Origin of the sequence: Aeromonas jandaei, from assembly GCF_037890695.1 — a bacterium.
GTDB lineage: Bacteria > Pseudomonadota > Gammaproteobacteria > Enterobacterales > Aeromonadaceae > Aeromonas > Aeromonas jandaei.
In genome coordinates this window covers 1,695,343-1,748,681 of sequence record NZ_CP149571.1, presented here as the reverse complement: position 1 = coordinate 1,748,681, position 53,339 = coordinate 1,695,343, and the positions used below count along the sequence as shown (strand labels likewise).

The window sequence follows — 53,339 nt, the reverse complement described above, 5'->3', positions numbered from 1 at the left end:
GAGGCATTCGATCCGCGCAAATTTACCCGTTACCAGTAAGCCAGCCGCTACCAACGCGCATCGGCAGGCGCCGGGTAACAAACAGTCATTAATGAAGGACGAACCACCCCCACCGGCGGTCCCGGGGCAAGGGATAATCCCGTTATCAATCAAGACCCCCAGTGCAGGGGCCAGACCTGGAAGTCAAACATGAAAAATAAAATCAAATGGATAGGTGCTCTCTTTGTGCTGGTAAACGGATCCTGGGTCTGGGCGGCCAGCCTGCCCGCGGATCTCAAATGGGAGACCAACGACACGGATCCTGTGTTCGCCTCCCCCAAGGCGCTGCCGGGCGGCAGCCTCAATATGTTTGTGGACAGCTTTCCGCTGACGTTTCGCACCGTGGGGCCTGACTCCAACGGTTCGTTCCGCTCCTTTATTCTCGATAACCAGCTGCGGCTCATCAGCTTCCACCCCAATACCGGCAACCCCATTCCCTCGCTGGCGACCCACTGGGCCATCGCGCCAGACAGCCAAACCGTCTACTTCAAGCTGGATCCACGCGCCAAATGGTCGGATGGCAAGCCGGTAAATGCCGATGACTACACCTTCGGCTACGAGATGATGCGTTCCAAACACATCAAGGGGCCATGGTTCAACAATTACTACACCACTGAAGTGGTAGCTGTAGAGAAGATCGATGACCACACCATTCTGGTCAAAGCAGGCAACCGCAAGGCCAAGATGGACCTGCTCAACACCACCGAGCTGTGGCCCCAGCCCAAGCACTACTACAAGCTGACCCCCAACTGGGTGAAGCAGTACAACTGGGCCGTTGTGCCCACCACAGGTCCCTACGTGATCAGCGACGTCAAGAAGGGCAAGTCGGTTACCTTCAGCAAGCAGAAGGATTGGTGGGCAAAGGATGATCGCTACAACCAGCACAGATTCAACATCGACACCATCAAGGTGCAGGTGATCCGCGACCATAACATCGCCTTCCGTCACTTCCTGAAAGGGGAGATCGATACCTTCGAGATGATCCTGCCCAACTGGTGGCATGAAAAAGCGGTCACCTCTGAGTACAAGAAGGGGTACGTGCAGAAGGTGATGGCCATGACCGACACCAAACAGGGCGGTCAGGGGGTGCACCTCAATGTGGCCAACCCCAAACTGGCGGACGTAAACGTGCGCCTCGGCATCCAGCACGCCTTCAACATCGACAAGATGATTAAAACCGTGCTGCGCGGCGACTACGACAGAGCCACCACCTTCGACTCGGGCTTTGGCGAGTTCACTGACATCACGCTGCCGGAGCGGGCTTATGACATCGGCAAGGCGCGGGAGTACTTTGCCAAGGGCGGCTACAACAAGCCGGGGCCTGACGGCATCCTGCAAAATGAGAAGGGGGAAAGGCTCACGCTGGCGCTCACCTACACCAGTCAGGAGCACTCCAAGCGGCTGACCGTGCTGAAAGAGGAGGCCAAGAAGGCGGGTCTGGACCTGGAGCTCAATCTGGTGGATGGCGCCACCGGCTTCAAGGTGATGCTGGAGAAGAAACACGAAGCGGCCTGGCTCGGCTGGGGCGGCGGCGGTCTCTATCCGCAATATTGGGAGTTTTTCCACTCCACCAATGCCAACAAACCGCAGACCAACAACCTGTTCAACGTGGCTGACAAGGAGCTCGACGCGCTGATCGACGCCTACAACGTCGAATTCGACATGGCCAAGCGGGCCAAGCTCTCCCAGCAGATCCAGCAGCGCATCTATGATCTCGCCATTTTCGTGCCCGGGGTGCAGCTCAACTATGTGCGGGCAAGCAGCTGGCGTTATGTGATGCTGCCGGAGGTACCTGCCACCAAGAACACACCGGATCTGCTCTACTGGCCGATGGATGGTTATCCTCACAGTAGCGGCGGTTTGCTCTGGCTCGATCCCAAGGTGAAGGAAGAGACCCGCAACGCCAAGGAGGCAGGGGAGGCGCTGGCGCCCATCAACCTGCTCGACAAGACCTATGCACGTCATTGATATTCAGGCCATTGCGAAGGGAGCAGCCGTTATGCCCAACACCCAGGCCCCCATTCTTGACGTACCGGATAACGGGGGGGAGTTCGCCGCTGATAACGGCCAGCACCCAGCCCCAATCCTCGAAGTACGCGATCTCGAGGTGGAGTTCGCCGTCGACGACGGCAAGATCAAGGTGCTCGACGGGGTCAGCTTCAAGGTGGCCCCGGGTCAAACGCTGGGGATCGTCGGCGAGTCCGGCTGCGGCAAGAGCGTCACCTCGCTCGCCATCATGGGGCTCTTGCCCAAGCCCCATGGTCAGGTGGTCGCCGGTTCCATCCGCTTTCAGGGGGAAGAGCTGCTGTCGCTTGCGCCGGATCAGATGTACAAGGTGCGCGGCAACCGCATTTCGATGATCTTTCAGGAGCCAATGACGGCCCTCAATCCGGTGCAGACGGTGGGGGAGCAGCTGATGGAGGTGTTTCGCCTCCATCGCCCCGAGTATGACAAGGCCCAGCGCAAAGCCGCGGCCATCGCCATGCTGCAGAAAGTGGGTATCCCGGAACCGGCCCAGCGCTTTGCGGTCTATCCCCACAACCTCTCCGGCGGCATGCGCCAGCGGGTGATGATCGCCATGGCGCTCTCATGCGAGCCAGACCTGCTTATCTGTGACGAGCCGACCACGGCGCTGGATGTCACCATTCAGGCCCAGATCCTCGAACTGATGAAAGAGCTGCAGGCCCAGACCGGCATGGCCATCATCTTTATCACCCACGATCTGGGGGTAGTGGCGGAGCTGTGCGACGAAGTGGTGGTGATGTATGCCGGGCGGGCGGTAGAGCAGGCCGACGTGTTCGAGCTGTTTGACCACCCCCGCCACCCCTATACCCACGGCCTGATGAGCTCGATCCCGCGCCTCGAGGATGAGCCCAAGAGCCTGCTCAAGACCATCAAGGGACAGGTGCCAGCCCTGCACGAGATGCCCGCTGGCTGCCGCTTCTCCAACCGCTGCCCCCACGCGACCGATCTCTGTATCAGTGCCATTCCGGCGGTGGAGCAACTCAATCCGCGCCACCATGTCACCTGTCACTACTGGAAGGAGTTGACCCCATGAGCACTCTGTTATCGGTCAGGGATCTGAAACAGCACTTCCGGCTGGGAGGCGGGTTCCTGCGCAAGCAATATACGGTTCACGCGGTGGATGGCATCAGCTTCGACTTGAAACAGGGAGAAACGCTGGGGCTGGTGGGTGAATCGGGCTGCGGCAAATCCACCCTCGGGCGAAGTCTGCTCAAGCTGTTCGAGCCGACCGCGGGCACCATCACCTTCGAGGGGCGCGACATCACCGCCCTCAGCCCGAAAGAGATGCGATCCCTGCGTCAGGAGATGCAGATGGTGTTTCAGGATCCTGCAGAATCTCTCAACAGCCGCCACACCGTGGGCCAGATCCTGGAGGAGCCCTTTATCATCCACGGTAAAGGCAACACTGAGCAGCGCCGCGGCTGGGTGCAGGAGTTGCTGGCAAAAGTGGGCTTGCCTGGCAGTGCGGTGGATCGCTACCCCCACGAGTTTTCCGGCGGTCAGCGCCAGCGGATCGGCATCGCCCGCGCCATCGCCCTCAAGCCCAAACTGCTGGTATGCGACGAGGCAGTCTCGGCCCTCGATGTCTCGGTGCAGTCGCAAATCGTCAACCTGCTGCTCAGCCTGCAGCGGGAGATGAACCTCTCCATCATCTTCATCGCCCACGATCTGTCGGTGGTGAAACATATCTCGGATCGGATTGCGGTGATGTATCTGGGACGGATCGTCGAGCTGGCGGATGCCCAGTCGCTCTATCTGGCGCCGCGCCACCCCTATACCCAGGCGTTGATCTCCGCCATTCCGGTACCGGACCCGCGCAGGCGCAGCCAGCGCATTCTGCTGACCGGCGATGTGCCCTCCCCCATCTCGCCACCAAGCGGCTGCCACTTCCATCAGCGCTGTCCCCATGCGACCGAGCTGTGCAAAAGCAAAGCGCCCAGGCTGGAGGCGTGTGATGAGGCCCATCATCAGGTGGCCTGTCACACCCCGCTCGCCGTCGGTAGTCACGCCATCAGCGGCAGTTCCATCAGTAGCAACGCTACGAACGGTGACAGCAGGCTGGAACAGGCGAGCTAGGCGCAGCGAACAGACGCCAGGGTAGAAACAGACGAGGCGGCCTTCTGGCCGCCTCGTGCTATCGGGTCAATCTGCCAACCGTCAGGCGATCTGGTAGCGCCCCGGCTTGTGGTTGAGTGTCAACACCAGATTACAGATAACCGCCGCCACGATGGAGAGGGCCAGAATCCAGGGCTGCACCACGAAGAACGAGGCGATGACGATGGCGCAATCGAGCCCCATTTGCAGCTTGCCCGCCCGGATGCCAAAGCGATCCTGAATAAAGAGCGCCAGAATATTGAAGCCCCCCAGACTCGACTTGTGGCGAAACATGATAAGCAGCCCCATACCGATCAGGGTGCCACCGATCAGCGCCGCATAGAGCGGCTCTATCTTGCCGATCTGCAACACGCCGTTGAGGTGATCGGTCATGTAGGAGACCGCCGCCACCGAGACGAAGGTGTTGAGGGTAAAGCGCGGCCCCATCCTGAGCCAAGCGAGCGCGTAGAAGGGCAGATTGATGCCGAAGAAGAGCAGGCCAAAGCTGATGCCCGTTACCTGTTGCAGCAGCAATGCCAGCCCGGCGGTGCCGCCGGTGAGCAGGCCCACCTGATGAAACAGGAAGATGCCGAGGGAGACGAAGCCTGCCGCGGTCAGCAGGGCCAGCACATCCTCATAGACGGGATGGGCAGTACGAGTCGAGGTGTTGTCCATAACCTGTATCCAAGCGAAGTAAAGAGAGAGTGTCTGTCGCCAGCCGTGCTCGGCGGGCTGCGAGCCCTGTCGGCAGGGCTTCGTTATGAGGCCCAGTCTATTTTTTGTGAAAATGATCACAACAAGAGGGCTGCACGCCCCATTCTGGTGCCTGTCATCCGGCATTGACACTCGCTGCACCAAGATGCAGCATGCCGCCCTCTGATACCCCGCATCCCATCCGCAGCAAGAGGCGTTTTCCATGAAGGTCACCATTTTTGGCACAGGCTATGTCGGGCTGGTTCAGGCCGCCGTTCTGGCCGAGGTGGGCCATCAGATCTGCTGCATCGATGTGGATGAGGGGCGGATCGCCGCGCTTCGGCAGGGCCAAATCCCCTTCTACGAACCGGGGCTGGCCCCGCTGGTCGAGAGCTATCTGGCCAGCGGTCGTCTGCACTTCTCTGCCGACCCCGCCGTTGGAGTCGAGCACGCCGACCTGCTGCTCATCGCAGTAGGCACACCCGCAGATGAGGATGGCTCTGCCGATCTGCAACATGTGCTGACGGTGGCCGACACCATAGGCCGGCTGATGAGCAGCCCCAAGCTGGTGGTGACCAAGAGCACTGTGCCGGTCGGCACGGCGCAGCAGGTGCGGCAACATATTCAGGCCCGGCTGGCGGAGCGTGGCGTAGCTCTCGACTGCGACGTGGCGGCTAACCCCGAGTTTCTCAAGGAGGGGGCGGCTGTCAGCGACTGCATGCGGCCGGATCGCATCATCATCGGCTGTGACAGCGAGGCGGCGCAGGAGCAGTTGCGCGCCCTCTACGCCCCCTTCAACCGCAACCACGACCGGATCGTGGTGATGGATCTGCGCAGTGCCGAACTCACCAAGTACGCCGCCAACGCCATGCTGGCCACCCGCATCTCCTTTATGAACGAGATGGCGGCACTCGCCGAGGAGCTGGGGGCCGATATCGAGGCGGTGCGCCAGGGGATGGGGGCCGATCCCCGCATCGGTTACCACTTCCTCTACCCGGGCTGCGGCTATGGCGGCTCCTGCTTCCCCAAGGATATCCAGTCCCTGCTCCACACAGCCCGCCGCGTCGACTGCGACACCCCGCTGCTCGCTGCGGTCGAGCAGGTCAACCAGCGCCAACAGCAGAAGATGGCTGAGCGGCTGCTGAGTCACTTCGGCCCGGATCTGCGCGGCCGCACGTTTGCCCTGTGGGGACTGGCGTTCAAGCCCGGCACCGACGACATGCGCGAAGCGCCGAGCCGCCCGCTGCTGGCCGCCATCTGGGCCGCTGGCGGCAGGGTGCAGGCGTTTGATCCCAAGGCGATGGCTCGCGCTCGCGAACTTTACGGCGAGCGACCGGATCTGCTGCTCTGCCCGACTCAGGAATCTGCACTGGAGGGGGCCGATGCCCTGCTCATCTGCACCGAGTGGCAATCCTTCCGCGTCCCCGACTTTGCCCGGATGAAGAGCCTGCTAGCCAGCCCCGTCATCATCGACGGGCGCAACCTCTACGATCCGGTTCGCCTGCACCAGCAGGGCTTTTGCTACTACGCCATAGGGCGCCCTCACCTTCCTCTCGCGCAGGTGCAACCATGAGCTGGCTGGTGACCGGGGCCGCCGGTTTTATCGGTTTTCACGTGGCCAGCCGGCTCTGCGCGGCAGGTCATCGGGTGGTGGGTATCGACAACCTCAACGACTACTACGAGGTGAGTCTGAAAGAGGCGCGACTGGCACAATTGGCCAGCTATCCCCATTTCCACTTCGAACGGGTCGATCTGGCGGATCGCGAAGCGATGGCGGCTCTCTTTGCCCGTCATGGCTTCGAGCGGGTGATCCATCTGGGGGCTCAGGCGGGGGTACGCTACTCGCTGGAAAACCCGTTTGCCTACGCCGACAGCAACCTCACCGGCATGCTGACAGTGCTGGAGGGGTGCCGCCACCACGGCATCCAGCATCTGCTCTACGCCTCCTCCAGCTCGGTTTATGGTCTGACCGACCAGATGCCCTTCACCACCGAGCAGCCGGTGGATCACCCGGTCTCCCTCTACGCTGCCACCAAGAAGAGTGGCGAGCTGATGGCTCACGCCTACTCGGCTCTCTATGGCCTGCCCACCACGGGGCTGCGCTTTTTCACCGTCTACGGCCCCTGGGGACGGCCCGACATGGCCATCATCAAGTTCACCCGCGCCATCCTCGCGGGCGAGCCTATCGACGTCTATAACCACGGCGATCTCAGCCGCGACTTCACCTTTATCGACGACATCGTCGAAGGGATCCTCGCCGTCGCCGACCGGCCGCCCCGTCCCAATCCCGATTGGCACGCCAGCGAGCAGACTCCTGCCGAGAGCGCCGCGCCCTACCGCATCCTCAACATCGGTCATGGTCAGCCGGTGCGGCTGCTCGACTTTATCGAGGCGCTGGAAGAGGCCCTCGGCAAACCTGCCATCAAGCGAATGCTGCCGATGCAGGCGGGCGACATGCACGCTACCTGGGCCGATAGCGAGCCCCTCCATACCCTCACCGGCCTGCGCCCCGCCACCTCGATCAAGGAGGGGGTCGCCGCGTTCGTCCGCTGGTATCTCGACTACTACCAACCCGGCGCGTCAAATTGTCGGGCTGCAGCCCTTGGTCGCCGATGAGTTAATCCGGTACCACTGGCTTGCCACGCGTTTTAGGATGGCTGAACGCACTGTCTGCGCACCATAGCGAGGATTTGAGATGCAACAGCAGGAACAGGGTCTGATCGATGGACTGTTCGACCGCCTCAAGCAAGCGCAAGCCAGGGATAGCAAGCGAGACCAACAAGCGGATCAGCTGATCCGCCAGCATCTGGCAGAGCAGCCCGATGCCCCCTACTACATGACCCAGGCGCTGCTGATCCAGCAGGCTGCCCTTACCCGCCTCAACGAGCGAGTCAAGGAGCTGGAGGCCAGCCAAAGCAGTTCGAGCGGCGGCAGTTTTCTCTCCGGCCTGTTTGGTGGCGAGAGCACTCCGCCCCCGCGCTTCACGCCGCCACCGGCAACTGCGCCTGCCCAACCCGCTTCCCGTACCAGCTCCTTTCTCGGTGGCGCCCTGCAAACCGCAGCCGGGGTTGCCGGTGGAGTCATGCTGGCCGACATGATCGGCGGACTGTTTCACAGCAACCGGCCCGAGGAGATCATCGACATCATAGAGCCAGCGCCCATCGCCAATCCGGTCGATGCGGAACCGGTACGCTGGGACGGCTGGGATTCACCTCCCGATGTTGGCAGCAGTTTTCTCGACGACGATAGCCAGAGTGGCGGCTGGACCGACAGTGACGATAACAACGGCGGTTTCTTCTAACCGTCAAACCATTACTGGCCCCGCATCTGGCGGGGCCCAACTCGATACGAAACCCATGACTATGGAAAGTGTGATGACACCACGGACCGGCAGCGGCATGACGCGATATAATAACTTCGCTTCGTGCCACCCGGGAGATACTCCCGACCCCAGGCGCTCTGTCCGTGGCCACGCAACACCCCCATGACGACAAGGAGCCACCTCATGATCCGAACCCTTCTCCTGATTGGCGCCGCCATCGCGGCCTATGCCCTGACCCAGAACCACACCCTGCTTCCCCTTATCAGCATGTTGATCCTGCTTTCGCTCTGGGTTGTCAGCGAAATTGGCAGCTTCTATCGCGCGCTTCCTCCCGCCGACCTGGATGAGCATGAGTATCACCACGACTTCTAACCCGATGAAAAATGGTATGAAACTCTCGCAATGCCGTTAGTTCCATACCATTTTGCTCTCTGAAATCCCCCCGCTATAACAACAGGATCCACTGCTTTCATGGCGATGGCAGCCATGTTCCTCTATATCTTCTCTACTCAAGCAGGAGATAAACGATGGGGAAGATCAGCGAAAACGGACTGTTTTTGCTGCTTTTTTTGTCGTCGCTACTGGCGGGCATTCCGCAGACGGCACAGGGCAGGGATTTCAGACAAGCCCCCAAGGCAATGACGGCGCTCAGGCAGGGGCAGGCAGCCCAGCACAGCGGCAATCTGCAAAAGGCGATTGCCCTCTACTGCGTAGCCGCCAGCACCGGCAATCCCGAAGGTTACTTCCGGATCGGGCGTCTGCTCGCCACCGGCCCCGCCTCGGTGCGCAGCGCGAAAATGGCCAACAGCTATCTCGCCATGGCGATGCGCCTTGGCAACCAGCAGGCCAGCCGCTACTACAACCCGCGGGTCGGCAATGCCCCCATGGGCGATCAGTGCGGTGTCGGCATGCGCGGCGGACAAGGGAGTTATTTCGCCCTGCCCAGCACACCGTTCAATGTCGAGGCCTATCTGGCGCGCCAGTCACCGGGCAAACAGAAGCTGGCCACCATGCTGCGCCACGCAGCCAAGCGCCATCAGGTCGATGTGCGGCTGGTGCTGGCCATCGCCATTGCCGAATCCAACCTCGAAAGCCGCGCCGTCTCCGCCAAGAATGCGCAGGGGGTGATGCAGCTGATCCCCGAAACCCAGCAGCGTTTTGGTGTCACTCAACCCTTTGATCCGGCACAGAACATCAAGGGTGGCGTCAGTTATCTCAAGTGGCTGGATCGCCGCTTCGATGGCGACTGGGTTCTGATCTCGGCAGCCTACAACGCAGGTGAAAAGGCGGTTGAGCGCTATGGCGGTATACCGCCATATGACGAGACCCGGGAGTATGTCAAACGGGTGCTCTACTTCGCTGGCCACAAGCAGCCCTGAACCTGTTCGACTAGCTGCACGCTATTGACAAAAAACGCATCATTATTTGCGCAATCGTTTTCCTTTCGATAGGATCCGGCGCTTTCTTGCCAGACCAACAGGTATCCCATGAATTTCATCAAACGTTGCTCGCGCCTGCTCACGCTGTTTGCACTCTTTTCCTCCTCCATCATGGCGGCCACTCCGGCGCCAGCCCCCATCCTGATCCAGGGGGCAATGGACGTCGAAGTCGAGACGCTGGTGGCTACCCTCAAGGACAAGCAGGAGCTGACCGTCGGCGCCTGGGCCTACTGGCAGGGCACCATCTCGGGTTATCCGGTAGTTATCTCTCGTACCGAAGTGGGGCTGGCCAATGCAGCTGCTGCCACCACTCTCGCCATGGAGCGCTTCCATCCGCGCCTCGTCATCAATCAGGGCACGGCTGGCGGCCATGATCCGGCGCTGCACCGGGGCGATATCGTTATCGGCACCAAAAGCTTCAATATGGGGGCCTATCGCAGTGACCTGACGTCGGCCGAGCAGGGTGTCGACCCGAGCAAATGGCACAACTTCGATGTCACCATGCGCCTGCGCGACAACGGCAAGCTGGTGGAGCACTCTTCCTTTGCCGGCGATCCCGAGCTGGTTGGCCGCGCCCTTGGCATGGCCGACCGTTACCGCCACGGTCGCGTAGTTGCCGGCATCATAGGCACTGCCGATGAGTGGAACCGGCAGGTGGCCCGCATCAACTGGCTGCATCAGACCTACAGCACGGCCGCAGAAGAGATGGAGACCTCCTCCGCCGCGCTGGTAGCCGAGGCCTACAAGGTGCCATTTGTCGGGATCCGGGTGCTCTCCAACACCGATCTGCATGGCGAGGAGTTCGATCCGCAGACCGCCATCCACTGCCAGCAGTTCGTCATTGATTACGCAAAAGCACTCATCAACAGCTTCAACAAAGCCTGATGAGCCAGAGAGGCCGCCACTATGGTGGCCTCTCTGCTTTGTAATCTCTATCAGACGGGACGTGCCCCACGCTCTCTTCCTCCGCCGATATCAACTCTCCGGACATGCCCTGCGCCCATAGTGGCGGTAGTAGCCCACCAGATTGCTAACCAGAAACAGTCCCTCCATCAGCGCGGCGACCGGAGAGCCCACCAGCAGGTTGTTGACCAGCCAGCAGAGGGTGCCGAGCAGCATCCAGCGCCGCAGTTGGCGATCATCCGGGCAAAACGCGGCCCGGGTTTGCAGCAGGCTCGCCAGTAGCCCGACCAATGAGAGTACGCCCTGATAGGTCGCCAGCGCAGCCGCACAGGCCAACCCCATGAAAAACCACATCAAGATGCGGCGAACCAGCCAGATACTCACCAGAAAGCGCATGCTGGCCAGCAGCAACAGGCAGGCGGCCGACCACTGCCCGAGCAAGGCAAAGTGACCGGCATTGAGGGCGCAGGAGAGTGCCAAGCAGGCCAGGATCCTGCGGCGATCCCGCAACTGAAACGACAACAGATCGAGCAACAAGGCCAGGCTCACCACCAGTTGCGACCACAGAAACAGCGACATCATCCACCCCTCGTCTGTCATTTGGATGGCGCAGCATGAGGGGATGGCCGGAGAGCGGCATTAACCCGTGTTAATGCGCCTGCGGATCCGCGACAGGGTGACCGGGCTGATGCCGATGTAGTTGGCGAGCTGCACTTGGGTCAGTCGTGCAGGCCAGTGGGGGAAGGTGTGGCAGAGCTCCCGATAGCGCTCTTCGGGGGAGTGGAGCAGCAAAAACGCCTCCTTGCGCTCCTTGTAACCGAGCTGCTGGCGCAGCAGGGCCATGCAGACCGGCTGCCAGATGGGCTCATCCAGCAGGGCGATTGGCACCCGCACCACCTGCAGTTCCGTCAGCGCCTCCAGCTGATAGCGGGCGGGCGACCCGGTGAGCCAGCTGTCGTAAAGCAGGCAGAGCTCCCCCTCGAAGTAGAACTCCTTGCAGCGCTCCTGCCCGTCCCGGGTGTAATGGCAGGCACGGGCGATGCCCGTTTCGATATAGAAGGCAGCCTCCTGTTCGGCCCCTTGCGCCAACAGCACCTGACCGGCGCGCAGCGTCTGCCGTGGCAAACGCTGACAGAGGGCTTCGCTCAGGGCGGCGTCCAATCCCATGGCACACAAAAAGGTGGCAAGCAGGGGGGCTTGAGGAGATGGGTTCATGAGGGCTCCGGGACAAAACGGCAGCCCACATCATGCCCAAATTGCACGACTGATGCAGCAAGGCGTGACCCTGTTGGCAAAGGGGGGACACAGCCGGGTGCCACCTTTGCCCCCCCTCGTCCGTTGGTTTACAATCGACGGGTTTTTTGGAACCCGGTTGACGGCGTGTCGACCTGGCCCCACCACGACATCAGTCTGTTAATGCCAAGACATTAACCTGCTGAAAAGGAAGAGAATTAGCCAATGGCTCAATTTATTTACACCATGAACCGGGTCGGCAAGGTAGTGCCGCCCAAGCGTCATATTCTCAAGAACATCTCCTTGAGCTTCTTCCCGGGCGCCAAGATCGGCGTACTGGGTCTGAACGGCGCCGGTAAATCGACCCTGCTGCGCATCATGGCAGGCATCGACACCGAGATCGAAGGGGAAGCCCGTCCGCAGCCCGGCATCAAGATTGGCTACCTGCCGCAGGAGCCGAAGCTGGATCCGGAGCAGACCGTACGCGAAGCGGTCGAAGAGGCCGTTGGCGAAGTGAAGCGCGCCATGGCCCGTCTGGACGAGGTCTATGCGGCCTACGCCGACCCGGATGCCGACTTTGACAAGCTGGCCCGCGAACAGGGCGAGCTGGAAGCCATCATCCAGGCTCAGGGTGGCCACAACATGGAAAACCAGCTGGAGCGTGCGGCCGATGCCCTGCGCCTGCCGGCCTGGGATGCCAAGATCAAGCACCTCTCCGGTGGTGAGCGCCGCCGTGTGGCACTGTGCCGTCTGCTGCTGGAAAAGCCGGACATGCTGCTGCTGGACGAACCGACCAACCACCTGGATGCGGAATCCGTGGCCTGGCTCGAGCGCTTCCTGCACGACTACGAAGGCACTGTCGTAGCCATCACCCACGACCGTTACTTCCTCGACAACGTAGCGGGCTGGATCCTGGAGCTGGACCGCGGTGAAGGTATCCCGTGGGAAGGCAACTACTCCTCCTGGCTGGAGCAGAAGGATGCCCGTCTGGCGCAGGAAGCAAGTTCCGAAGCGGCCCGTCGCAAGTCCATCGAGAAAGAGCTGGAGTGGGTTCGTCAAAACCCGAAAGGGCGTCAGGCCAAGTCCAAGGCCCGTATGGCTCGCTTCGAAGAGCTCAACACCAACGACTACCAGAAGCGCAACGAGACCAACGAGCTGTTCATTCCGCCCGGACCGCGCCTCGGCGACAAGGTGGTGGAAGTGGCCAACCTGCGCAAATCCTATGGTGATCGGGTGTTGATCGACGATCTGTCGTTTGCCATTCCGAAGGGTGCCATCGTCGGCATCATCGGCCCGAACGGTGCCGGTAAGTCGACCCTGTTCCGCATGATGTCGGGTCAGGAGCAGCCGGATTCCGGCGCCATCACTCTGGGTGACACCGTGGTGCTGGCTTCTGTCGATCAGTTCCGCGACAGCATGGATGACAAGAAGACGGTATTCGAGGAAGTCGCTGACGGTCAGGATATCCTGCGCATCGGCAACTACGAGTTCCCGAGCCGCGCCTATATCGGCCGCTTCAACTTCAAGGGTTCCGACCAGCAGAAGCGGGTTGGCGAGCTCTCTGGTGGTGAGCGCGGTCGTCTGCACCTGGCCAAGCTGCTGCAGACCGGCGGCAACGTGCTGCTGCTGGATGAACCGACCAACGATCTGGACATCGAAACCCTGCGCGCCCTCGAGAACGCCCTGCTGGAGTTCCCGGGTTGTGCCATGGTCATCTCCCACGACCGCTGGTTCCTCGACCGTATCGCCACTCACATCCTCGACTATCAGGATGAGGGCAAGATCGAGTTCTTCGAGGGTAACTTTACCGAATACGAAGAGTGGAAAAAGAAGACCTACGGCGCCGAGGCCATCCAGCCGCACCGCGCCAAGTACAAGCGTATCGCCAAGTAAGCGGTCGGTCGGCGCAAGCCGTACCATCGCAGCTGCGACCAGCGTCACAAGGGGAGCCCGGCTCCCCTTTCTGTTGCCTTTTGGCTTACAATCCAAGACGGATAACATTGCATGGATGTACTGAAATGACCAAAAAACTGACCATCCAGATCCGGGTTGAACCCGGCTGTCTCGGGCCGGATGGCAAGGAACACATCGAAACCTTCTGCGTTGCCGCCGCCAGGATCTTCGAAGCGGTCGAGCCGGAGCTGGTGAGCTGGGTGCTGATCCCCCGTTACGACAAGAAGCTGCCGGAGCAGGAGTTCTTTCTCAACGATCTCAAGCTGAGCGAGGAGCAGGCCAGCCTCTTTCTGCGCCGCTTCGGCCGCGAGCTGGGGGAAGTACAGGATCAGCTCGATTCGGTGCTGGCCCAGCTGGTGGAGCGCTACTTCAAAACTCTCTGATCTCTGCCCTCTCTGCGCCAAAAAGGTTCTCCGACGAGAACCTTTTTTGTTGGCGAAAAAGCAAACGTTTGATCTTTTACTCCATTCATTGATCCGCTTCGCAGATCCGGGGTTTGTAAACGGCGTCGCCTGTGTAAAAATGTGCGCGCTGTCACGGTATCAGGACGAGTCTGGTTACTTCTCCACCAGAAACAGGGCCATCACTCCCGCACGGATGGGAGCCCGCTCGCCTGCTGCTTATTTCACGTCACCTATTGGAATCCAACATGAATCAACCACAACAGGCCCCCACACAGGCTGCCGGGCAAGGATTGCTTGAGCGTCTGTTTGCCCTGAAGGGCCATGGCACCAACGCCCGCACCGAACTGATTGCCGGCATCACCACCTTCCTGACCATGGTCTATATCGTGTTCGTCAACCCGCAGATCCTCTCTGCGGCAGGCATGGACACCCAAGCCGTCTTTGTCACCACCTGTCTCATCGCCGGTATCGGCAGCATCCTGATGGGCCTCTTGGCCAACCTGCCCATCGCGCTGGCTCCCGCCATGGGCCTTAACGCCTTCTTCGCCTTCGTGGTCGTGGCCGGTATGGGCTACTCCTGGCAAGTGGGTATGGGCACCATCTTCTGGGGCGCCATGGGTCTGTTGATCCTCACCCTGCTGCGGGTGCGCTACTGGCTGATCGGCAACATTCCGCTCACCCTGCGGGTCGGTATCACCGCCGGTATCGGTCTGCTGATCGCCCTGCTCGGTCTGCACAATGCCGGGATCGTCGTGGCCAGCCCCGCGACTATGGTGACCGTGGGCAACCTCACCTCCCTGCCCTGCCTGCTGGGTCTGCTCGGTTTCTTCCTGATCTGCATCTTCTCCGCCCGCGGCGTTCATTCCGCCGTGCTGATCGCCATCGTGGTCACCACGGCGCTGGGCTGGCTGTTTGGCGATGTCACCTTCAAGGGTTTTGTCTCCATGCCCCCCAGCATCGAGCCGGTGTTCGGCCAGCTGGATCTGATGGGCTCGCTCGATATCAGCCTCGCCGGGATCATCTTCTCCTTTATGCTGGTCAACCTGTTCGACTCCTCCGGCACCCTGATCGGCGTCACCAACCGCGCCAAGCTGGCTGATGACAAGGGGCACTTCCCGCGCATGAAGCAGGCACTGCTGGTCGATAGCGTGAGCTCGGTCGGCGGCGCCTTTATGGGCACCTCCTCGGTCACCGCCTTTATCGAGAGCAGCTCCGGCGTTGCCGTCGGCGGCCGTACCGGTCTGACCGCCATCGTGGTCGGCATCCTGTTCCTGCTGGCAATCTTCTTCTCTCCGGTCGCCGCCATGGTGCCGGCCTATGCCGCCGCTGGCGCTCTCATCTATGTGGGCGTGCTGATGTGCTCCGAGCTGACCCGAGTGAAGTGGGAAGATCTGACCGAAGCGGTACCGGCCTTCATGACTGCGGTGATGATGCCGTTCAGCTTCTCCATCACCGAGGGGATCGCCGTGGGCTTCATCTCCTACTGCGTGATGAAGGCGGGCACCGGTCGCTGGCGAGAAATCAACCCCTGCGTACTGGTAGTAGCCCTGCTGTTCGTCCTCAAGTTCTTCTGGGTAGACGGCCACTAAGTCAGGCTTCTGCCCACAAAAATGCCAGTCAGCTGACTGGCATTTTTTTATCCCCGATTTGCTATCGGCCTGTGCGATGGCCATAAAAAAATCCGAAACCGGTGGTTTCGGATTTTTTCTATTCAGCATGTGGCAGAGCAGGGTTATCCCCTCGCCTGCCACATCGGCAGCAGTTACTCGGCAGCCATGCGGGCTTCGATGTAAGCCAGCGCGCGGTCGATACGGGCCAGTACGCGCTCTTTGCCCACCAGCGCCATCACGGCGTCGATGGCCGGGGATTGACCCAGACCGGTGACGGCCACACGCAGCGGCATACCAACCTTGCCCATGCCCTGACCCAGCTCGGCGGCGGTCGCTTCAATCAGCTCGTGCAGCGCTTCGGTAGTCCAGCTATCCAGTGCAGCCAGCTTGGTTTTGGCCAGAGCCAGCGGCTCGGCAGCTACACCGCGCAGATGCTTCTTGGCAGCGGCTTCGTCGATCGCCTCAAAATCTTCGAACAGGTAGCGGCTCTGGGCAGCCATCTCGACCAGGGTGTTGCAGCGCTCGGCCAGCAGGGTGACCACGTCGGCCAGCGCCGGGCCATTGCTGGTGTCGATCTTCTGGTTTTCCATGTGCCATGCCAGATGCTTGGCAACATAAGTCGGATCCAGGCTGCGCATGTAGTGGTTGTTCAGCCACAGCAGCTTGTCGGTGTTAAACGCTGAGGCAGACTTGGAGATGGCATCCAGGCTGAACAGCTTGATCATCTCTTCCAGGCTGAAGATCTCCTGATCGCCGTGGGACCAGCCCAGACGCACCAGATAGTTCAGCAGCGCTTCCGGCAGGTAGCCGTCGTCGCGGTACTGCATCACGGAGACTGCACCGTGACGCTTGGAGAGCTTGGCACCATCGTCACCCAGGATCATGGAGACGTGGGCAAATTCCGGTACCGGCGCGTTCAGCGCCTTGTAGATGTTGATCTGGCGCGGGGTGTTGTTGATGTGGTCTTCGCCACGCACCACGTGGGTGATCTCCATATCCCAGTCATCGACTACAACACAGAAGTTGTAGGTCGGCGCGCCATCGGTACGGCGGATGATCAGATCGTCCAGCTCGGTGTTGGCGAACTCGATGCGGCCACGGACGTGGTCATCGAACACCACGGAACCTTCGGTCGGGTTGCGGAAGCGGATCACGTGCGGCGCATCGGCCGGGTGATCGTGGGCGTGGTCGCGGCACTTGCCGTCATAACGGGGCTTCTCGCCGTTGGCCATCTGGCCTTCACGCAGCGCTTCCAGACGCTCTTTGGAGCAGTAGCACTTGTAGGCGCGGCCGTCAGCCAGCATCTCGTCGATCAGCGCGTTGTAGCGATCGAAGCGCTTGGTCTGGTAGTAGGGGCCCTCATCCCAGTTCAGCTCCAGCCATTCCATGCCCTCAATGATGGCGTCGATGGCCTCCTGAGTGGAACGTTCCAGATCGGTATCCTCGATACGCAGCACAAACTCACCGCCCTGGTTCTTTGCAAACAACCAGGAATAGAGTGCGGTACGGGCACCGCCGACATGCAAAAAGCCGGTCGGGCTGGGAGCAAAACGGGTTTTGACTTTCATCTTTAAGCCTTGTGTAGAGGGCCTTGGGCCAATTCGTTAAAAAAACCGTCGCATTTTAGCACCGACAATCACGGATGGGAAAACCATGAAGCCGCAAAGGGCAAAGTAGCAGGTTTAATTTGCGCAACGCCCCCCTGCCCCCCTGATCTTTGAAGGGGATCGCAGAACAAAATCCCCATTTCCGATTTGCTATGCATAGCGCTGGAGAGCTGCCTCCTCCTGCCGATATCCAGACAACTCTCAACGCCCCACGCAACAAGAACAAGGAAGAGACGATGCAGTTCCGTTCAATCCAGACCCGAATACTGGTCATGGCCGGGATCGCCATGACGACAGCCCTGGTCATCCTGATCCTGCTCAACCAGTACTCCGGTCAACAGACCCAGAAGCTGACTATCAGCTCCAGCCGCGCCGCCTTGCAGCAGGAGGCATGGCAGAAGGTCAGCGCCAACGCCCGCGCCGAAGCCGCCACCATCACCCAGCTGTTGCAAAAGGGGCTCTCCTACACCCAGCAGATGGCCAGCGTCTTCGCCCAGCAACAGCAGGGCAAGCTGCCGCTCGATCGTCAGCAGGCCACCGACCTGCTCAAGGCCCAGCTCGCCCTTGAGCCCCAGCTCTACGGCGCCTTCGCCGGCTTCGAGCCCAACGGCTTCGACAGTCAGGATGCCAGCTTTGCCGGCCAGACCGCGCTCGGCAGTGACAGCAAGGGGCGTTTTGTCCCCTACTTCTATCGCGACAAGGACAAGGTCGGCACCGACCTGCTGCTCTCCATCGAGAAGAGCGAGACCGACAGCTTCGGCAACCCGGCCAACGACTACTACGCCTGCCCGAAGCGGGAGGGGCGCTCCTGCCTCATCGATCCCTTCAAGGTGGATATCAACGGCCAGCAGGTGCTGGTGAGCACCATCACCACTCCCATCATGGTGGATGGCCAGTTCAGGGGGATCGCCGCGCTCGATCTGGCGGTGGACTCCATCAGCCGTCAGGCCCAGTCCCTCAACAGCAACATCTATGACGGCAAGGGGGAAACCCTGATCGTCAGCGCCGCCGGCGTCATCACCGGCACCAGCGGCGATGCCAGCCTGCTTGGCAGCAGCGCCGAGAAGGTACTGGGCAGCCAGTGGCAGCAGTATCTGAAGCCGGAACTGCAGCGTCAGGAGCTGAACAACTCGTTTCGCATCTCGGTCCCCATCATGGTGCCGGGCATGAGCCGCAACTGGGCCATCATCGTCACCCTGCCCTATCAGGTGGTGCTGGCGGGGGCCGATCAGCTGGAGAACCAGCTGGGCGAGATGAACCGCACCGCCGTGACCCAACAGCTGGTCGGCGCCTTTATCGTGCTGGTGCTGGCGCTGGTCACCATGCTGATGATCGCCCGCAGCATCACAGGCCCCATCCGCCAGATGGTCAGCCTGGTAGATGATATTGCCGATGGCGAGGGGGATCTCACCAAGCGCCTCAACACCCGCTCGGTGGACGAGCTGGGGGATCTGGCCAAGGGGATCAACCGCTTCATCGACAAGCTGCAGGGGCTGCTCGGGGATGTGCTGAAAACGGCCAGCGAAGTGAATCGCCATGCCGGCGATACCGACCGCATCGCCGGCCAGACCGACACCAACCTGCAGCATCATCAGGCCGAGATGGAACAGATGCTGACCGCGGTGCAGGAGATGTCCTACGTCAGTCAGGAGGTCGCCACCCACGCCAACAACACCGCCGACTCGGCCAAACAGGCGCAAAGCGCCGCCGATCAGGGCAAGGAGCGCTTCCAGCAGGTGATCCAGTCGATGCACAAGGTCGCGGCAGAAGCCGGTAAAGGGGCCGAAGTGGTCGAAGGGCTGGCCCACGACAGCGAGCAGATCACCAGCATCCTCACCGTCATTCAGGGGATTGCCGATCAGACCAACCTGCTGGCGCTCAACGCCGCCATCGAGGCAGCGCGGGCCGGTGAACAGGGACGCGGTTTCGCGGTAGTCGCCGACGAGGTGCGCAAACTGGCGGGCAACACCCAGCAGGCAGTGCAGAACACTCAGGAGCTGATCGAGAAGATCCGCCACAGCTCGACCAACGCGGTCAACGCCATCAACCAGAGCCAGCAGCTGACCCATCAGGCAGTGGGGGAAGCGGACCTGGCGGAGGAGGCGCTTGGCAGCATCTATCAGGCCATCTCCACCATCAACGACATGACCTACCAGATAGCCTCAGCCGCCGAAGAGCAGAGCTCGGTCTCCGAGACGGTCTCCGGCAACCTGTCAAAAACCAACGCACTGGCCAACGACATCGCTCAGGATGCGACCGAAACGGCCAAAGCCAGCCAGGCCCTGCGCCAGGCAGCCGACAAATTGCAGCAATTATTGGGACAATTTCGTCTCAGCTGATAATTTTCCACCTCAGGACTCTCCCCCTCGGGGGCGAGTCCGTTTACCATAGGCGGCGAAATTTGCCTGATGGCAGGCAATGCAGTGAGAGGTAAATGCCGTGCCCACCCCGGACCGTCGCCCACGTGGCCATAACAGACGAGCCCAGCAGCGTCGCAAAGACGAATCACAAGTATCCCTGCTCCATCGTATCAATGCAGCAACAGAGTCCTTGCGCCAACGATTTGGCAAGAAAGAGCAGCAGCCCGCCCCGCGCAGCCAGAGTGCCAGCACCGGCAAATTCAAGCTGAGCAGCCCGCTGCCGCGCAAGAACACCATAGGTCTGCTGATCCTGATCCCGCTCTGGCTGCTGGTGCTGGCCTGGGAACCCGCCCCGAGCGTGCCCAAAGCGCCGCCGTCCGGTTCGCTGGAAGTGCCGCTGGCGGTACCGGCGCAAGCCATGACAGTGGGCAATGGCACCACGGGCAGTGCGCCTGCCGCCGCCAAACCGGTCGAAGAGAAGGTCAATGGCACCTGGCTGCAACACGATGTGCAGGCCGGTGAGACCCTCTTCTCCATCTTCCGCAAGTTCGAGCTGCCGGGCGCCGAGCTCAGTCGCCTGATCGCCATCGAGGGGCCGGATCGGCCGCTGACCCGCCTGCAATCGGGCCGCTCCGTCTTCATTCTGGTGGATGACAGCCGCCGCATTCAGCGGGTCGAGATCCGCTCCTACGGTCAGGCCATCTATCGCTATGACCGGCAGGGCGAAGGGTTCGTCCTCAAGGAGTAAAACAGAACGGGAGGCTGCGGCCTCCCGTTTTACATCCCGATCCCTGCCAAATAAGCTACTGACTTCACAATATTTTTAGCTTGTTCAAAAAACGACAGGGGTCAAATTGACAAGGATCGGCGCTAACGTACAATCGATTGTGCTTTAGACAGGGATTGTTCTGCGTGCTACTGGGACAAAGAGACGTGGTCAGTCATGAGCCAACCCCTGCTGCAAGGCAAATGCAGCCCCACAGGGCTTAGTTTCATTTTGTTATTGATAGGATTTTGCACATGTCTGACATTCGCACCGGCCAAGTAAAATGGTTCAACGAAACCAAGGGTTTTGGCTTCATCGAGCAATCCCAGGGTCCGGACGTATTCGTTCACTTCTCCTCCATCCAGAGCGCAGGTTTCAAAACCCTGGCTGAAGGTCAGAAAGTCCAGTTCACTGTGACCCAGGGCAAGAAAGGCCCGCAGGCCGAGAACGTCACCGTTATCTAAGGCCACGCCAGTGAACATGCAGGAGGTGCCATCGGCCCTCCTATTTTTTTGCCCGCTTTTTTTGCCCGCAATGTCCCCTCCCCGATCGGCAGAGCTCTTGCCGGGCTTGCCATCCCCGCCTGCAAGCCGTTTATGGCCTCCACCGGCCGCTATAAATCAAATTTATGGGTTTTGGTTAAATGGCCCGGTTTTAACTTATACCGAGCCCATGCCTGTCATTCAGCCCCTGCCAAGCCTGTTAGCCGACCGCACAGGGGTATGCCCGATCTTCGGGATGGATTGTGGGCGGAGCACGCCGCTTGCTCTTATGACTTGGGATGTACAGGAAGAAAGAGAGAAGCCGGGCAAACGCCGGATACGGCAAATCATCGCAGCGCGATGTGATGGGCAATTCAAAGGGATTATGAGGACTTCGAAGAGAGATTGGAGCGGGAAACGAGACTCGAACTCGCGACCCCAGCCTTGGCAAGCACGGATCATGCTCTACCAACTGGATGTGGTAATGAGTGTACTGAGATATTGGATTAATGAACTTCAAGGAGAGATATTGGAGCGGGAAACGAGACTCGAACTCGCGACCCCGACCTTGGCAAGGTCGTGCTCTACCAACTGAGCTATTCCCGCAACAGAATGTCATTTACAAGTGATTGGAGCGGGAAACGAGACTCGAACTCGCGACCCCGACCTTGGCAAGGTCGTGCTCTACCAACTGAGCTATTCCCGCAACGGAATGTCACTTACAAATGTTTGGAGCGGGAAACGAGACTCGAACTCGCGACCCCGACCTTGGCAAGGTCGTGCTCTACCAACTGAGCTATTCCCGCAACAGAATGTCATCTGCAAGTGATTGGAGCGGGAAACGAGACTCGAACTCGCGACCCCGACCTTGGCAAGGTCGTGCTCTACCAACTGAGCTATTCCCGCATCGGAATATCACTTACAAATTTTTTGGAGCGGGAAACGAGACTCGAACTCGCGACCCCGACCTTGGCAAGGTCGTGCTCTACCAACTGAGCTATTCCCGCAACAATTTGGTTGTCTTGAGGCTGGCTGATGATTGGAGCGGGAAACGAGACTCGAACTCGCGACCCCGACCTTGGCAAGGTCGTGCTCTACCAACTGAGCTATTCCCGCATCGGGCTGGTTTGCACCAGTGTCATCATCAGATTTTTGGAGCGGGAAACGAGACTCGAACTCGCGACCCCGACCTTGGCAAGGTCGTGCTCTACCAACTGAGCTATTCCCGCAACTACCTTAAAACAGTCCGTACAGCATTTGGTTGCTTGCGCTACTGTACGGGAGCCGAATTATAAGAGCAGTCCTTCCAATTGCAAGGGCTTTTTTGTCTGGTTACGCGCGTTCGCTCAAAAGCTGGCCGAACTGTCGATTTTAGCAGCCAGCGCATGACAAACCCTTGCCGGGGAATCAGATCTTGAATACGTGGCTGCGATAGAACTGCAGCTCGGCGATGGATTCGCGGATGTCGTCCAGCGCCTGATGGGTGCCGCTCTTCTTGAACTGATCCAGCAGTTCCGGCTGCCAGCGGCGTACCAGCTCCTTGATGGTGCTGACGTCGACGTTGCGATAGTGGAAGAAGGCTTCCAGATCGCTCATGTGCTTGACCATGAAGCGGCGATCCTGACCGATGCTGTTGCCGCACAGCGGGCTGGTGCGCTCCGGCACCCACTGGCGAATGAACGCGAGGGTCTCGGCAACGGCTTTCGCCTCGTCATGCTGGCTCGCCTTCACCCGGTTCACCAGACCGCTCTTGGTGTGGGTGTTGACGTTCCACTCGTCCATCTTGGCCAGCTCTTCATCGCTCTGGTGGATGGCGATCACCGGCCCTTCGGCCAGCACGTTCAGGTCCTTGTCGGTGACGATGGTGGCAATCTCCAGTACCACGTTCTCTTCGGGGTCGAGACCCGTCATCTCCATGTCGATCCATACCAGGTTCTGCGCGCTGACTGTCATGATTACTCTCTCTGTTGGGAGGAATGGCGGAATTTTGCCAATTTGCATGTATCATACTGGCTTTGGATCTGTTCATAAACTGGCGAATCGAGTGGCAAAGAAAGCAAAACTCAATCTGGGTCAACAAAGACGCGTCCAGGCCAACCGCGAGCGTCGGCTGCAAAAAGAGCACACCACAGAGGTGGATGACACCCTGTTTGGCCCGGCCATCGAAGGGGTGGTGATCAGCCGTTTCGGTCAGCACGCGGACGTGGAAGCGAGCGATGGCACCATCCACCGCAGCAACCTGCGGCGCAGCAGCATCAGCAGTCTGGTGTGCGGCGACAAGGTGGTGTGGCGTCCCGGCCTCAATGCCGCCATCGCCGGCGTCATCGAGGCGGTGCATCCGCGCCACTCGGTTCTGACCCGGCCGGACTTTTACGACGGGGTCAAACCCATCGCCGCCAACATCGACCAGATCATCATCGTCTCGGCGGTGATGCCCGAGTTCTCCACCAACATCGTCGACCGCTATCTGGTGGCCGCCGAGGATGTGGAGATCCGCCCCCTCATCGTGCTGAACAAGGTCGATATGCTGGATGATGTGGCCCGCGCGCGCATCGAGAGCCAGCTCGAAACCTACCGCAAGCTCAATTACGAGGTGCTGCTGGTGAGCTGCGAGAGCGGTGAAGGGCTCGATGAGCTGAAAGCCAAGCTCACCGACAAGATCAGCATCTTCGTCGGCCAGTCCGGGGTGGGCAAATCCTCGCTCACCAACGCCCTGATGCCGGGGCTGGATGTGCTCACAGGCGAGATCTCCGAAAACTCGGGGCTCGGCCAGCACACTACCACCACGGCGCGGCTCTACCACTTCCCGAGCGGTGGCGATCTCATCGACTCCCCCGGGATCCGCGAGTTCGCCCTCTGGCATCTGGAAGCCGACCGCATCACCTGGTGCTTCGTCGAATTTCGCGACTATCTGGGTGGCTGCAAGTTCCGCGACTGTACCCACAAGGACGATCCCGGCTGTGCCCTGCGCGCCGCGGTCGACGCGGGCGCTATCAGCGCCGATCGCTTCCACAACTATCACCGCATCCTGGAAACCATGCAGGAAGCCCGTCACGGTCGCCAACAGGCGCGCCTGTGACCCTGTTTAACCTACGTTGATGATGAACATGAGCATTACTGACAACCTGAAAATTGCCGGTCAATACTGTCTGCCCAAGCACGCCCTCTCCCGTCTGATCGGCAAGTTTGCCGCCGCCGAAGCGGGCAACATCACCACCAGGGTGATCGAGGCTTTTATCAAGCAGTACAAGGTCGACATGAGCGAGGCGCTGCACGAGAGCCCGGCCCACTACAAGAGCTTCAACGAGTTCTTCACCCGCGAGCTCAAGCCCGGCATCCGCCCCGTGGTAGAAGATGCCATGACTCTGGCACTGCCGGTCGATGGCACCGTCAGCCAGCTCGGCCCGATCCAGCAGGGTCGCATCATTCAGGCCAAGGGCCACGACTACAGCGCTCGCGAGCTGCTGGGCGGCTATGAGGATCTGGTTGCGCCGTTCAAAGATGGCGACTTCGCCACCATCTATCTGGCGCCCAAGGATTACCACCGCATCCACATGCCGCTGGATGGCGTACTGGAGAGCATGGTGTTCGTGCCGGGGGATCTCTTCTCCGTCAACCCGCTCACCGCCGAGAATGTGCCGAACCTGTTTGCCCGCAACGAGCGGGTGGTGGCCACCTTCCGCACCCCGCACGGCCCCATGGCGCTGGTGCTGGTCGGTGCCACTATCGTGGCCAGCATCGAGACCATCTGGGCCGGCAACATTGCGCCGACCAAAGAGAAGAAGGTGGTGCGCTGGGACTACACCGGCGACGAGGCCATTACCCTGCAGAAAGGCGCCGAGATGGGTCTGTTCAAACTGGGCAGTACTGTCGTCTGCCTGTTTGGCCCGGGCATGCTGGCCGGTTTTGAACCCCATCTGGCCAACGGGGTTACCACCCGCATGGGTCAGCCCTTTGCCAGGCTGGCGGAGCAGGCATGAGCGAGCAACCGAACGCCTCGCAGAAGAACAACCCGCTGCACGGGCTGACGCTGGAAGCCATCGTCACCGCGCTGGTCGAACACTACGGCTGGGAAGAGCTGGGGCAGCAGATCAATATCCGCTGCTTCACCCATGAGCCCAGCATCAAATCCAGCCTGAAGTTCTTGCGCAAGACCCCATGGGCCCGGGAGAAGGTAGAGAGCCTCTACCTCTACGTGCAGCGCAAGCAAGCCAAATCAAAGGAATAACGCCATGGCGTTCAAGATTACCTACACCTACAAGAAGCAGGCCAAAACGATCGGCTATGCCAACGACAAGTTCAACAGCATCTATGATGCGGTTGCCGCTGCCGAAGGGATCGATCTCGCCAGCTTCCACGCCATGGAGGCTCAGCTGGCTCAGGTGTGCCGGCGCGACAAGAAGAGCGTGAAGGATTACCGGGAGAACTACTTCAAAGAGCTGGGGTTCTCCAATATCGTCATTGAACGGGACAACCTCGAAGAGGATCAGGAGTAACCATGCGAACCTTGACTCTGATGGCCGCCTCTCTGCTGCTGGCGGCATGCAGTACACCGGAACAACATCTGGTTGGCAGCGATCGCGACAGCCACGGCTGTATCGGCAGTGCGGGCTATCAGTGGTCAGCGCTGACCGGCAAATGCGTGCGCCTGTTCGAGCAGGGCATCCGGCTCAATCCGACCGATGCCAGCCAGACCAGCAGCGCGTTCGTGCTGTTCAACACAGATCAGAGCAAGGCCGAGCTGACCCTGCCCACCGGCGAGCAGCACCAGCTTGCCCGTCAGGGCATGGAAGGCAACTGGTCGTGGCAGGGCAGCGGTTACACCCTCTTCCCCTGGAAGGGCTATGTGCTCAAATCCGGTGACAAGGTGCTTTATCAGGGGGAGTAACCAGAGCGCCGGATATCTTCCCGATATCCGCCAAATAAAATGCCGACCCAAGTGGTCGGCATTTTTGTATGTGAAACAGACTGTTATCAGGCGCGACTAAGGTAATCAGCCTGCCCCACCCACTTATAGCTGGTGAGCTCGGTCAGCCCCATGGGGCCACGGGCGTGCAGCATCTGGGTCGACACCGCCACCTCGGCCCCCAGCCCAAACTGGCCGCCATCGGTGAAGCGGGTCGAGGCGTTGACGTAGACAGCCGCCGAACCGGCCCCGTTGACGAAACGCTCGGCGTTGGCCAGATCGTTGGTCAGAATGGCATCGGAGTGGCCGGCGTTGTGCTCGCGCATATGGGTCAGCGCCTCGTTCACATCCGCCACCAGCTTGACCCCCAGAGTCAATCCCAGCCACTCGGTATCGAAATCCTCCGGCCCCGCCTCGCACAGGTTGTCGGCGCCCGCCAGCAGCGTCATGGCGTTGGCCGCGCCGACCAGCGTCACCTTGCGCTCGTTCATCAGAGCGACCAGCTGCGGCAGGAAAGTCGAAGCGACTTTCTCGTGTACCAGCAGGGTATCGAGGGCGTTGCAGGCGGAGGGGCGCTGCACCTTGGCGTTGTCGATAACCGCCAGAGAGCGCACCAGATCGGCACTCTCGTCGACGAAGATGTGGCTGATGCCGAAACCTCCGATGATGACCGGAATGGAGCTGTTCTCCTTGCACATCTTGTGCAAGCCGGCACCACCGCGGGGAATGATCATGTCCACATAGCGGTCGAGGCGCAGCAGCTCGGCCACCAGCGCCCGATCCGGGTTGTCGATGTACTGCACTGCCGCCTCGGGCAGGCCGGAGGCCGCCAGCGCATGCTGGATCACCCGCACCAGCTCCAGATTGGAGTGAAAGGTCTCGCGCCCGCCGCGCAGTATGCTGGCGTTGCCGGTCTTGAGGCAGAGGCTGGCGATGTCGATGGTGACGTTGGGACGCGCCTCGTAGATGACGCCGATAACCCCGATGGGTACCCGACGACGGGAGAGGCGCAGGCCATTCTCCAGCACCCGGCTATCCATTTCGGCGCCGACCGGATCGTCCAGCGTGATTACCTTGCGCACATCGGCCACGATACCGGCCAGCCGGGCCGGATTGAGCAGCAGGCGATCCAGCATCGCCTCTGACAGGCCCGCCTCACGGCCGGCGGCGATATCCTTGTCGTTGGCAGCGAGGATCTGCTCACTGCGCGCCTCCAGCTCGTCGGCGATGGCGGCCAGCGCCCGGTTCTTCTGCGCCGTGCTGACAGTAGCCAGCTGATAGGCGGCTTCACGGGCCGCCTGCCCCATTTTCTCCAGACTCATCTCATTTCCCTTTGTTCATGCCGTGCCGCCCTGATTAGAGCAGCACCATGTCGTCTCGATGGATAGCCACAGAGCCGTAGCCATAGCCCAATACCTGCTCAATCTGGTCCGAGTGGACGCCGCGCAGCTTATCCAGCTCCAGATGGTCGTAACGGCAGATGCCGCGGGCCAGCTCGGCGCCCTTGGGATCAAGAATGCGCACCACATCGCCCCGAATAAAGTCGCCCTTGACCGCGACGATCCCCTTGGGCAGCAGGCTGGAGCCTTTCTCCTTCATGGCGGCGACAGCCCCCTGATCCACATGGACTTCACCGTGAGGGGGCGGGCCTGCCAGGATCCAGCTCTTGCGCCCTTCCAGCGGGGAGGCCAGTGCCGGAAACAGGGTACCGATACGCTCGCCCTTGGCGAGACGGCCGATCACCTCCGGCATCTGGCCGGTCGCGATCACCACGTTGACGCCGGCGCGACGTGCCACATCGGCCGCCTGCAGCTTGGTGGCCATACCGCCGGTACCGAGGCCGCTGACACTGTCACCTGCCAGCGATCGCAGGGTATCGTCGATGGTCTGCACCTCTTCGATGAGCTGGGCATCCGGATTGGTGCGCGGATCGGCAGTAAACAGCCCCTTCTGGTCGGTGAGCAGGATCAGCAGGTCGGCATCCGCCAGGATGGCGGCGCGGGCGGAGAGGTTGTCGTTGTCACCTACCTTGATCTCGGCGGTCGCCACAGCGTCGTTTTCGTTGATGACCGGAATGATGCGGTGATCGAGCAGGGTGCGCATGGTGTCGCGGGCATTGAGATAGCGCTCCCGATCTTCCAGATCGGCGCGAGTCAGCAGCATCTGGCCGATATGCAAGCCATAGAGGTTGAACAGATCCTGCCACACCCGAATGAGTTGGGTCTGACCGACCGCCGCCAGCATCTGCTTGTTGGGCAAGGTTGGCGCCAGTGGCGGGTGCCCCAGATGCTCACGCCCGGCGGCGATAGCCCCCGAGGTGACCACCACGACCCGATGGCCGTGACGGTGCAAGGCCGCACACTGTCTGACCAGCTCGACCATATGGGCACGATTGAGCTGGGAAGACCCCCCTGTGAGCACGCTGGTGCCCAACTTGACGACTATGGTTCTGTTTTCCATGGGAGCATAAAGGCTAAAAAAGTAAGGAATATCTTTATACCCACGGCCATGGAGCCCTGCAAGGCAATTCATGGTGCGGTGGAAGAGGAGAAAAAACGGGAGGAGAAAGAACTGAAGCCCTGCGAGTGACAGATGCAACTCGCAGGGCTTCAGGGGATCAGGCAGCCGTTACGGTCAACTCGTTGGTGACCTGCTCGGCAGGAGACAGGTGACACTCAAGTGCGGCCAACTTGTCGCTGATGAGCTTGTAGAAGCGGTTGAGGGTGCGTTCCACCTCCACCTGATGCTTCTTGGGGATCGGCTTGTCGAGCCATTCGCCATCGGCATTGTAAAAACCGAACTGATAGTGATAACGGAACTGGTGATCATCCTGCTCCAGCACCAGCCACCAGCCCCAGAACTCCCGCTTGTCCGGCGCCGGTTTGGCGCTGACGCAGACAGACAAACAGTCGAAGCGGTAACGCCCCTCTTCACAGAGATCTTCGCGCAGATAGGGGCCAATGGCAGCAAACTGCCGCAGCAGCCGCTTGTAGGTCACTCTTTCAGACATGTTAACCTCCCTGTTAAACAAGCCGCGCCACCTGATGATGGCGTCAGATTTTTAGCGCAATATCAGGCACACAGGTGCCGTTTCAACCACTCGACAATCTCATCCAGCGCCTGGTCATAGACCTCCAGCAAGGGTTGCTTGTCAAACACGATGGCCTTGCCATTGCGGCTGGCCGACGCCAACGCCCGGACATCCTGCTCGGGACAGATGAAATCTCTCTTGTGTCCGATACTTAATATCGGCACCGATGTGCGAGTCCCGAGCAATCCTTGCGTTTTCAGTGAAAATACCTGGCACTTGGTGCGCATGGTATCCCACTGGGCCGCATCGGCCCCCAACCGGTTGGCCAGACTGTCCCGCATCATGCGCGGGCATCGGGCAAACAACTCCTGATTGGTAAACACCTGATTGACCCCAGCCCCGACACAGACCACGGTTTTGAGCTTGAACGGCTCGATAAAGGCCAGCCGCGCCGCCACATTGCCCGCCAGTCGAAAACCGACCATGGCGATACGCTGGTGATCGACCCAGGCCACCTCGGAGAGGTAGTGCAGCACCGCTTGGTGGAGACGGCTGGTATCCTGCACCAGTGGCCAGTGCTCGGCATAGCCGATACCCGGCATATCCAGCGACAACATGCCGATGCCGTTGGGTTCGAGCCGTTTGAGGTAGAAGTTGAGAAAATCGAGCTGCAGGGAGTCGATCCCCCCGCTGATGATCACCAGCGGCACCGGCTTGTCGGTAGCCGGCAGGTGGAGATAGCCCTGGATATTCTTGCCGCGAAATGGCACCTGGATCTCTTTGAGCGGCACCTTGAACAGCCGGCCCGCTTCGCGATAGGCCATGTTGCCGAGCAGTTGGGCCTGATCCGCCAGTTCGTCATCTTTCAGATGGGGGTAGCTGGCGATGGAGTAGTAGCGCACAGCCTTGAGCAGTTGCTTGAGCGCCCCTTCCTTATCGCCCTGCTCGCACAGTTCGCGGCCCTGCTTGAAATAGGTGCCAGCCACCTGACTCCACTCGTAGATCCAGTTGCCGGGCACATAGCCCTTGATGGTATCGAGATAGCAGTCGTGGGTGCGCTCGCCGGTCGCCATGGCGATGCGGGCCAGAGTCTGCTCCACCTCGACCGGATCTGCCCCCTGCCAGGCCCAGGATGGGCGGCGCAGCAGGCGATACCAGCTCTTTGACATGGAGCCGTCAATAAACATCTCGTCTGACTCGGCCTCGGCCAGTTCGGCCGGGCTGGAGTTGGAGATCTCGGAAGTTTCCAATACCTTCTTGACCCGGGTGAACAGTTTTTCGGTCAGATTAAGGTCGTCGTTCAAGTCCAAGATAATGTCTCTTTCAATCAGGCAATGGTTCATCTTAACCACTTTTACTGCCCGTCAGCCACCCCGCAACAGATTGATACACAAAAAAACAGGGCTCCTTCAAGGAGCCCTGTGAAACCATTACTCTTCGTCGCAGATTGGCGTGACAAACTCCAGCGCCATATCCCACGGTTGCTCGATCCAGGTGTCCTGCGGGATGGCAACTTCGAAATCATCCAGCAGCGGCTCGCCCATCGGCTTGGCAAAAATGGCGATGAACTTGGCTTTCGGGTAGAGATCGCGGATGGCCTTGGCGGTTGTGCCAGTGTCCACCAGATCTTCCACTACCAGCCAGCCTTCGCCGTCACCGGCAGTGGTCGCACCCTTGACAACCACCAGCTCGCGCTGGTTGTCATGGTCATAGCTGGAGATGCAGAGGGTCTCTACGTTGCGGATGCCGAGTTCACGGGCCATCAGGGCTGCGGGTACCAGACCGCCGCGGCTGACCGCGATGATCCCTTTCCACTGGTTGGCAGGCAGTTGACGACGAGCCAGACGGCGAGCTTCACGTTGCAGGTTGTCCCACGACACATAAAATTTCTTAGGCATAGTAATGAACTCAACGACTTATAGTTAAAACAAAGGGTTGTAGCGCAGTGGTGCGCCGTGTTATGCAATGCTTACGTAATTCTGCCGCCACTTTGCCGCCATTTTTTGCCTATGAGTGAGGGCTGGCCAGAGGGTTTAATCTGACCGCGTCATCAAGGTGATCGGGGGCAAAGTGTGCGTATCTCATGGTCATCGTGATGGTGCTGTGACCGAGGATGCGCTGTAGGACAAGGATATTACCACCGTTCATCATGAAATGGCTCGCAAACGTATGCCGTAACACGTGAGAAAGTTGCCCTTCGGGCAATTTTACCCCTGAATTGTCGGCGGCGTATTCGAATGCGTCATAGCATGGGGGGAACAATCGGCCCTCATAGAGGCCGCGCTTGGGGATCAGGTCGTAGAGTTCGGGTGAAATCGGGACGGAGCGATTGCGCTTGCTCTTGGTCTGGGTGAAGGTCAGCCGGTATTTGCTCACCTGGGCGCGGGTCAGCCCTTGTACCTCAGACCAGCGGGCGCCGGTAGCCAGGCAGAGCTTGACCACTGTCGTCAGTGCCGGAACGCGAGACTTGGCACAGCTGGCCAGCAGCAGCTCGATCTCGGACGCCGTCAGGAACGACATTTCATTCTCTTGAGTCTTCACCTTCCGCAGCCCGGTCAACGGGTGGGGATTAGTCCACTCCCCCAACCGGATCAGCTCACCGAACACCGCATTGAGCAGGCGCTGCTCATCATTGACGGTCTTGGCCCCAGCCGCCCTGTCTCGGCATCGCCCGGGAAAGATGATGGAACCGGTGAGACGCCCCTCGCGGTAGGCCGCGAAATGAACCTTGTTGAAGTCGACAGCGTAGGGGTCACCCATCGCGCCGGCCATCAGCCCAAGCTTGCGCCTGACCTGATCACCGGCGACCAGCGTCTGGCCGTGCAGGCGGTACCACAGTTCGATGATGTCGGAGAGGCGGCGCTTATCCTCGGCCACCTTATTGGCGACGAGCCAGGGGTTGCTGTTGCTCTCTTCGAGCAGCCACTTCTCCCAGACCAGCGCCTCGCCCTTGGTAGCGAAGCGCTTGCGCTTGCGGGGGCCGTCACGGCCTTGGGGGTAGACTTCGGCAAGCCATGGGCGCGGCTTGCCGTCATCGAGTTTGCGGACAGTCATTACTTATCGATGGTTACAAGTAGACTGTTTTCAACAACAGAAACGTTGACGGGCAATCCATTTATCACTGTTTTGCCGGGGTTCATGTCACCAGATAAAGCGCGCTCAATGAACTTACCATCAGTGCCAGTTATCACGGCAGCCAGCTTGGTTACCATGTCTTGTGCAATCTCGTTTTTCTCTTTGAACTCGGCCTCAGAAAATGTTCTAAGCGACAGGTTGATACGGTCAGGGGAGGTTCTGAACTCTATAGATGCAACAGGGCTTTCTTGCATGTAAAAGCCATGCCCATCATCAAGGCTGTATTTTTTGACCGGTTTTAATCCTGAGCCACTCAGGATAAGCGCCTCATCAAGTACCGGGGCAGTAACGGTTTCAGAAGCCGCCGCCGTTTCAGTGGGTTGACTTGAATTATCACAACCAGTTAACAGGATGCAGCTGATAACGGTAGCCAGTAGCAAGCGCATTAAAAAATCCCTCTTTGAGTTATTAAAACTTTTTCCCAGCCCACGCCACGCGGCCAACGATATGCACATCGGCCCGCTGGTCTTTGGTGACCACTTGGGTTTCATAGCCGGGGTTGTCTGAGATGACCTTGATGCCGCCGAGCACATCAAATTGCAGCCGCTTCACCAGAAGGCTGTCACCAATGCGCAGCACATAGAGGCCATCGCGCAACGCATCGCCGTTGCACAAGCACACAAGGATGATGTCGTTATTGCTGATGGTGGGCTCCATGCTGTCGCCCTTGGCGCGGATCACCGCCAGCCGGTCGGGGGATAGACCCTCTTTTTTGAGCCATTCAGTGCGGAACGCCATCGGCTCGGTTTTCAGCTCTTCGGAAACCGTCGCCCCGAAACCGGCAGAAGCAAACACCTGATAGCAATCGACAAGGGTGTAGTCCTGCATTTTGCCGCGGTAGGAGGAAGAGTCTTCAGCCACAGCGGTTTCATCAGCAGGAGGTACCAAATAAGACGTGGATGCGGCGGCTTCAGAGACCTGCTCTGGCTGCTCACCAATGCCGAGACATAGCCACAAGAACAGACTTGGGTCATGACCACAGATCTGAGAGACAAGGCCAACGGACGGCATTGTTTCGCCGGTGACATACTTGCGGGTTACCGCATCGCTCACGCCGACCCTGCGCGAAAATGACCTGATGTTTTCCCTACCGATCAACATAAGTAACCTATTGGAAAAACCTTTAAGGTCAAAAGCTGTTCCGTTCAAAATCTCCATAGAAATTTTACCCCAAGGTGAAATTTATTTGACCTCTAGTTGCGCAGCACTGCGCAAGCGTATATATTCACCTCAAGATCAAGTTAGTGACCTATCGCCTACCAAGCTGGTCACCAACGAGTGGATGGGTGAAAAAAATACGCATAGGGGCGCAGTATGACGCAACAAGGCATTAAAAAACAGCCCAATGGGGCTGCCGTAAAACCGATGGGTGAAACATCTAACCCGTCCGGCGAACCGCTGGAAGTCGTACTGCGCGAGCTGGCGGCTATCAAACAGAGCCTTGCGCTCTCCCAACTGCCAGCGATTCCGCTGGAAGCATTCCTCAACATGCTGCGCGATGACTTCAATATCGATCTGCCGGTGCGTACCGCACAGGCGATGATTGCTGATGGCCGTATCCCGCAGATGCCGAAGCTGCGACCAACCGACAAGCCGTGGGTCAATCTGGTGCGCTGGCGTGAGATGGCTAAAGAGCCGTCCAACTATCTGCATATGGCACATGAGAACTCCCGTCACCGCATAGCCAAACCTGCAACCACCAAGTCAAAGCAGCGCGCTGCTGCTTAACCTAACGGTAGCGATTGAGCACAGGGGGTTAAAGTGTCTACTCATAAGACTAGCGTACACCACGGATTTGAGAGCGCTTGTGATCGATTCAAGGCATCTCACAACCTTGAGGACATCGCCGCCGCTATCGGGATGCGTCCTGACGTGCTGCGCAACAAATTCAATCCTGCCCAGACCAAACACAAATTGCATGCGGTGAACCTTCTCAACATCTACCGCGTCACCGGCGACGACACCCTGTTTGATGGCCTGCTGTTTGATTGCGGCCTCACTGCCGTTCGCCTCCCCTCTTCCGATGCGGTGATCAAGCCAGAGGCCCGCGCCCAGCAGGCGCTCAACGCTGGCGCCAACATCCTCGGCGTCACGGCTCAGGCCACCCAGGTACTCAGCAGTGACCGTGTCACCAAGGGCCATCGCAATGCGCTGGTCGGTGGGCTGATGGCGGGCATCGAGCACCTTTTCATACAAGTGATTGAAGTAGAACAAAAATTTAACTCGGTACCAACCCTCGCCTGTGCCGCTGACATCGCGCGCGCCAGCCTGGGCGCATAGGAGAGAAACGATGATTTTGAAATGCCCCCACTGCCATAGCCGCATGACCAGCCGCACCTCCCGCCAAATGAGCCCGCTGTCGGTCGAGTCATATCAGCACTGCACCAATTTCGAGTGCGGTTTTCGCTGCAAGGTGCTGGCCGAGATCGTGGAAGAGCTGAAACCGGCAGAACTGCGCAACCCTGCTGTGGTGCTGCCTGTCGTTCACATCAAGGAAAAGGAGCTTGAGCCTGCGCCTGCATTTCAGCAGGTGGCGATTCTCCGCAATAAGGCACAGGAGATTGCCCAATGAGACTGCGCGCCGAACAGCCTGGGCTGATCCCCCTGCCGTTCCTGCTGATGACCCGCGCCACCGTCGTGAGCGAAAGCGATGAGCCGGTGATGCGCAACACAACCCGCTTTGATGGCAGCTATCTGGAAGACCACAAGGGCCGCCGTGGCGCCCTGCGCTTTCAGCCATGCCGCCAGCCTCGCCCGCACTGGCTGACCAAGCTGCTGCAGGCATAACCGGAGGGCCACCCCATGAACACAGCAAAGGTCATTGCACTCGTTCAACAGCAAAGCGCCGCCGAAGTGGCGCTGGCAGAAATGCGCGCCCGCATCGGCCGCAATGGGGCGGCCAGCCGCTGGAGCCGCTTGACCACTAAAGCCCGCGCCATCGTCTGTTATGCAGCCGGGATCTCGCCACAGCTCGCCCAACAGGAGCTGGAGCAGTTCGACTTTGAACAGCAGGAGGCGCTGCGCCGTGCGCTGGCCGACATGATGGCCATGCTGCGCGAGTTTGATGGTGGGGTGCTGCACCGCCGCGAGTGGCACAAGCCTGTGCGCCGCGTCGAGGGGCCGACCCGCAGCGAGTTGGAACAGGCGGAATTTGAGAACAAACGCCGGTCTGAGCTGAACGCACAGGCCAGCGAATTGGAAAACCGCTTGGCGGTTGCAAGAAAAGTGGCCGGAAACGGCCAATAAAAAACCCCGCATTGAACGGTGCGCCAACACCAGCGGGGTTTCAATTCAGTTTTATTCAATACATGAGAGGTATTGCATGAACAATAGTACAGCAGAACAGGCGATCCGCAAAGTCGCCAATTCCCTGATAAATACCCACCGCCCCCAGCTGGGAGCCTGCCATTCACTCGCCATAGAGGCGAGCCTGGAGGCTCTGGCCGAACTGGCCGACGAACTGAGCCTGATCGACATCTACGCCGAACTGACCAAGCGCCTCGAGATCCTGCAGGGTGGCTGCCGTCCGCACATCATCGGCGTGGATCTGGCGGTGCCAGTGCATGACGTCACCGTGATATTCCAGCCGCCCTTCGCTCATGAGCTGCAAGGGGGTGCCAAGTGATCGCTATCACCACCAAGCATACCGCCCAATCACCGGCCGCTGCCGCCGCCTATCTGGTGCGCCACGGCAACATCAACGTGAAAAACAGCTGGCTGCGTGGCCAGCGTCACGCCGCCCGCATCGAGCTGCTGCCGTCTGGCCGCGCTAGGGTTCTGGAAGGAGTAGCAGCATGAGCAGCACAACCGGCAATGTCATCGAGCGCGAGCTCTACCCTACCCCGCCAAGCGCCGTTGCTGCGCTGCTGAACTGCATCAGCTTTCGCGCTGGCGATCACTTTATGGAGCCGTGCCGAGCAGAAGGGAACATCTTTGACCCTGTGCCGCTCCCTGCCAAACAGAAAGAGTGGGCCGAGATCCGCCATGGCCGTGACTACTTGGCGTGGGATTTTGGTCGCAAGTTCGACGTCATCATCACCAACCCGCCGTTTTCGCTGACCGAGGAGTTTTTGAGAAAGAGCCTGTCTGAACTCGCGCCTGATGGAACCCTGATTTATTTGCAGCGGGTGAACTTTCTGGGCAGCAAGAAGCGGGTGCAGTTCTGGGCAGAGGTCGGCTTTCCGAACAAAACCCCGATCCTGGTACCGCGCCCGCGCTTTGTGAATGGCGGGTCTGACTCCTGCGAATACAGCTGGTTTGTCTGGGATAACGGCGGCCGTGTGAACCTGCCGAACGGACTGAGCCATTTGATTGCGGAGGATGCAGCATGAGCCATCAAATGATCGATATGGGCAAGTTGGAACAAGAAGGCAGCACCAGTGAAATGGCGTTAATCGCATCCATGGATGCAAGTAAGGCAATCATCCAGGTAAGGCAAGGAGCTATTCACCAGCTTCAAAAACAACTGGTCTCCCTGCGACAGTCGCGAAAGCCGACCACCAATAGCTTTGCCATATCAGCCTTGTTGTTTGCCTGCCGCAATGAACGGCAATGGATTGATTTTGCGATCAATCAAATCGAACAAGACGAGAAACTCATTGAGGAAATATATCGGATTAGAGCTGGCAGCCCAGCCCGCACGCTGGAGGAGATCATCAAATGAGCCATCAACAACTGATCGACGTGTGGGTAAACAAAATGCTGAACGCCAGCAACGAGCTGCGCGACCTGCAGCGTGACCTGCTCGACCTGCGCAAAGACGGCCCACACGGCCAGCGCACTCCGGCAAAAACCCATCTGACCCTATGCCGTCTGGCCCGCCGTTCGGTTAAGGCGGCATCCAGCAAAGTCCGCTCACTCCACACCGGAGGAGCCATCTAATGACTCACCAAAAAACAGCCGGGCATGCCCCGGCTTTGGGCGTCGTGCGCCCTGCACACAGCCAAGCCTCATCGCAACAGGCCTACGACTTGGCAAATCTGGATAAGCAGAGCCTTGAGGAACTGGAATGGATGGCCGACGAGTGGGTAAACAGGCTGCAGGACGTCAAGGTGCGCCCTGCATTCCGCATAAACCCCACAAGCAAGGTCACGCTGGAGCCCTGCACCAAGTGCAAACAGACCGCTGTTTGCCTGCCGGTGGCTGGCCGTCATGGTCGCCGCGCTTATCCCTACTGTGTAGAAACCTGTTGGCCACTGGCTCGCGCTGCCAGTGAAACCGTGGTGAAGGTTGAACCAGCAAGCCGCCCGCTGATGCGCTGCAGTTGCTGCGGCGAGTTCGGCCATGTGCGGCCGGTGATCCTGTCTGGCGATCGCCTGACCAGTCTCGTTTTTTGCGAGCGCGCCTGTTGGTCTGACCGTCTGGCCACGCTGGAGCAAGTTCCAACCTGCGGCCAGTGCGGCCGCTACCTGCAACCGAACGAATACACCAACGGCAAGTGCGGGGTGTGCAAGTGAAAGAATCCCTCACCAACCTGTGCGGCATCCAACTGCCGCCAAATTACTGCACCGGCTTTGATGCCATCCAGATGGGCAAGGCTGCCAACCAGCTGACCCGCGTCGAGTGGCACGTTGCCAAGCCGCTGGCAAAGACCTACCTGCGCCGATACCCAGCCAACCACAAGACGGCAAACATCTGGCTGCGCCGGATGGTAGATGCCTGCGCCGCCGCGCAATCACGCTTCCCGATCCCGGTGCATCACCTGCGCAACGACATCCGCCGCGAGCTGGTCGCTGCCGAGTGGGCCCGCCGATGCCAGCAGATGCTGGCCTTGGGTGCGAACGAGCGAACAGCTGCCGAGTTGCTGGCCGATCTGGGCGCGCAGGCACAGGCGTGGCACTTCTGCCCGCCCCTGCCGGCCGACCCACGCCACAAGGCGGAAAACCTGCTGGGCCGCAAGCTGAATGAAGAAGAGAAGGCCGAGATGGCCCCTGCGGTGGAGAAGTTCGAAGGGGCGGCCGCCAGCCTGCTGGTGCGCCTGCTCGATGAGTCGTGGTGGCTGCGCAAGATTAACCGTGCATGGGCAGTCTATTGCGAGCTGATCGCTATCCTCACCGGACAGGTGCGCAAGGGGGTTAGCCCCTACGCCAGCGCCCACGCGGTGCGTGAGTTCACCCAGCGCAAAGCGGCCCAGCGGGCATGGATGGAGAGCATGAGTGCCGTCAATGAGGAGCTGGGGCAGGAGATCGATCTGGCCGACGCCATCATGGGGTCAGTGGCCAACCCGGAGATCCGCCGCCATGAGCTGATGGTGCGGATGCGCGGGTTTGAGGATTTGGCGCAGGAGCAGGGCAAACTGGGGCTGTTCCTGACCCTGACCGCACCATCCAGCTATCACGCATGGCGCCAGGGCAAGCAAGACAAGAGCAAGACCTATCAGAACGAGGGATTCAACGGCAGCAACCCGACCAAGACCAATCGCCTGCTGTGCAAGCAGTGGGCCCGCTTTCGGGCTGCGCTGGCCCGCGACGGGATCATGGCCTTCGGCTTTCGGGTGGTGGAGCCGCACCACGACGGTACCCCGCACTGGCATTGCCTGCTGTTTATCAACCCAGAGCACAAAGACACCTTTTTGACCCTGCTGGCCTACCACTTCACCGATGCCGAGCGGGCAGAGCTCAAGATGCCGAACGGCGACCAGCTCGACGCACTGGCCAAGATGAAAATCCGCAACAAGCTGCCGCGCATCAAGTGGCTGCTGGATGTGAACGACCAAGCCGTGGTGAAGGCCATCAATCCGCGCGTTAACTGGAAGGAGATCGACCCAGCCAAGGGCAGCGCGACCGGGTATATCGCCAAATACATCGCCAAGAACATCGACGGCCATAAGGTCGGGATGGACTACGAAGCCGAAGCACCGGTTGACCACACCACTATCGCGGTCGCCGCCTGGGCAAGCTGCTGGCGCATCCGTCAGTTTCAGCAGATCGGCGGGCCGTCTGTATCGGTCTGGCGCGAGCTGCGCCGCCTTGGCGACGAGGTGATCGAATGGGATTGCGTGCTGGAGGCGGCCCGCTATGCCGCTGATAACAAGATGTGGGGCCGTTTTGTCGAGGCCATGGGTGGTATCGAGACACCGCGTAAAGACCATCTGATCAAGCTCTCCAAGCGTCTGGACGAAGCCGCCAACAAATACGGCGAGGATGTGTTGCGCCTGCTGGGGGTGATCTCCGACGTGGGCCAGACCACCGCCGTCACCCGCACAGAAGGCTGGCAGATAGTGCGCAAGGGGGTCGCTGTGTCGGGTTTGGGCGAGCAACGCGAGCATGCAGTTGGCGAGCGCAGCGAGTTGCACTCAAGCGGCGGCAGCCGCGCCCCTCGGAGTTCTGTCAATAACTGTACGGAAGGATCCAAAACAGGGGTTAAAGGATCCGCTCTGGCTAAAGAGCTGATTCGTATGGGTCTAGATGAGAGTAATGCCAGCCTGCTGCAGCACGGCTGCATCATCAACGCCGATGGCCAATATGTGCGACTGGTCGGCGAACGGCTGATTGTGACCCGCCACTGGCCAGGGGCAGGCGATGCCGTGGCCGACCAGCTGACCGCAGAAGTAGAGGCCGAACTGGCCAGCAACAGCACCGCCAGCAGCGCCGCGCTGAAACAGCAGGCCCGCGAGCTGATGCACTCCGGCGGCAGCATCACCGACTGGCTGGCAGATATGCCGCTGGCGCAGGCCGAAGAGGCGATCTCCATCTTCACTCGCCTGCTGGATGACGAAGAAGACCGGGGCAATTACCAGCCCACAGAACAGGAGCAGGCCCGCGTCGCGAGCATGCAAGCCGACAACCAGCGCCACGGCGCAGAGATTGCCAAGGCGCGGGCGCGCCTGGGCGTTGAGTAAGGAGCAGAAGGCATGATGTCTGGATTTACAAAAGAACAGCTCCAAGAGCTGCGCTGGCTGGCAGAGCAAGCCACAGAAGGGGAATGGGAAGCTGTAAATGATGGGAACCGCTTTGGCGTGGTTCGCATAAAGGGCAGCCATCGCCAGATAGCTGGCTGCACAATGCCGGATGATGAAGAACGCCATTTCTCACCGTTAGAGATAAATAGTCGGTATATAGCGGCTGCAGGGCCGGAGGTTGTGCTGGCCCTGCTGGATCGACTTGACGAGTTAACCCCTCTGGTTGATGCCTGCAAGTTCCTTGGCAAGGCGAACCGTGCGGAGAATGGCGGGGTTACCGGAGCATTCCGAGACGGCATCAACATGGTGATTGAAGAGGAACAAAAACTCTCCGATAAGGAGGCCACATGCACCACGAACTGAAAATCCTGACGGTCTATTACCCTCGGGTACTGGACGGCAGCAAGCCATTCGAGATCCGCTTCAACGACCGCAACTTTCAAGAGGGTGACACTGTCACCATCAACGAGTGGGACGGCGAGCGATACACAGGCCGCAGCGTAACCCGCCTGATCACCTTCGTCACAGACTACGCCCAACAGCCGGGCTATGTGGTGTTCGGGATGAAGGAGGTGCCGGAGCATGGCGGGGATGACGAGCCTGACGAGCATGTCGTTGAGACACCATGCACAGCCTATTTTATGGCGGGATGGGTACAGACTCATGGAGGGCAGGTGTTCGGCTGGATGACAAGATGTTATCCAGACCAAATGAACCCCGGCGAAATCATGGTTGATATGCGGGGCCGCCTTATTGAAGGTACACCGGCGCAAAAGGTGGTTGTGACAGCATTCAATCCGGTGCGGAACTATCCGGCAACACCAGAGGAGGCCAGCTGATGAAAGCGCCAAAGGATGCAAAAGCCCGCAAAGAGGCCCAGCGCAAGCGCGACAAGGGGCTCGGCATCAAGCGGGTGGAGGTTCGGCTCTCCATTCGCGAGCGTGAGCAACTGGATGCCCTGCGCGCGGCCAGGGCTGGCGCTGATGACCCCTACTCTGCCGACGAGTACCTCAGCACCCTGATCCGCCGCGACTGGGAGAAGTGGCAAGCGCAGGAGGCCGAGCTTAAACAACAGACCTGTCAGCACTGTGGCTGCTCGCTGCCAAAGGGATGCGGCGGCGCATTCAAGGGACAGCGAGAGTGCTGGCACACCCAGGGCGACAAGGCGCTGGCGCTGTGACGTGAGGAAAAGCTCAATGTGTCCGGTCACGAAAACGTGACCGGCCACATTTCATTAATTACCATGTCAGCACAACAAAGGGGGAGACGATGAGTTTTAACCTGTGCAACCTGCCACCGGCAGATAAAGCGCTGATAGAGGTAGACAAGGCCGCAGCCTATGCGGTGTGGAAGGAACGCAACGGCCATCTGGCCACCGCCGAACTGGACAGCAGCGCATTCAAAGGCCATGAGCTGGAGGTGTTCACCAAGGCGCTGGCCAAGTACCGTGCAAGATAGTTGACCACGTCGAGCCAACCAGAAAGCCCCTATGTAGGGGCTTTTTATATTAATTGCATATATTTTTCACATGCATTTTATATATAAGGTAGCGAAGCAAGAATTTAAATATCCATCCTACTCTTGAATAACTGCACCACTATTAAAGCAACTGCACCACAATCAAAATATTCATGGTGTGGTGTTGATAACTTTCAAGGCTTTAAATCTTTAAAGGGTGTTTAAAGGTGGTTTAAATGCCGTTTAAAGATTTGGTGGGCAGAAGATTGGCAAAGCCAGCTATCACAGGGATTTTGCTCAATCGTCTAGCGTCTAGTGATCAATTCACCAGCATGGTTGCACGGGTTTTGTTGGCATCATTGACTTATTAGCTGGTGCTGGATGACTGTCTTTCATTTGCGTATAACAGCAAAAATAACAGATAAGTGTTATTTATGATGTTGTGTGGACGGGATATTTGACTTGCAATAAATAACCTGTCTATCATGCGGCAAAACTTAGTTGCCTAAAACAAAATCCAGCCATGCTGGAGGGGATTATTTTGCCTGAAAATAAATATAACTCAGCGATAAACCTTGATCGCGCCAGACCAGACAGACAGCAACCAATCGATCTCGGCATCGCTCATCGTCAGGAACACTGCGCGCTGATCATGGGTGGCCTGGCTGGCCAGCGCCCAACCAGCAGCCGGGATCATCTGCTGCACACTGATGCCAAGGTGCATGCAAAGCAGAACGGCATCCTCCAGGTCGATGAAGCCGGGCGCGTCGTCATCCAGCCAGCGGCTGATGGTGCTGGGGTTAACACTAATCAGCCGGGCAGCATCCTTGTATGACAAGCCTGCGCCTTTCAGCACAGAGCGTAGTTGCGCCTTGGCGTCGAGCAGGTACTGCCGAGCGGCCACAGGCAAGGTTCTATTCCGTTTCATGGGGCGGCTCCTGTAACTTCGGGTCGCCCGTGCTCAAATTGTTATTGTTAACCGCACTGTCAATTGCATGATCTGACAGGTAAAAACGCACATTTTTGCAAAAAGTGGCTGGATAACGCTGAGATATGCAATCCAACCATCAGTAAAATTTACTGGCCAAACCAGTGGACAGATAAGCCACACGAACAACTACGGGAGCAAAAATCGAATGCCTTTTCCAGATGTAGAAACAGTCTTTGACGATATCGACTACGTTGCCAGACTCATCACAGAAAAAAGCCAGCCGGAAGACCATGGACGAGTCGAAAGCATCATTCGCTCCCTTGTCATCGTGGGCCGACTGTCAGTATCGAACCCGCCGACTAGACAGCTTGCGCACATAGTTACCAACTGATTCTGTGCATAACTCAACCAACAGGGGGCCTCGGCCCCCTGTTCAATTATACGAGCAGGATAGTGAAAGGATCTGACGGAAAGTGAAGGATCGCAAAAAGGATCTGGAAGGCTGCGCGCGGCCAGTGCTGGCGCGGGGAGCAGATAACCGGCACCAGTCTTTCACCTGCATGGAAATCAACACATAAAGCGGGCAGGCGAGGCGGGGGTTCGATTGCGCGCGCTGGGTGCTGGCAGGGGTCGGCAGGCTGCGCCAGCAGCTCAGGGTGTGCGTGAAAGGATCCGCGAAGGTGAAGGGATGCCAAGCGCCGCCGCCTCAACAGCGGGCCGCGCATGCGCTCTGGTGGCGTGGTCGCCAGGCAAAAGAAAACCCCGCCAGCTGGCGGGGTTTCTTGCTATGGGGTGGCAGTCAGATAAGCCGGTCGCTATGGCTGGCCGTCTCACCGACAGCCAGCTTGTACGGGTTAAACCGGATCACCTCCTCCCCTGCCCAGTCGTTGATCTGCAGCAGGCTGGCCTTGAGGCTGTCCACCTCGTTCACATCGAACACTTGGGCGGCCTTGGTCACATCACCGAAACCGCCGGTGTTGTTCGGCATAACCCCCATCAGCTGGGGCGGCACCCGATGGGTCGCCAGCTGGTCGTCGCGGCTCACGTTCTTGATGCTCAAGAAGTCATCCTTGGCCGCCACCTCGGCCACAGGGATCAGCTTCACCCCGTCTTTGTTGCCGCCGGGGGTGTAGAGCAACAGGTTGCGGAAGTTGCCGGGGCCCTTACTCTGGCGCAGCGCCTCTTTCAGCTTCTTGATGTCGTCCTCGTTCTGCACAGCGTCGGTGATGTGCATGATGAACCCGGCATGGCTGCCGTTCTCGTAATACTTGCGGCGGAACAGCGTGGCCGACTCATTCAGCAGCGTCGAATTCAGACCGCCGACATAATCGGGGATGCCATAAATCTCCTGGTTGATGTCGCTCTCCATAACATGGCCGACTGAACCGATCGGCATCTGCTGCTCCTTCCCGGGCTGCGCAATCCACCAATAGGCATCGAGATCCAGCCCGCGGCGCACATACTTGGCCCGCAGATGGTCATAGCGCAGCACACCGCCCAGCCGGTTCAGCACAGCGTGGGGGTAGCAATTGCCGAAGATCAGATAGTCATTCACCAGACCGGTGAACGCCGTCAGGCTCAGTTTGGGATGGGGCACAAAGCAAGAGCGCAGAATGTTGCGCTTCACCTGAATGGCCGAGGCATGATGCACCCCGGCACGATAAACCCGCGCCAGCCCCTGCAAACTCAGGGGCGGCTCATACCAGCGGCCGTTGTGCATCGCCTCCAGGTAATCGAACACCTCCCGCTGACTCAGCACCGGCACCGGCTCGCCAAAGGAAAACGCCTCGATCGCATCAGCGGCGGGCGCTTGGGTCGCCGTAACCGGCGGGGTCTTGCGCGGATTGCGGCGCTTTGTCATGAAAAAATCTCCATCATGCTGGTATTGGTACCGTTGGCACCTGCCAACGGCTCATGTAACAGGGCTTGCATGGTTGCCCATGCGATGTCGGCGTGGCTGACCTCTTCGGAACGGCTCGCCTCAAAGGTCGGCAACTTTCCGCCTGCGGTAACCGCCCGGCGAATGCTCATAAACGCCTGCGCCAGGTCAGTCATCCCACAGTCAAACTCCAGCCGCCCCTTGTTCATCACATCCTGCGCCTTCATCACCATCTGAATCTTCACGCTCGGGTTGTACTGGATGGAGTGAGCCGCCGGATAGAACTGCTTCACCAGCTGATAAACCCCCTCCCCGATCCCCGTCGTGTCGATGCCGATATAGGTCACGTTGTAGCGATCGCACATGGCGCGAATGGCCCGAGCCTGCGCATCAAAGTCCATCCCCTGCCAGCGGTGGCGCTCCAGCACCCTGAACTTGCCGCCAGGCACAGAGGGCGGCGCCAGCACGGCACAGCCTGCGCTATCACCCTGCCCGCCCTTCGCCGGGTCATAACCGATCCACACCGCACGATTGCCGAGCGGCCGCAGCGCGTGGGGCTTGTAGTCATCCCACACCTCCCAGCTGTCAACCATGCACCGTTGCAGCGTTGCGAGCGGGAACACGCTGGCCGTGTCATCCATAAACTCGCACATCAGCAGATTGCGGTACTCCTCCTCGGAATACTCGCCGCGCAGCTGGTCAAGGTCGAACAGGTCACAACCACCGCGAACCGCATCCTCAACCGTGACGATCTGCCGCCACTGGCCATCGGCGCACAGCTTGCCGCTGGCCAGATTGGCGTGGCTCAGGTCAATCTCGACCCGATCGGCCTTCGCCTTGCCTCGGTTGAAGTTGGCACCAGACCAGAACGAATAAGCGGGATGTGACAGGCTGGAAGGGGTAGAAATGTAGGTCTGGCGCCACTTCTTGTGCATCGCCATACCGGAGGCAACCTTGCGGAACTCCAGAAAACCATGGATCCAAAAATACTCATCCATGTAGATGTTGCCGTGGTAACTCTGCGCCGTGCGGGCGTTGGTGCCGAGAAAGTAAAGGTGCGCACCGTTCGGCAACACTATCGGGTCGCCTTTCAGCTCGACCCCCTCCTCCTTGGCAAACTGGATGATGTACTGCTTGAACACATGGGCCTGCGCCTTACTGGCTGACAAGAAAATCTGATTGCGGCCAGTAACCAGCGCATCGATGAACGCCTCGAAGGCAAAGAAGTAAGTCGCCCCGATCTGGCGCGACTTGAGCAAGTCACGGATCCGGTACTCAAGGCCAGCCTGATACCAGACCCGTTGATAACCAAACATCGTCGAATCAAACCGCTCGATAAGCCGCTCTTGCTGCTCGGGCTCCACCACATTCCGCTCGGGCGCCTTCTTCGGCCCCTTGTTGCGGTTCGCCACCTTCGGGTTGAGGTCGGCTTCATTGCCGCCGTTGCTATACCTGTTGACCCGGGCGACCCGCTCCAGCTGGCGGCCAAGCAGGTCAATCTCCTTGAAATCGCCACCGGTTTTCATCTCCTTGGCGATCAGCTGGCACAACCGCGCCTCCAGCGCGAAATCGACCCGGTCAATCGGTTTGATGTCATCCCAGCCGTCGCGCTTCTTCCAGGTCGAAACTGTCCCCTCCGGCGTCTGCAGCAATTCAGCAATGGCGCGGAGCGGGTAGCCCTGAAAGAACAGGTGCATGGCCTGCCGTCTGGGTTCGATATGGGGGAAAAGTAAGGGTGCTGTAGTCATGGCGCCAGTCTACCCAGCCACGCAAGCACAACGAGCGCGCCGCCGTTGTAAACGGCGGTTTTACAACAGCCACAGATTGAAGGATCTGGGGCACAAGCCAGACCATGAGCCCGACCAGAAACCCAATTACCAAAGGGATCCCAGCTCATGCCTAAGTCCAAATTTTTCCGCGTCGCCGTCGAAGGGGGCACGACCGACGGGCGCACCATCACCCGTGAATGGATTGAACAGATGGCCAAGCGCTACAACCAGTCCACCTATGGCGCGCGGGTAAACATGGAACACATCCGTGGCTATGACCCGAGCGGTCAGTTCAAGATGTACGGCGACATCACCGCAGCCAAGACCGAAGAAGTCGATATGGAAGGTGAAAAGCGTCTGGCCCTGCTTGTGCAAATCGACCCGACCCCCGAACTGGTCGAGCTGAACAAGAAGCGCCAGAAGGTTTACACCTCCGTCGAAATCCACCCCAACCTGAACGAAAAAGGCGCCTACCTCATGGGGCTGGCCGTCACCGACAGTCCGGCCAGCCTCGGCACCGAAATGCTCCAGTTCTGCAGCAAAGCGAAGGTCAACCCGCTGGCCGAACGCAAGCAGCACAAGGAGTGCCTGTTCACCGAAGCGCTGGAAACCGTCATCGAATTCGAAGACGACAGCGACAAGGGAACCAGCCTTGCAGAACGCATCGGAGCCTTGTTCAGCAGCCACAAAAAGCAATCGACAGCCGATTTCAGCGACGTCCATCAGGCCGTCGAAGCCGTGGCCAAAGAAGTCACCACCATCAGCACCGACCTGCAAAAGCAGTTCAAAGAGCAGGCCGCCACCATCACCGAACTGACCAGCAAGCTGGAAGGCACAGAGAAAGCGCTGGCCGACCTGAAAACCTCGCTGGAACGCCAGGAAGATTTCAGCCACAAGCGCGATCCCGCCACCGGTGGCGATGGCACCACCACCGTATCCACCGATTGCTAAGGAGCATCATCAATGCGTAACGAAACCCGCGTGAAGTTCAACGAATACACCGGTCAGCTGGCCAAGCTCAACGCCATCACCAGCGCCATGGTGCAATTCAACGTGCAACCGAGCGTCCAGCAAACGCTGGAAACCAAAATGCAGGAGTCGGTGAAATTCTTGGAAATGATCCAGGTAATCCCGGTTCAGGAAATGAAGGGGGAGAAAGTAGGTATCGGTATCGGCAGCACCATCGCTGGTCGCACCGATACCAGCACCGAAGCTCGAGAGCCCAATGATCCGAGCGCCCTCTACCCATCTGGCTACGAGTGTGCCAAGACCAACTACGACACCAGTTTGGGTTACAACAAACTGGATATCTGGGCCAAGTTCCCCGACTTCCAGACCCGTATCCGCGACGCCATTCTCACCCGCCAAGGGCTGGATCGCATCATGATCGGCTGGCACGGCACCAGCGTGGCGCCAAAAACCAACCGCGTCGCCAACCCCATGCTGCAAGACGTCAATATCGGCTGGCTGCAGCACATTCGTGTGGATGCTCCGGCCAAAGTGATGGATGAAGGGGTTGAAGGCTCAGGCAAGATCTACGTGGATGACACCAAAGGCGACTACAAGAACCTCGACGCCGTGGTGTTCGATGCCGTCAACGAGCTGATCGCCCCCTGGTATCAGGAAGACACCGATCTGGTGGTAGTACTTGGCCGTAAACTGCTGGCAGACAAGTATTTCCCCATCATCAACGACGCCAGCGACAACCAGAACAAACTGGCTGGGCAGGTACTGGTGAGCCAGAAGCAGATCGGCGGTCTCAAGGCCGTGCGCGTCCCCTTCTTCCCCGACAACGCCATGCTGGTCACCAAGCTGGAAAACCTCTCCATCTACTGGCAGGAAGGCGCCCGCCGTCGTCATGTCAAAGACGAGCCAGAGCGTGACCGCGTCGTCAACTACGAAAGCTCCAACGATGCCTACGTAGTCGAAGACTACGACTGTGTCGCCCTGATCGAAAACATCGTCATGGGGCCGAAACCGGCATCTGGCAGTTAAGGGGGAAACATGACACCTGCTCGCCGTAACCGCGAACGCAAACTGGCCGCCCTGCAAGGGGCGGCCAATCCTCAGTTCGATCAGGTCACAGCCAACGCCTACGAACTCCAGCTGATGCAGTTGGCCGAACACCGCCGCACCCTCAAGGGCATCCAGAGCATCGAGCGCAAGATCGACGCCAAGCGCACCATGCTGGCCACCTACAAACCGTGGATTGACGGCCTGCTGGCTGCCGATCGCGGCGGTCAGGATGACGTGCTTGTCACCGTCACCCTCTGGCACCTCGACACCGGCGATCTGGCTGGCGCTCTGCCGATGGCTAACTACGTGATCCGCCACAAGCTGAACACCCCGGATCAGTACGAACGCACCGCCCCCACCCTCATTGCCGAAGAAGTGGCCGACACCGCCATCAAACTGCAAGAGGCGGGCACCGGCCCCGATCTCTTCCTGCTCATCAGCTATCTGAAGCTGCTCCACGACTGCGACATCTTCGATCAGGTGCGCGCCAAGCTGCACAAGGCAGTCGGCCGCGCCTATCTGGCCGAAGGGTCCGAAAGAGCCGGCAGCAGAGCACTACCGCCGCGCCCTCGAACTGCACGACAAAGTGGGCATCAAGAAAGAGCTGGAAGTGCTGGAGCGCGAAATCAAGAAGGAAAAAGAAGCCGAACAGGCAGCCAAGGCAGAGGCAGAACGGGCAGCAGCAGAACAAACCGCCAAAGACGCCGAGCAAAAGGCAGCCGAAAACGGCACCACCGAACAGCAAGGCCCCGCCAACGACGAGGCCAGCTAACCGAGCGTACCCCGCACCCTGGGCGGCTCGGGCCTGACGAATGCCAGCGGCATACCAGACGGCCCGACCACCGCCCAACAAACGGGGGAAGGAGCATCCATGACATCAGGATTCATCCCCACCAATCCGGCCAACAAAGACGAAGGCGAAATCGCCAGCGCCACATTCTGGCCGGTCATCAAACTGGCAGACGTGCGCGCCATCATGCGCACCGATGGCACCGTCACCACCGAACGGCTGCGCCATGCCGTGATTGACGCCATCGCAGCAGTCAACAGCGATCTGAGCGGCTGGGCAATCAACCGCCAGGGGGAAGGTCATGCCGAGCTGGCCGACGTGCCATCACAGACTATCGCCGGTGAATCCGTGCTGGTTCACTGGTATCGCCGCGCCGTCTACAGCATGGCCCGCGCCAACCTCTACGAGCGCTATCTGGACAGCTCGGCCACCGCCGAAGCGGTCAAAGATGCCGAACCGCGCAACCTCACCGCCGACGACCTCTACCGCGATGCCCGCTTTGCCATCCGCGACATCCTCGGCGAAACCCACACCACGGTCGAACTCATCTGATGCAGCTACGCGCCCAACAGGGGGAAACCCTCGACCTCATCATCAACCGGCACTACGGCTACACCGCGGGCATCACCGAACAGGTGCTGACCATAAATCCGGGGCTGGCAGAACTGGGGCCCATCCTGCCGATGGGCACTCTTATCACCCTGCCGGATACCCCGACCCAAGCCGCCGCGCCACTGATCCAGCTATGGGACTAACCATGAGCCGCCTCGACGACGAACTTGAACGACTGGCAGACATCAGCGAGCAGCAGCTTGCGGCCCGCATCCACGCCGCCCGCATCAGCGGCACCGGCCCCCACTACTGCATCGACTGCGACGACCCGATCCCGCAAGAGCGCAGAGAAGCGATCCGGGGCTGCGAACGCTGCGCCGACTGCCAGACCATCCACGAATTCCAAACCGCACGCCAATTTGGCGGCAAACGATAACAACAGCACCAGGAGAGCACGATGCCAGAACCAATCTCATCCAGTGCAGCAACCAGCGCCCTCACCGGGCTGGCCCTGCTGTCGCTATTCCCCGGCGTAGATCCCGGCGTGCTCCTTGGCGCATTCGCCGGGGCGCTGGTCTTCATCGCCACCACCGCCGAACTCGGCAACCTGCGCAAGGCGGGACTGTTCATCGCCGCCTTTGTCGCCGGTGCGCTGGCTGCCCCGCTGGTTGCCGCCGTGCTGGCCAGCTTCCTGCCGCAGAGCGTCGAAGTGCCCAAGGCCGTCGGCGCCCTGCTCGCCTCGGCGCTGGCCGTCCACCTGCTGCAGTGGGTCTTGCGCAAAGCGCCGGATGACCTGCTCAAACTCCGCAAAGGGGGCTGACATGCACATGCTGACCATCCTCTACGCGCTGATATGTGCCGCCATCGCCATCCGGCTGGCAACCTTCAACCGCAACGGGGGCGACTATCGCCCCATCCCTGCCCTGCTGGCGTGGCTGCTCACCGTAGCGGCGGGCTCGGTGCCGCTGCGCGTCCTGCTCGGAGCCATGCCTGCACCGGATCCGGCTGCCGTGCTGCTGGCTGCCGTGGTGCTCACCGCCCTGATCGGATCGCGCGGCTCGGTCATGCGCCTGCTGCCGCGCCGCCACACGCGCCCAAGCCATGCCACTGACATCTACCGGAGGTTTCAACCATGACCCTCAAAAAAGGCGCCATCGGCGCACCAGTGGCCGAACTGCAACAACTGCTTACCCGGGCAGGCTACAAGGTGGACGCCGATGGCTGGTTTGGTGACGCCACCGAGCAAGCCGTGCTCGCCTTCCAGCGTGATCACCTCATCGTCGCCATCGGGCAGGCAGGGCCGCGCACCATGGCAGCCCTGCGCGGGGCAGCCATAGGCAACCAGCTCACCATCACCGATCTGCAGCAAGCCGCCGATCGCCTCGGTGTCGAACTGGCCAAGCTCGCCGCCTTCGCCCAGGTCGAAGCCGCTGGCGAAGGGTTCGACGACTGCCAGCGCCCGCGCCTGCTGTTCGAGCGCCATGTCTTCTTCAAGCAACTGGCCACCCATCAAGGAGAAGCCGAAGCAAACCGCATTGCGGGCCTCTATCCGGCCCTCTGCAACACCAAGCGCGGCGGCTATCAGGGCGGCCCTGCCGAATGGGCCCGCCTGCAAACCGCAATGACCCTGCACCGCGCCGCCGCCATTGAGTCGGCCAGCTGGGGCATGTTCCAGGTGATGGGCTACCACTGGCAGGCGCTGGGCTACGCCTCGGCAGACGACTGGATGACCGCCATGCAGCGTAGCGAAACCGAGCACCTGCGCGCCGTGGTCGGCTTTATCGAGCAGGATCCGCAGCTGCACAAGGCGCTCAAGGCGGGCAAGTGGGCCGACGTGGCCCGCCGCTACAACGGCCCCGCCTACAAAGAAAACAGCTACGACACCAAGCTGGCCGAGGCATACGACCACTTTGCCAAGGTCTATCCGGTGCAGGAGGTGGCAGATGCACATTGAAATCACAGGCCGGATGACGGGCAAAACAACCCGTCTGATAGCAGTCGCGAACAATAAGCGGAAGGAAGGCAAAAAGGTTGTCATTGTGCTGTCGTCGCCGCTGGATAAAGAGCACCTGTGGATGTTTCTGGACATTGCCAGCAAGGTCAAAGGGGCATACGTCACCAGCTGCGACCTGCTCAACATCAACCGAAGAAACGAGCTTCCCCAAGCCGAGCGGGAAATTCTGGAAGCGCTCATCAAAGACAGCGACGCCTGTTGGTTTTTTGACGAGTTTGACTGGTATGAGAACCAGCTTGATATCCCCATCATGCCGACCGGCTACTACACGACCACCCCGCGCCCGGGTTTCGACCTGATGAAAGCCTCGGGCGACAGAGTGCTCAACAAGCTGCTCGCCAAGGCAGAAACCTTTGTTGATACGGTGGTGGTAATGCCGTGCAACAGCGTCCTGCGCGCTGAGGGAATGGATTTCTGGGGGATCGATTATGTGGCGTAATCTCCTGCGCTCCCCAATTACCTGGCTGCTACTGGCCTTGGCCGTCACCATGGGCGGCTGGGGCTGGTCAGCCCGCTCCGCCGCCAAGGCAGAGGGGCAGGTCACCACCCTGCAAAGCGACCTCAAGGCCGCCGACGACAAGGCCAAAGAGGCAGCGCTGCGGGAGCGGGCCAAAGACAGCGCAATCGGCACCCTCACAGAACAACTGACGGTGCAGGCCACCGCCGCCCAGCAGTTGCAGGGCCAGCTTGACCAGCTGGCCACCACCGCCGCCACCCGCGCACAAACCATCGCGAGGCTCAAACGTGAAAATGCTGAACTTAAGTCTTGGGCTGATAGCTATCTGCCTGCTGCTGTTGTCGGCCTGCTCCAGCGTCCCGCCATCACCGGCGCCGCAGATTATCAGGCTCACCTGTCCAGCTCCGGCCCCCTGCCAGCTGCCGCCGGCGGATCCGCTCAATAACGGCGATCTGCTCGACATGCTGACCGCCACCGAGGCCGCATGGGCAACCTGCGCCGCCAAGGTCGATGCCGTAATCCAGTGCAACCGGAGGAACCATGCTCAAACCGGCAGCCATCCGTGAAGTGATCGCCAGCTGCGTCCAGCAACTGGCGCAAAATCCAGAGCGCCTGATCCTCACCGTGGGCGATGGGCGCATCGTCGCCACTGGCGCGCACTCCCTATCGTTCGAGTGGCAATACCCGCTATCCATTGGCGTCATCGACTTTGCGGGCCACCCGGATCAACTGGTCGTGCCGCTGCTGGCATGGCTACGCCAAAACCAGCCGGAGCTGTTCACCAACCCGGACAAGCGGGAGAACGCCATCAAGGTCGAGTCTGAACTGCTGGCCGGTGACCTCTATGACCTGCTGATCACCATCCAGCTCACCGAACGGGTCATCGTCACCAAAACAGAAGAGGGGATCGGCTGGCAGCACGTACCTGAACCGCCAGAAGACCCCTATGACGGCATCACCTGGGAAATCTTTATCAACGGGGAGCACCAACCATGGCCGCCGACGCCCTCCAGCAACTAGGAGACCAAGCCGCTGCCCTGCTCCAGCAACTCAGCGCACCAGAGCGCCGCAAGCTGGCCGCAGACCTTGCCCGCACGATGCGGGCCACTCAGGCTGAACGAATCCGCGCCAACAAACAGCCGGATGGCACCGCAATGTCACCGCGCAAGCCACGCGCCAAACGTGGCGCCATTCGCCGCAAGATGTTCGCCAAGCTGGTCAAACCGGCATGGTTAAAAGCCACTGCCACCGCCAACGAGGCAACAGTCGAATTCACCGGCAGCGCCAACCGGCTCGCCACCATCCATCACTTCGGCCTGCGCGACAAAATCAATGGCAAAGAGGTGCAATACCCTGAGCGCAACCTGATCGGCATCACCGACGCCGACATAGACCGGATTGAAGACAGCCTGCTTAAAAGCCTCACCGCCTCGTTGTAAAACCGCCGTTTACAACGGCAGCAGGTAGCAAAGGGGGGCTGTGGCAAAACACACTCCCCCTCATGAACATCATCGAACTACTCCGCAAAATCGACGACCTGATCCGCATCGGCACCGTGACCGAGGTGCGAT

67 protein-coding genes, 7 tRNA genes and 1 pseudogene (2 of these 75 only partly in view) are annotated in these 53,339 nt (G+C 59.8%); 52 read left to right on the top strand and 23 right to left on the bottom strand.

Annotated elements, in window-relative coordinates:
- The 4 genes from WE862_RS08585 to WE862_RS08570 all read left to right on the top strand — a co-directional run.
- On the top strand, positions 1-39 hold the 3' portion of the coding sequence (locus WE862_RS08585; protein WP_042031686.1) for an ABC transporter permease. It extends 1,005 nt beyond the left edge of the window; the window shows 39 of its 1,044 coding nt (coding positions 1,006-1,044); its start codon lies off the left edge, out of view; its stop codon occupies positions 37-39.
- A 150-nt stretch (positions 40-189) separates the two neighbouring features.
- On the top strand, positions 190-2,007 hold the full coding sequence (locus tag WE862_RS08580) for an extracellular solute-binding protein (protein WP_042031687.1): 1,818 nt from the start codon (positions 190-192) through the stop codon (positions 2,005-2,007).
- Positions 2,008-2,038: 31 nt separating this feature from the next.
- Positions 2,039-3,097, top strand: a complete 1,059-nt coding sequence (locus WE862_RS08575) for an ABC transporter ATP-binding protein (protein WP_042031688.1) — start codon at positions 2,039-2,041, stop codon at positions 3,095-3,097.
- Positions 3,094-4,140, top strand: coding sequence for an ABC transporter ATP-binding protein (locus WE862_RS08570; RefSeq protein WP_042031689.1), 1,047 nt, complete (start codon positions 3,094-3,096; stop codon positions 4,138-4,140). Before WE862_RS08575 ends, WE862_RS08570 begins: the two co-directional genes overlap by 4 nt.
- An 81-nt stretch (positions 4,141-4,221) precedes the next feature.
- On the opposite strand, the gene WE862_RS08565 is transcribed toward WE862_RS08570, so the two are convergent.
- Positions 4,222-4,833: a YitT family protein gene (locus tag WE862_RS08565; RefSeq protein WP_042031690.1), complete on the bottom strand. Its 612-nt coding sequence runs from the start codon at positions 4,831-4,833 to the stop codon at positions 4,222-4,224.
- A gap of 241 nt (positions 4,834-5,074) precedes the next feature.
- Between WE862_RS08565 and WE862_RS08560 the strand changes: the two genes are divergently transcribed.
- The 6 genes from WE862_RS08560 (at position 5,075) to mtnN (ending at position 10,497) form a co-directional block, all read left to right on the top strand.
- Positions 5,075-6,424: a UDP-glucose dehydrogenase family protein gene (locus WE862_RS08560; RefSeq protein WP_042031691.1), complete on the top strand. Its 1,350-nt coding sequence runs from the start codon at positions 5,075-5,077 to the stop codon at positions 6,422-6,424.
- Positions 6,421-7,467, top strand: a complete 1,047-nt coding sequence (locus tag WE862_RS08555) for an NAD-dependent epimerase (protein WP_042031692.1) — start codon at positions 6,421-6,423, stop codon at positions 7,465-7,467. Before WE862_RS08560 ends, WE862_RS08555 begins: the two co-directional genes overlap by 4 nt.
- 79 nt (positions 7,468-7,546) lie before the next feature.
- Complete coding sequence (locus WE862_RS08550; RefSeq protein WP_042031693.1) at positions 7,547-8,152, top strand: DUF2076 domain-containing protein; 606 nt, start codon at positions 7,547-7,549, stop codon at positions 8,150-8,152.
- A 204-nt stretch (positions 8,153-8,356) separates the two neighbouring features.
- Entirely contained in the window at positions 8,357-8,545 is a 189-nt protein-coding gene (locus WE862_RS08545) for a hypothetical protein (protein ID WP_033114101.1), read from the top strand.
- A gap of 155 nt (positions 8,546-8,700) precedes the next feature.
- A complete protein-coding gene (locus WE862_RS08540) occupies positions 8,701-9,552 on the top strand; it encodes a lytic transglycosylase domain-containing protein (protein ID WP_042031694.1) in 852 nt (283 codons plus the stop codon).
- Positions 9,553-9,660: 108 nt separating this feature from the next.
- Positions 9,661-10,497 carry a 5'-methylthioadenosine/S-adenosylhomocysteine nucleosidase gene (gene mtnN / locus WE862_RS08535; protein WP_339058730.1) on the top strand — a complete coding sequence of 279 codons (837 nt, stop codon included), beginning with the start codon at positions 9,661-9,663 and terminating at the stop codon, positions 10,495-10,497.
- A gap of 90 nt (positions 10,498-10,587) precedes the next feature.
- Here the strand turns inward: mtnN and WE862_RS08530 are convergent, their stop codons facing one another.
- A complete protein-coding gene (locus WE862_RS08530; RefSeq protein WP_042031696.1) occupies positions 10,588-11,097 on the bottom strand; it encodes a YgjV family protein in 510 nt (169 codons plus the stop codon).
- 57 nt (positions 11,098-11,154) lie between these two features.
- Positions 11,155-11,730 (bottom strand): Crp/Fnr family transcriptional regulator, encoded by a 576-nt coding sequence (locus WE862_RS08525; protein ID WP_042031697.1) that lies wholly within the window; start codon positions 11,728-11,730, stop codon positions 11,155-11,157.
- A 243-nt stretch (positions 11,731-11,973) separates the two neighbouring features.
- On the opposite strand from WE862_RS08525, the gene ettA reads away from it, so the two are divergent.
- The 3 genes from ettA (at position 11,974) to WE862_RS08510 (ending at position 15,694) form a co-directional block, all read left to right on the top strand.
- On the top strand, positions 11,974-13,641 hold the full coding sequence (gene ettA / locus WE862_RS08520; RefSeq protein WP_042031698.1) for an energy-dependent translational throttle protein EttA: 1,668 nt from the start codon (positions 11,974-11,976) through the stop codon (positions 13,639-13,641).
- Positions 13,642-13,766: 125 nt separating this feature from the next.
- Entirely contained in the window at positions 13,767-14,084 is a 318-nt protein-coding gene (locus WE862_RS08515) for a hypothetical protein (RefSeq protein WP_042031699.1), read from the top strand.
- A 266-nt stretch (positions 14,085-14,350) separates the two neighbouring features.
- A complete protein-coding gene (locus tag WE862_RS08510; protein ID WP_033114095.1) occupies positions 14,351-15,694 on the top strand; it encodes an NCS2 family permease in 1,344 nt (447 codons plus the stop codon).
- Between the two features lie 173 nt (positions 15,695-15,867).
- Here the strand turns inward: WE862_RS08510 and gltX are convergent, their stop codons facing one another.
- Positions 15,868-17,283 (bottom strand): glutamate--tRNA ligase, encoded by a 1,416-nt coding sequence (gene gltX, locus WE862_RS08505; RefSeq protein ID WP_042031701.1) that lies wholly within the window; start codon positions 17,281-17,283, stop codon positions 15,868-15,870.
- Positions 17,284-17,558: 275 nt separating this feature from the next.
- Here gltX and WE862_RS08500 point away from each other — a divergent pair, with 275 nt between their 5' ends.
- The 3 genes from WE862_RS08500 to WE862_RS08490 all read left to right on the top strand — a co-directional run bounded on the left by WE862_RS08500 (position 17,559) and on the right by WE862_RS08490 (position 20,912).
- Positions 17,559-19,661: a methyl-accepting chemotaxis protein gene (locus WE862_RS08500; RefSeq protein WP_042031702.1), complete on the top strand. Its 2,103-nt coding sequence runs from the start codon at positions 17,559-17,561 to the stop codon at positions 19,659-19,661.
- A gap of 100 nt (positions 19,662-19,761) precedes the next feature.
- Positions 19,762-20,430 carry a LysM-like peptidoglycan-binding domain-containing protein gene (locus tag WE862_RS08495; protein ID WP_042031703.1) on the top strand — a complete coding sequence of 223 codons (669 nt, stop codon included), beginning with the start codon at positions 19,762-19,764 and terminating at the stop codon, positions 20,428-20,430.
- Positions 20,431-20,702: 272 nt separating this feature from the next.
- Complete coding sequence (locus tag WE862_RS08490; RefSeq protein ID WP_005297820.1) at positions 20,703-20,912, top strand: cold-shock protein; 210 nt, start codon at positions 20,703-20,705, stop codon at positions 20,910-20,912.
- Positions 20,913-21,460: 548 nt separating this feature from the next.
- Here the strand turns inward: WE862_RS08490 and WE862_RS08485 are convergent.
- From WE862_RS08485 to orn, 8 genes are all read right to left on the bottom strand, one after another.
- Positions 21,461-21,536, bottom strand: a tRNA-Gly gene (locus WE862_RS08485).
- 24 nt (positions 21,537-21,560) lie between these two features.
- A tRNA-Gly gene (locus WE862_RS08480) sits at positions 21,561-21,636 on the bottom strand.
- 24 nt (positions 21,637-21,660) lie between these two features.
- Positions 21,661-21,736: transfer RNA gene (locus WE862_RS08475), tRNA-Gly, on the bottom strand.
- 24 nt (positions 21,737-21,760) lie between these two features.
- Positions 21,761-21,836 (bottom strand) — tRNA-Gly (locus WE862_RS08470).
- Between the two features lie 25 nt (positions 21,837-21,861).
- A tRNA-Gly gene (locus tag WE862_RS08465) sits at positions 21,862-21,937 on the bottom strand.
- A gap of 33 nt (positions 21,938-21,970) precedes the next feature.
- A tRNA-Gly gene (locus WE862_RS08460) sits at positions 21,971-22,046 on the bottom strand.
- Positions 22,047-22,083: 37 nt separating this feature from the next.
- Positions 22,084-22,159 (bottom strand) — tRNA-Gly (locus tag WE862_RS08455).
- Between the two features lie 178 nt (positions 22,160-22,337).
- The gene (orn, locus tag WE862_RS08450; RefSeq protein WP_339058729.1) at positions 22,338-22,883 is read right to left on the bottom strand and encodes an oligoribonuclease; all 546 of its coding nucleotides are present in this window, start codon (positions 22,881-22,883) and stop codon (positions 22,338-22,340) included.
- Between the two features lie 91 nt (positions 22,884-22,974).
- On the opposite strand from orn, the gene rsgA reads away from it, so the two are divergent.
- Genes rsgA through WE862_RS08425 form a run of 5 tightly spaced genes read left to right on the top strand, consistent with a single transcriptional unit; the run spans position 22,975 to position 25,818 of the window.
- A complete protein-coding gene (rsgA, locus tag WE862_RS08445) occupies positions 22,975-24,009 on the top strand; it encodes a small ribosomal subunit biogenesis GTPase RsgA (protein ID WP_042031705.1) in 1,035 nt (344 codons plus the stop codon).
- Between the two features lie 28 nt (positions 24,010-24,037).
- The gene (gene asd / locus WE862_RS08440; protein WP_042031706.1) at positions 24,038-24,910 is read left to right on the top strand and encodes an archaetidylserine decarboxylase; all 873 of its coding nucleotides are present in this window, start codon (positions 24,038-24,040) and stop codon (positions 24,908-24,910) included.
- Positions 24,907-25,158, top strand: a complete 252-nt coding sequence (locus WE862_RS08435) for a VF530 family DNA-binding protein (protein WP_042031707.1) — start codon at positions 24,907-24,909, stop codon at positions 25,156-25,158. Before asd ends, WE862_RS08435 begins: the two co-directional genes overlap by 4 nt.
- A 4-nt stretch (positions 25,159-25,162) precedes the next feature.
- Positions 25,163-25,426, top strand: coding sequence for a DUF2960 domain-containing protein (locus tag WE862_RS08430; RefSeq protein ID WP_042031708.1), 264 nt, complete (start codon positions 25,163-25,165; stop codon positions 25,424-25,426).
- A gap of 2 nt (positions 25,427-25,428) precedes the next feature.
- Entirely contained in the window at positions 25,429-25,818 is a 390-nt protein-coding gene (locus tag WE862_RS08425; protein WP_041210445.1) for a hypothetical protein, read from the top strand.
- 86 nt (positions 25,819-25,904) lie between these two features.
- Here the strand turns inward: WE862_RS08425 and WE862_RS08420 are convergent, their stop codons facing one another.
- The 8 genes from WE862_RS08420 to WE862_RS08385 form a co-directional block, all read right to left on the bottom strand.
- Positions 25,905-27,158 carry a glutamate-5-semialdehyde dehydrogenase gene (locus tag WE862_RS08420; RefSeq protein ID WP_042031709.1) on the bottom strand — a complete coding sequence of 418 codons (1,254 nt, stop codon included), beginning with the start codon at positions 27,156-27,158 and terminating at the stop codon, positions 25,905-25,907.
- 34 nt (positions 27,159-27,192) lie between these two features.
- On the bottom strand, positions 27,193-28,296 hold the full coding sequence (gene proB, locus WE862_RS08415) for a glutamate 5-kinase (protein WP_033114873.1): 1,104 nt from the start codon (positions 28,294-28,296) through the stop codon (positions 27,193-27,195).
- A gap of 157 nt (positions 28,297-28,453) precedes the next feature.
- A complete protein-coding gene (crl, locus tag WE862_RS08410) occupies positions 28,454-28,846 on the bottom strand; it encodes a sigma factor-binding protein Crl (RefSeq protein WP_042031710.1) in 393 nt (130 codons plus the stop codon).
- A gap of 62 nt (positions 28,847-28,908) precedes the next feature.
- Positions 28,909-30,177 (bottom strand): esterase FrsA, encoded by a 1,269-nt coding sequence (gene frsA, locus WE862_RS08405; protein WP_041210452.1) that lies wholly within the window; start codon positions 30,175-30,177, stop codon positions 28,909-28,911.
- 120 nt (positions 30,178-30,297) lie between these two features.
- Positions 30,298-30,765 carry a xanthine phosphoribosyltransferase gene (gene gpt / locus WE862_RS08400; RefSeq protein ID WP_033114875.1) on the bottom strand — a complete coding sequence of 156 codons (468 nt, stop codon included), beginning with the start codon at positions 30,763-30,765 and terminating at the stop codon, positions 30,298-30,300.
- 109 nt (positions 30,766-30,874) lie between these two features.
- Positions 30,875-31,921 carry a phage integrase gene (locus tag WE862_RS08395; RefSeq protein ID WP_042031711.1) on the bottom strand — a complete coding sequence of 349 codons (1,047 nt, stop codon included), beginning with the start codon at positions 31,919-31,921 and terminating at the stop codon, positions 30,875-30,877.
- Positions 31,921-32,388 (bottom strand): hypothetical protein, encoded by a 468-nt coding sequence (locus WE862_RS08390; protein ID WP_042031712.1) that lies wholly within the window; start codon positions 32,386-32,388, stop codon positions 31,921-31,923. The genes WE862_RS08395 and WE862_RS08390 overlap by 1 nt, the downstream gene beginning before the upstream one ends.
- A gap of 22 nt (positions 32,389-32,410) precedes the next feature.
- Positions 32,411-33,160 carry a S24 family peptidase gene (locus tag WE862_RS08385; RefSeq protein WP_042031713.1) on the bottom strand — a complete coding sequence of 250 codons (750 nt, stop codon included), beginning with the start codon at positions 33,158-33,160 and terminating at the stop codon, positions 32,411-32,413.
- Between the two features lie 207 nt (positions 33,161-33,367).
- Between WE862_RS08385 and WE862_RS08380 the strand changes: the two genes are divergently transcribed.
- From WE862_RS08380 to WE862_RS08305, 16 genes are all read left to right on the top strand, one after another.
- Entirely contained in the window at positions 33,368-33,730 is a 363-nt protein-coding gene (locus WE862_RS08380; protein ID WP_198493524.1) for a hypothetical protein, read from the top strand.
- 33 nt (positions 33,731-33,763) lie between these two features.
- A complete protein-coding gene (locus tag WE862_RS08375; protein ID WP_339058728.1) occupies positions 33,764-34,282 on the top strand; it encodes a phage regulatory CII family protein in 519 nt (172 codons plus the stop codon).
- Between the two features lie 10 nt (positions 34,283-34,292).
- The gene (locus WE862_RS08370; RefSeq protein WP_082035478.1) at positions 34,293-34,574 is read left to right on the top strand and encodes an ogr/Delta-like zinc finger family protein; all 282 of its coding nucleotides are present in this window, start codon (positions 34,293-34,295) and stop codon (positions 34,572-34,574) included.
- Positions 34,571-34,789 carry a hypothetical protein gene (locus tag WE862_RS08365; protein ID WP_042031716.1) on the top strand — a complete coding sequence of 73 codons (219 nt, stop codon included), beginning with the start codon at positions 34,571-34,573 and terminating at the stop codon, positions 34,787-34,789. Before WE862_RS08370 ends, WE862_RS08365 begins: the two co-directional genes overlap by 4 nt.
- A gap of 15 nt (positions 34,790-34,804) precedes the next feature.
- Positions 34,805-35,248, top strand: a complete 444-nt coding sequence (locus WE862_RS08360) for a hypothetical protein (protein WP_042031717.1) — start codon at positions 34,805-34,807, stop codon at positions 35,246-35,248.
- A 76-nt stretch (positions 35,249-35,324) separates the two neighbouring features.
- Positions 35,325-35,627 (top strand): hypothetical protein, encoded by a 303-nt coding sequence (locus tag WE862_RS08355; protein WP_042031718.1) that lies wholly within the window; start codon positions 35,325-35,327, stop codon positions 35,625-35,627.
- Positions 35,624-35,800, top strand: a complete 177-nt coding sequence (locus tag WE862_RS08350; RefSeq protein ID WP_167335503.1) for a hypothetical protein — start codon at positions 35,624-35,626, stop codon at positions 35,798-35,800. The genes WE862_RS08355 and WE862_RS08350 overlap by 4 nt, the downstream gene beginning before the upstream one ends.
- The gene (locus WE862_RS08345; protein ID WP_042031719.1) at positions 35,797-36,333 is read left to right on the top strand and encodes a DNA methyltransferase; all 537 of its coding nucleotides are present in this window, start codon (positions 35,797-35,799) and stop codon (positions 36,331-36,333) included. The genes WE862_RS08350 and WE862_RS08345 overlap by 4 nt, the downstream gene beginning before the upstream one ends.
- Positions 36,330-36,665: a hypothetical protein gene (locus WE862_RS08340; protein WP_052448124.1), complete on the top strand. Its 336-nt coding sequence runs from the start codon at positions 36,330-36,332 to the stop codon at positions 36,663-36,665. Before WE862_RS08345 ends, WE862_RS08340 begins: the two co-directional genes overlap by 4 nt.
- Positions 36,662-36,883 (top strand): hypothetical protein, encoded by a 222-nt coding sequence (locus WE862_RS08335; protein WP_042031720.1) that lies wholly within the window; start codon positions 36,662-36,664, stop codon positions 36,881-36,883. The genes WE862_RS08340 and WE862_RS08335 overlap by 4 nt, the downstream gene beginning before the upstream one ends.
- Before the next feature lie 89 nt (positions 36,884-36,972).
- Positions 36,973-37,458 (top strand): hypothetical protein, encoded by a 486-nt coding sequence (locus WE862_RS08330; RefSeq protein ID WP_225628284.1) that lies wholly within the window; start codon positions 36,973-36,975, stop codon positions 37,456-37,458.
- Positions 37,455-39,842, top strand: coding sequence for a replication endonuclease (locus tag WE862_RS08325; protein WP_042031841.1), 2,388 nt, complete (start codon positions 37,455-37,457; stop codon positions 39,840-39,842). Before WE862_RS08330 ends, WE862_RS08325 begins: the two co-directional genes overlap by 4 nt.
- Before the next feature lie 12 nt (positions 39,843-39,854).
- Complete coding sequence (locus tag WE862_RS08320) at positions 39,855-40,265, top strand: ead/Ea22-like family protein (RefSeq protein ID WP_042031721.1); 411 nt, start codon at positions 39,855-39,857, stop codon at positions 40,263-40,265.
- Positions 40,250-40,741: a DUF3850 domain-containing protein gene (locus WE862_RS08315; RefSeq protein WP_082035479.1), complete on the top strand. Its 492-nt coding sequence runs from the start codon at positions 40,250-40,252 to the stop codon at positions 40,739-40,741. Before WE862_RS08320 ends, WE862_RS08315 begins: the two co-directional genes overlap by 16 nt.
- A complete protein-coding gene (locus WE862_RS08310) occupies positions 40,741-41,082 on the top strand; it encodes a phage protein (RefSeq protein WP_042031722.1) in 342 nt (113 codons plus the stop codon). Before WE862_RS08315 ends, WE862_RS08310 begins: the two co-directional genes overlap by 1 nt.
- Positions 41,083-41,171: 89 nt before the next feature.
- Positions 41,172-41,360 (top strand): DUF3283 family protein, encoded by a 189-nt coding sequence (locus WE862_RS08305; protein ID WP_042031723.1) that lies wholly within the window; start codon positions 41,172-41,174, stop codon positions 41,358-41,360.
- Between the two features lie 562 nt (positions 41,361-41,922).
- On the opposite strand, the gene WE862_RS08300 is transcribed toward WE862_RS08305, so the two are convergent.
- The 3 genes from WE862_RS08300 to WE862_RS08290 form a co-directional block, all read right to left on the bottom strand.
- Entirely contained in the window at positions 41,923-42,288 is a 366-nt protein-coding gene (locus tag WE862_RS08300) for a helix-turn-helix domain-containing protein (protein WP_042031724.1), read from the bottom strand.
- A gap of 802 nt (positions 42,289-43,090) precedes the next feature.
- A complete protein-coding gene (locus WE862_RS08295; RefSeq protein ID WP_082035480.1) occupies positions 43,091-44,152 on the bottom strand; it encodes a phage portal protein in 1,062 nt (353 codons plus the stop codon).
- The gene (locus WE862_RS08290) at positions 44,149-45,918 is read right to left on the bottom strand and encodes a terminase ATPase subunit family protein (RefSeq protein ID WP_042031725.1); all 1,770 of its coding nucleotides are present in this window, start codon (positions 45,916-45,918) and stop codon (positions 44,149-44,151) included. Before WE862_RS08290 ends, WE862_RS08295 begins: the two co-directional genes overlap by 4 nt.
- A gap of 147 nt (positions 45,919-46,065) precedes the next feature.
- Between WE862_RS08290 and WE862_RS08285 the strand changes: the two genes are divergently transcribed.
- The 15 genes and pseudogenes from WE862_RS08285 to WE862_RS08215 all read left to right on the top strand — a co-directional run.
- Positions 46,066-46,890: a GPO family capsid scaffolding protein gene (locus tag WE862_RS08285; RefSeq protein WP_042031726.1), complete on the top strand. Its 825-nt coding sequence runs from the start codon at positions 46,066-46,068 to the stop codon at positions 46,888-46,890.
- 12 nt (positions 46,891-46,902) lie between these two features.
- A complete protein-coding gene (locus WE862_RS08280) occupies positions 46,903-47,934 on the top strand; it encodes a phage major capsid protein, P2 family (protein ID WP_042031727.1) in 1,032 nt (343 codons plus the stop codon).
- Positions 47,935-47,943: 9 nt separating this feature from the next.
- Positions 47,944-48,727: pseudogene (gene gpM / locus WE862_RS08275) on the top strand (phage terminase small subunit).
- Positions 48,728-48,826: 99 nt separating this feature from the next.
- Positions 48,827-49,297: a head completion/stabilization protein gene (locus WE862_RS08270; protein WP_042031730.1), complete on the top strand. Its 471-nt coding sequence runs from the start codon at positions 48,827-48,829 to the stop codon at positions 49,295-49,297.
- Positions 49,297-49,500 carry a tail protein X gene (locus WE862_RS08265; RefSeq protein WP_042031731.1) on the top strand — a complete coding sequence of 68 codons (204 nt, stop codon included), beginning with the start codon at positions 49,297-49,299 and terminating at the stop codon, positions 49,498-49,500. Before WE862_RS08270 ends, WE862_RS08265 begins: the two co-directional genes overlap by 1 nt.
- 2 nt (positions 49,501-49,502) lie before the next feature.
- Positions 49,503-49,733 carry a TraR/DksA C4-type zinc finger protein gene (locus tag WE862_RS08260; RefSeq protein ID WP_181364325.1) on the top strand — a complete coding sequence of 77 codons (231 nt, stop codon included), beginning with the start codon at positions 49,503-49,505 and terminating at the stop codon, positions 49,731-49,733.
- Positions 49,734-49,754: 21 nt separating this feature from the next.
- On the top strand, positions 49,755-50,117 hold the full coding sequence (locus WE862_RS08255) for a putative holin (protein ID WP_042031734.1): 363 nt from the start codon (positions 49,755-49,757) through the stop codon (positions 50,115-50,117).
- Positions 50,086-50,433: a phage holin family protein gene (locus tag WE862_RS08250; RefSeq protein ID WP_225628286.1), complete on the top strand. Its 348-nt coding sequence runs from the start codon at positions 50,086-50,088 to the stop codon at positions 50,431-50,433. Before WE862_RS08255 ends, WE862_RS08250 begins: the two co-directional genes overlap by 32 nt.
- A complete protein-coding gene (locus tag WE862_RS08245) occupies positions 50,430-51,251 on the top strand; it encodes an N-acetylmuramidase domain-containing protein (RefSeq protein WP_198493525.1) in 822 nt (273 codons plus the stop codon). The genes WE862_RS08250 and WE862_RS08245 overlap by 4 nt, the downstream gene beginning before the upstream one ends.
- Complete coding sequence (locus WE862_RS08240) at positions 51,241-51,750, top strand: hypothetical protein (protein ID WP_042031736.1); 510 nt, start codon at positions 51,241-51,243, stop codon at positions 51,748-51,750. Before WE862_RS08245 ends, WE862_RS08240 begins: the two co-directional genes overlap by 11 nt.
- Positions 51,740-52,213, top strand: a complete 474-nt coding sequence (locus tag WE862_RS08235; RefSeq protein WP_042031737.1) for a phage lysis regulatory protein LysB — start codon at positions 51,740-51,742, stop codon at positions 52,211-52,213. Before WE862_RS08240 ends, WE862_RS08235 begins: the two co-directional genes overlap by 11 nt.
- On the top strand, positions 52,107-52,334 hold the full coding sequence (lysC, locus tag WE862_RS08230) for an Rz1-like lysis system protein LysC (RefSeq protein WP_232625593.1): 228 nt from the start codon (positions 52,107-52,109) through the stop codon (positions 52,332-52,334). Before WE862_RS08235 ends, lysC begins: the two co-directional genes overlap by 107 nt.
- A complete protein-coding gene (locus tag WE862_RS08225) occupies positions 52,309-52,788 on the top strand; it encodes a phage tail protein (RefSeq protein ID WP_042031739.1) in 480 nt (159 codons plus the stop codon). Before lysC ends, WE862_RS08225 begins: the two co-directional genes overlap by 26 nt.
- Entirely contained in the window at positions 52,761-53,207 is a 447-nt protein-coding gene (locus tag WE862_RS08220) for a phage virion morphogenesis protein (protein ID WP_042031740.1), read from the top strand. The genes WE862_RS08225 and WE862_RS08220 overlap by 28 nt, the downstream gene beginning before the upstream one ends.
- 62 nt (positions 53,208-53,269) lie before the next feature.
- Positions 53,270-53,339, top strand: the 5' portion of a protein-coding gene (locus WE862_RS08215; RefSeq protein WP_042031742.1) for a phage baseplate assembly protein V. Its footprint extends 476 nt past the window's final position; the window shows 70 of its 546 coding nt (coding positions 1-70); its start codon is at positions 53,270-53,272; the stop codon falls past the right edge of the window.

Excerpts from the sequence above, each read along its gene's own strand:
- WE862_RS08580 (WP_042031687.1), top strand. The coding sequence starts at position 190 with ATGAAAAATAAAATCAAATGGATAGGTGCTCTCTTTGTGCTGGTAAAC.
- WE862_RS08250 (WP_225628286.1), top strand. The coding sequence starts at position 50,086 with ATGACCTGCTCAAACTCCGCAAAGGGGGCTGACATGCACATGCTGACC.
- WE862_RS08360 (WP_042031717.1), top strand. The coding sequence starts at position 34,805 with ATGAACACAGCAAAGGTCATTGCACTCGTTCAACAGCAAAGCGCCGCC.
- WE862_RS08565 (WP_042031690.1), bottom strand. The coding sequence starts at position 4,833 with ATGGACAACACCTCGACTCGTACTGCCCATCCCGTCTATGAGGATGTG.
- WE862_RS08290 (WP_042031725.1), bottom strand. The coding sequence starts at position 45,918 with ATGACTACAGCACCCTTACTTTTCCCCCATATCGAACCCAGACGGCAG.
- WE862_RS08220 (WP_042031740.1), top strand. The coding sequence starts at position 52,761 with ATGGCCGCCGACGCCCTCCAGCAACTAGGAGACCAAGCCGCTGCCCTG.
- WE862_RS08500 (WP_042031702.1), top strand. The coding sequence starts at position 17,559 with ATGCAGTTCCGTTCAATCCAGACCCGAATACTGGTCATGGCCGGGATC.
- WE862_RS08265 (WP_042031731.1), top strand. The coding sequence starts at position 49,297 with ATGCAGCTACGCGCCCAACAGGGGGAAACCCTCGACCTCATCATCAAC.
- gpt (WP_033114875.1), bottom strand. The coding sequence starts at position 30,765 with ATGCCTAAGAAATTTTATGTGTCGTGGGACAACCTGCAACGTGAAGCT.
- WE862_RS08355 (WP_042031718.1), top strand. The coding sequence starts at position 35,325 with ATGAACAATAGTACAGCAGAACAGGCGATCCGCAAAGTCGCCAATTCC.
- WE862_RS08285 (WP_042031726.1), top strand. The coding sequence starts at position 46,066 with ATGCCTAAGTCCAAATTTTTCCGCGTCGCCGTCGAAGGGGGCACGACC.
- WE862_RS08385 (WP_042031713.1), bottom strand. The coding sequence starts at position 33,160 with ATGGAGATTTTGAACGGAACAGCTTTTGACCTTAAAGGTTTTTCCAAT.
- gltX (WP_042031701.1), bottom strand. The coding sequence starts at position 17,283 with ATGAAAGTCAAAACCCGTTTTGCTCCCAGCCCGACCGGCTTTTTGCAT.
- WE862_RS08545 (WP_033114101.1), top strand. The coding sequence starts at position 8,357 with ATGATCCGAACCCTTCTCCTGATTGGCGCCGCCATCGCGGCCTATGCC.
- WE862_RS08365 (WP_042031716.1), top strand. The coding sequence starts at position 34,571 with ATGAGACTGCGCGCCGAACAGCCTGGGCTGATCCCCCTGCCGTTCCTG.
- WE862_RS08335 (WP_042031720.1), top strand. The coding sequence starts at position 36,662 with ATGAGCCATCAACAACTGATCGACGTGTGGGTAAACAAAATGCTGAAC.
- WE862_RS08260 (WP_181364325.1), top strand. The coding sequence starts at position 49,503 with ATGAGCCGCCTCGACGACGAACTTGAACGACTGGCAGACATCAGCGAG.
- WE862_RS08295 (WP_082035480.1), bottom strand. The coding sequence starts at position 44,152 with ATGACAAAGCGCCGCAATCCGCGCAAGACCCCGCCGGTTACGGCGACC.
- WE862_RS08245 (WP_198493525.1), top strand. The coding sequence starts at position 50,430 with ATGACCCTCAAAAAAGGCGCCATCGGCGCACCAGTGGCCGAACTGCAA.
- WE862_RS08490 (WP_005297820.1), top strand. The coding sequence starts at position 20,703 with ATGTCTGACATTCGCACCGGCCAAGTAAAATGGTTCAACGAAACCAAG.
- WE862_RS08510 (WP_033114095.1), top strand. The coding sequence starts at position 14,351 with ATGAATCAACCACAACAGGCCCCCACACAGGCTGCCGGGCAAGGATTG.
- crl (WP_042031710.1), bottom strand. The coding sequence starts at position 28,846 with ATGTCTGAAAGAGTGACCTACAAGCGGCTGCTGCGGCAGTTTGCTGCC.
- WE862_RS08390 (WP_042031712.1), bottom strand. The coding sequence starts at position 32,388 with ATGCGCTTGCTACTGGCTACCGTTATCAGCTGCATCCTGTTAACTGGT.
- WE862_RS08425 (WP_041210445.1), top strand. The coding sequence starts at position 25,429 with ATGCGAACCTTGACTCTGATGGCCGCCTCTCTGCTGCTGGCGGCATGC.
- WE862_RS08525 (WP_042031697.1), bottom strand. The coding sequence starts at position 11,730 with ATGAACCCATCTCCTCAAGCCCCCCTGCTTGCCACCTTTTTGTGTGCC.
- mtnN (WP_339058730.1), top strand. The coding sequence starts at position 9,661 with ATGAATTTCATCAAACGTTGCTCGCGCCTGCTCACGCTGTTTGCACTC.
- WE862_RS08320 (WP_042031721.1), top strand. The coding sequence starts at position 39,855 with ATGATGTCTGGATTTACAAAAGAACAGCTCCAAGAGCTGCGCTGGCTG.
- WE862_RS08515 (WP_042031699.1), top strand. The coding sequence starts at position 13,767 with ATGACCAAAAAACTGACCATCCAGATCCGGGTTGAACCCGGCTGTCTC.
- WE862_RS08270 (WP_042031730.1), top strand. The coding sequence starts at position 48,827 with ATGACATCAGGATTCATCCCCACCAATCCGGCCAACAAAGACGAAGGC.
- WE862_RS08540 (WP_042031694.1), top strand. The coding sequence starts at position 8,701 with ATGGGGAAGATCAGCGAAAACGGACTGTTTTTGCTGCTTTTTTTGTCG.
- proB (WP_033114873.1), bottom strand. The coding sequence starts at position 28,296 with ATGGAAAACAGAACCATAGTCGTCAAGTTGGGCACCAGCGTGCTCACA.
- WE862_RS08555 (WP_042031692.1), top strand. The coding sequence starts at position 6,421 with ATGAGCTGGCTGGTGACCGGGGCCGCCGGTTTTATCGGTTTTCACGTG.
- WE862_RS08310 (WP_042031722.1), top strand. The coding sequence starts at position 40,741 with ATGAAAGCGCCAAAGGATGCAAAAGCCCGCAAAGAGGCCCAGCGCAAG.
- WE862_RS08575 (WP_042031688.1), top strand. The coding sequence starts at position 2,039 with ATGCCCAACACCCAGGCCCCCATTCTTGACGTACCGGATAACGGGGGG.
- WE862_RS08395 (WP_042031711.1), bottom strand. The coding sequence starts at position 31,921 with ATGACTGTCCGCAAACTCGATGACGGCAAGCCGCGCCCATGGCTTGCC.
- WE862_RS08255 (WP_042031734.1), top strand. The coding sequence starts at position 49,755 with ATGCCAGAACCAATCTCATCCAGTGCAGCAACCAGCGCCCTCACCGGG.
- WE862_RS08550 (WP_042031693.1), top strand. The coding sequence starts at position 7,547 with ATGCAACAGCAGGAACAGGGTCTGATCGATGGACTGTTCGACCGCCTC.
- WE862_RS08435 (WP_042031707.1), top strand. The coding sequence starts at position 24,907 with ATGAGCGAGCAACCGAACGCCTCGCAGAAGAACAACCCGCTGCACGGG.
- WE862_RS08370 (WP_082035478.1), top strand. The coding sequence starts at position 34,293 with ATGATTTTGAAATGCCCCCACTGCCATAGCCGCATGACCAGCCGCACC.
- WE862_RS08530 (WP_042031696.1), bottom strand. The coding sequence starts at position 11,097 with ATGATGTCGCTGTTTCTGTGGTCGCAACTGGTGGTGAGCCTGGCCTTG.
- WE862_RS08560 (WP_042031691.1), top strand. The coding sequence starts at position 5,075 with ATGAAGGTCACCATTTTTGGCACAGGCTATGTCGGGCTGGTTCAGGCC.
- WE862_RS08345 (WP_042031719.1), top strand. The coding sequence starts at position 35,797 with ATGAGCAGCACAACCGGCAATGTCATCGAGCGCGAGCTCTACCCTACC.
- WE862_RS08430 (WP_042031708.1), top strand. The coding sequence starts at position 25,163 with ATGGCGTTCAAGATTACCTACACCTACAAGAAGCAGGCCAAAACGATC.
- ettA (WP_042031698.1), top strand. The coding sequence starts at position 11,974 with ATGGCTCAATTTATTTACACCATGAACCGGGTCGGCAAGGTAGTGCCG.
- WE862_RS08570 (WP_042031689.1), top strand. The coding sequence starts at position 3,094 with ATGAGCACTCTGTTATCGGTCAGGGATCTGAAACAGCACTTCCGGCTG.
- WE862_RS08300 (WP_042031724.1), bottom strand. The coding sequence starts at position 42,288 with ATGAAACGGAATAGAACCTTGCCTGTGGCCGCTCGGCAGTACCTGCTC.
- WE862_RS08380 (WP_198493524.1), top strand. The coding sequence starts at position 33,368 with ATGGGTGAAACATCTAACCCGTCCGGCGAACCGCTGGAAGTCGTACTG.
- WE862_RS08240 (WP_042031736.1), top strand. The coding sequence starts at position 51,241 with ATGCACATTGAAATCACAGGCCGGATGACGGGCAAAACAACCCGTCTG.
- WE862_RS08305 (WP_042031723.1), top strand. The coding sequence starts at position 41,172 with ATGAGTTTTAACCTGTGCAACCTGCCACCGGCAGATAAAGCGCTGATA.
- asd (WP_042031706.1), top strand. The coding sequence starts at position 24,038 with ATGAGCATTACTGACAACCTGAAAATTGCCGGTCAATACTGTCTGCCC.
- orn (WP_339058729.1), bottom strand. The coding sequence starts at position 22,883 with ATGACAGTCAGCGCGCAGAACCTGGTATGGATCGACATGGAGATGACG.
- WE862_RS08225 (WP_042031739.1), top strand. The coding sequence starts at position 52,309 with ATGCTCAAACCGGCAGCCATCCGTGAAGTGATCGCCAGCTGCGTCCAG.
- WE862_RS08235 (WP_042031737.1), top strand. The coding sequence starts at position 51,740 with ATGTGGCGTAATCTCCTGCGCTCCCCAATTACCTGGCTGCTACTGGCC.
- WE862_RS08420 (WP_042031709.1), bottom strand. The coding sequence starts at position 27,158 with ATGAGTCTGGAGAAAATGGGGCAGGCGGCCCGTGAAGCCGCCTATCAG.
- WE862_RS08315 (WP_082035479.1), top strand. The coding sequence starts at position 40,250 with ATGCACCACGAACTGAAAATCCTGACGGTCTATTACCCTCGGGTACTG.
- WE862_RS08280 (WP_042031727.1), top strand. The coding sequence starts at position 46,903 with ATGCGTAACGAAACCCGCGTGAAGTTCAACGAATACACCGGTCAGCTG.
- WE862_RS08340 (WP_052448124.1), top strand. The coding sequence starts at position 36,330 with ATGAGCCATCAAATGATCGATATGGGCAAGTTGGAACAAGAAGGCAGC.